Source organism: Legionella anisa, from assembly GCF_001467525.1.
GTDB lineage: Bacteria > Pseudomonadota > Gammaproteobacteria > Legionellales > Legionellaceae > Legionella > Legionella anisa.
In genome coordinates this window covers 195,173-252,843 of the sequence record NZ_LNXS01000029.1, presented here as the reverse complement: position 1 = coordinate 252,843, position 57,671 = coordinate 195,173, and the positions used below count along the sequence as shown (strand labels likewise).

Below are 57,671 nucleotides of genomic sequence, written 5' to 3'. Positions count from 1 at the left end.
GCTGTAGTCCAACATTTACCTAAAATGATGGCCTTAGCCCAGGATAATCCTATGGCTTTATATCATTTAGCCCATATTTATCCACCAACATCTTCTCAGTACAAACAAACGATGCGCCAAGCTGCTAATTTGGGGTGTACTAATGCAATGTTGGTTATGTGCCAAATATTAGGAAATTCAACAGAGCCTGGCGATCTGAAAAAAGCAGCGCATTATGTAACGATGATTAATAAGTCTGATGATTCATACATCAAAGAACAGGCGCAATCGCTCGTGGGTGAATACCCTCAATTAGCAAGAGCATTACAAGAGCAAGCGAAGCCAAATTTAAGTTACAGTCACGCTCATCGATTCTTTACACCACAACAAGAAAAAGAAGAATCACTCGATCTGATGCAAGCTGTAGTGTGCAAAGCCTAATTATCGTATTCCAACATTTTAAAAAAACCGGAGCCTGGGTGAAACAAAGCAACCCAGGTAACAGTATTTTTTATATATTTTAGACATCTCTTCTTTTTTGCTGGAGACAAGCCTCTGCATCTTCTTTGATCCATCATCTGCTGTCATCCCTGCCTGCGCAGGGATGACAGCCTTTTAGACATCCGCTACAATTTTTTCAAACAATCAAAAAGCGAAAATTCTTTTGAATCTCATTTAAATCAAACTGATTCAAATACAAAGAAAAACTCATCCATGCACTTAATGCTGCCAAATCTTGAAATGGAGGTGGAAGATAAACAGGATTGGTTAAGACCCCACGCTCTTTTAATTCGGTGAGTAAAGGTAAATCATCCAGAACCAATTTCCCGGTAAATAATAAGGGAATAGAGTCAACATGCTTTCGACTGATTGCAAAACGAATGTAATTGTAAATTAATACAAAACCCTTAGCATAAGATAAATCTTTGGTAAAAGGTCCTCCCGTTGGTGTACTTCCCCTAAAGACACGTACTGATTGATTGTAACTGTCTTCTTCACTTAAACCACACTCCATAAAATAATTATAAATATCCAAGAAGTCAGCCCCTTGTGTGACCATGTCCAGAGCAATCACCCGATTGGTAATCTTTAACATGCGGCTGGGATATGAAGAAAACGTAACCACTTCCGTAATGACTGCCAAACCTTCTTGAATAACGCTACTGGAAGGTGAGCCTTTGGAGAGAAAAAAACAATTGGGTTGCATGGAACCATTCAAGGTAGTGCCAACGTGCACCCAACCTTCATGTACCTCCAGATAACGAAGATCACGATCACTAAACATAGCCTGTTGACTTAATTTAATGCTGTCCGCTCCAGCAGAAGCATCTGCGATCATATCGTCACTGACCATCACGGTTACTCTGCCAGGATGTTTATCAAAAAACTGTCCTAAACGTGCTTGCAAAATTTCTTGAGCCTGTTGTGGCGTATAACGTTTTACATCTGCGTCAGATTGCAATTGAACACTAAGGCCTGTTAACACATCAAAGAGTAAAGTCCCCATTTCGGACATACGTGGCCCGCCCGCATAAAATACATCGTTTGGGCTACCATACAATTCCATTGCTAATTCAGAAAATGCAGGAGTACCTCGCACAGCGAGCATTTGGGTCGCGCGACTGTATTCGTCACACTGACGGCGTATTAAACGAGTTAAGGTAGAATATTGTCCAAGCTGATTTTGAGTATCACGCAAAATAATACGAAACTCTTCTTGTTTGTCATGAACATCAAAAGGCAAAGGCTTTTTGCCGTAATAGTCTTTATCAACAGCCGGAAGCTTTTTGCCTTTATTCTTAAAAAATTCCTTTTTTATTGTCTCATCCCATTTGATACTATCAAGAATCCTGATCTTGCGTTGCGCCTCCACAATACGCTGCGATAATTCCTGTACAATAAGCAACTCAGCTGATTCTGATGGTGTCATAATAAACCCCTTATGATACAGGTGGAGCGATACTTACCTGTGCATTCTGATTCTGTTGAGGCAAATCATAAAAACTACTAATATTTGTTCTCGTTAATGGCGGTGGAACGTCTAATTGGGGACCATTACGACTACTCAGGTAAAGATGCTCACCATTACTGGCATAACGACTGCACCCAGAGAACAAAAGCACAAAAAAAACAATAAATCCCAACTTTTTCACTTAAATTAACTCCAAACTCTTCATTACCTTTTCCAATGGTTCATGATGTTCTTTAGATAAACGAGTTAACGGCATCCTTAGTTCATTCTCCATTAACCCCATTCTGCTTGCTGCCCATTTTATTGCAATCGGATTCGTTTCAACAAACAATAATTCATATAGAGGCATTAGCTGTTCGTTTAAACGTAAACTTAAAGCATGATCACCATCTAAAGCTGAGTCGCATAACTTAGCCATTAATTTGGCAACCACATTAGCCGCTGCGGAAATATTTCCCTTAGCTCCAGACAACATCCAGGATGCTGCGGTAAAATCATCGCCACTAAATACATCAATACTGCCTTCTGAAAGACGTAAAATTTGTTGTAAACGAGTCATCTGTCCCGTAGCGTCTTTTATTCCCACAATATTGGAAATCTTGGCAAGTCTGGCTACTGTTTCAGGCAACATATCACAAGCTGTTCGTGTTGGCACGTTATAAAGAATAATCGGCATGGCAACTGCCTTGGCTATTTGACTGTAATGCTGATACAAACCTTCTTGAGTAGGTCTGATATAAGCAGGAGTCATAATTAATGCAGCGTGAGCCCCAAGCTCCATTGCTTCCAGAGTTAGTTGAATGCAATCCCGTGTTGCATTCATGGCGGTACCTGCAATAACAGGAATTCGTTCTTTAGCTTGGTCTATCACTGTTTTGATAACCAACAGTTTCTCTTCATGAGATAAAGTACCTGATTCACCAGTAGAACCTGCCGCAACCAGAGCATGGCTACCCATTTCAATATGGAACTCAACCAACTCCCGTAAACACGGCACATCAACCTGATCATTTTTCATGGGAGTTAATAAAGCTACAATGCTTCCTTTAAACATAAGGTCCCCTCTTTTTATAATTCATATGTTAATACTACTGGAAAATGTAGGTCCGAGTAAAATCTGATATTTAAAAAAATGATCGTCAAAACAAATTATGATCATTTTTTTTACATTAAATATTTTTTTTGTACTAAAATCATAGTGAAGATGAAGCAACCAGGATTTTCTTGTTGTGAATATCTGCTTTATCAACGCAGGAATCCTGAAAACTATAAAAAGGAGTTCACTATGAAAAAAATTATCGCTCCCGTTTTTTTTGTTAGCTTATCGGCATTGATGCTCGGGGGTTGTACTGGTGCTCAAGTAGGTACTGCCGCGGGCGGTGCTGCAGGAGCGGGCATAGGATATGCTGCGACCGGAGGTAGTGCTGTAGGGACAATAATTGGTGCAGGAGCTGGGGCACTGATAGGAAATACAATCGGTCAACAGCAAGATAGACGATATTACTATCGTACGGGTTACTATGGTCCTTACTATCGTCCTTATTACTATTACTAATAGCAATACAAATAAATACACCCTTAACCGCAAAAGAGGTTAAGGGTTTTAAATTTTAATCAGTTAAGCCAAGCATATTTCATGTAAAAGAGAGAAGATAAAAAATCTTAGTGAAAATAGGCAATATCAAATTTCCATTGCTATACTTTTAAAAGAATTTTTAGATTAATCGTAAGCGATTGATCATTCACTCAAAATAATACAAGGACTGTTAATCATGCGTTTAAAAAACAAAGTAGCAATAATCACCGGAGCTGCCAGTGGAATAGGTAAAGAAATCGCTTTAGTCTATGCAAAAGAAGGTGCTAAAGTTGCTATTGCTGATCTCAATCTGGAGCAAGCCAAGAGTGCGGCTGAAGAAATCAAGTCAAAAGGTGGAGAGGCTATGGCGGTCGCCATGAACGTCACCGATGAAAAAGAAGTTGATAAAGGTGTGGATGATGTAGCTAAATACTTTGGTGGCGTTGACGTTATGGTCAGCAATGCAGGAATACAAATTATTAGCCCTGTAGAACAATTGGCTTTTTCTGATTGGAAAAAATTAATATCCATTCAGTTGGATGGCGCTTTTTTAACGACACGCGCTGCATTAAGACATATGTATGCCTCCGGTAAAGGAGGAAGTATTATTTATATGGGATCAGTCCACTCCAAAGAAGCCTCTAAACTGAAAGCGCCTTATGTCACAGCAAAGCATGGTTTGATTGGTCTATGTAAAGTAGTTGCCAAAGAAGGGGCAGCCCATAATGTACGAGCAAACGTCATTTGCCCAGGCTTCGTACGTACGCCTTTAGTTGATAAACAAATTCCTGAACAAGCTAAAGAGTTAGGAATCACTGAAGAACAAGTCATTAAGAATGTCATGCTTAAGGATACAGTTGACGGAGAGTTCACTACCACGGACGATGTGGCGCAAACTGCTTTATTTTTTGCTTCGTTTGAATCAAATGCCCTTACAGGTCAATCCTTAATCGTTAGTCATGGATGGTTCATGGAGTAAGTCCTATGGCTCGGACGAATAAAGCTAAACCCCAAAAACAGCGGCATCATCATATTGCTTGCAGCTTTCAAGGCGTAGGCGCTTTAGGCGCCTATCAAGTAGGTGTTTTGGATGCTCTTGATGAAGCAGGCTATGGCCCTAAAGGGGAACGAGATAATCCAGAGCTAATACTTTGTTGCCATATCGCTCATCAGCCTATCTTTATTAAACGGATCTCACTTTGTCTTACGGTCGTGTTGTTCAGGATTGTCATAAATAAAGGATTTAAACGATTTAAAAAAGGACTTGGAGATCGAATATAAATGTTAATTCTAATAGGCTATATAGTTATATTACTCTGTGTTTTTGGTGGATTCGCGCTCGCTGGAGGTCATCTTGCGGCGGTTTTTCAACCCATAGAATTGCTTATCATTGGTGGCGCAGCAATCGGATCGCTTATTGTTGCGAACAGTGCTACGGTATTAAAATCACTATTAAAAGCATTACCTAAAGTTTTTCGAGGTGAAAAATCAGTTAAGGAAAATTCCAGTGACCTATTAGGCCTATTATACAATCTGTTGAATAAGGCGCGCCAACATGGACTGATGTCATTAGAAACAGATATTGAAAACCCCGAAGAAAGTCCTATTTTTAATGCTTATCCTTCACTCATGAAAAACCATCATATCATTGAGTTCATTTGCGATTACTTAAGATTGATCATTACTTCGAACATACAACCTTTTCAACTCGAAGCGTTAATTGATATGGAAATTGAAACGCATCATGAAGAAGAAATGATCCCGGCAAATGCCTTAGCAAAACTCGCGGACGCTATGCCTGCTTTCGGTATTGTTGCTGCAGTTCTTGGCGTGGTTCATACGATGGAATCGATTAATTTACCGCCCCCCCAACTTGGAGTACTCATTGCTCATGCTCTTGTAGGAACCTTTTTAGGTATTTTAATTGGTTATGGATTTGTGGGGCCTGTAGCTTCAGCAATGGAACATCATGCCAATCAGACTCAATTGTTGCTGCACTGTATAAAAGCCACAATATTAGCGAGTCTGCACAATAATCCACCTATTATTGCTGTTGAATTTGGACGTAAAGTTTTGTTTTCTGCCCAACGACCTTCCTTCACCCAGCTCAATGAAGAAATTAAAAATTCCAAACCAGCGACTTCCTCATCCAGCTCTGGAGAAAACTCTGCTGCTGAGGCTACACCGAGCTAATGAGGTTACAGTATGAATGAAAACAGCGATAAAGGAAGAACTGGTCCAACCCCTATAATTCGAAAAATAAAAAGGAATAAGCACAAACTACATGGGGGATCATGGAAAATTGCTTTTGCAGATTTTGTTACAGCAATGATGGCTTTCTTTTTGTTAATGTGGTTGATTGCGTCACTCAATAAAGCACAAAAAGATGGTATTTCCGAATATTTTAAACAACCCATGAAAATAACTTTTTTTGGTGGTGAAAACGTGGGTAATCAGCAAATTAATCTTAAGGGTGGCGGACCTAATCTTAAAGATACCAATGGTCAAGTTTCTAAAACCGAGCTGGCATCTGCACCAAATAAAACACCCCAAAACATTCAGGTAATTCAATCAACTGAAAATGAGACACAAAAACTCGAAGAATTAAAATCAAAAATTAATTTAAGTATCCAACAAGATCCTTCTCTTTCTGGTTTAAAAAATCAATTAATCATGGAAGTAGTAAAAAATGGATTACGCATTCAATTAATCGATAATCAGAAAAAACCCATGTTTGACGTAGGTTCAGACAAACTTAACCCGGGGATGGAGCCGCTTTTTGCACAGATTGCTAATCTACTTAAGGGAGTTCCCAATAAAATTACCATTGAAGGACATACCGATGCCCATCCTTACCATAACCCAGATGAATTAGAATATACCAACTGGGAACTCTCCACCCAAAGAGCCAATGCTGCCCGGCGTGCTTTGATTAAAGCAGGTTTGGACCCCGATAAAGTGATTCGAGTATCCGGTTTTGGATCAACTTTACTTCTGAATACCAAAGATCCTTTCAGTCCTGAAAATCGACGAATCAGTATCATTGTCATTAAAAAAGGCTCTGAAAAAGAAGTGATGAAGAGTAAATAACAGCTGTATTGTAGCCTGGGTGCAGGCGAAGCCGTAACCCGGGTTTCTGGATAAACATCACGCTTCCATAACCCGGGCTACGCTTCGCTTCACCCAGGCTACAGATATCGATTTGCAACAAGAAGATCCTAAGCAGCAGAGGCGTTCAGCATCCATCGCGCTTTTTCATGAGCAGCAATACGTTCACTGAGTAAAGCCACCGTTCCTTCATCATCATGTTCCTGAGCAAGTTTAACTGCTTTGTTTAAATCTTTAACCAAAATCCCATGGTCCTGAGCCAACTCGCTCACCATTTGATTCGCATTAATATTGGAGTTGCCGTCTTGAATTGTTTTTAATTGATTCAATACAGTAAATGTAGCAGGAGCCTTATGACCCAAAATTAAAATTCGCTCCGCGATTTCATCCACAGCTTCCGCCAATGCTCTATATTGCATTTCAAACAATTCATGCAAGCTTTTAAACTGCGCACCCTTAACATGCCAGTGATAATTTTGTGTTTTAAGATATAAGGCATAGGTATCAGCCAAAACCACTTCCAACTTTTTAATTATTGCTTCCATCATTACTCCTGACTTTATAAATTCCCATAATTGTGGATGATACATTGCAAAAATTCCAGAGTCTGTTTACATTTCTATTACTTTGTGCAAACTGGCTCAAGTTAGTGAAATGTCAGATCCTATAAATAAAAAACCCGCCATGAAGGCGGGTTTTTAAAGGAGTCGGGAACGAGAGGGGCTTACATCATGCCGCCCATGCCTCCCATACCACCCATTCCGCCCATGCCGCCCATATCACCAGCAGCTTCATCTTTCTTTGGCAAATCAGCAATCATGCACTCAGTAGTCAGCATTAAACTTGCTACAGAAGCAGCATTTTGTAATGCCATACGAGTCACTTTGGTTGGATCCAAAATACCCATGTCAACCATGTCACCAAAATCACCAGTCGCAGCATTGAAACCGTAGTTGTCTTTGTTTTCAGAAACTTTGTTTACAATTACTGAAGCTTCATAACCAGCATTTGATACGATCTGACGCATTGGTGCTTCAATAGCACGACGTAAAATGTTGATACCCATGTTTTGGTCGTCATTGTCGCCTTTCAAAGAATCCAGAGCTTTTTGTGCACGAATTAAAGCAACACCACCACCTGCTACAATACCTTCTTCTACAGCAGCACGAGTAGCATGTAATGCATCTTCAACACGAGCTTTTTTCTCTTTCATTTCTACTTCAGTAGCCGCGCCAACTTTGATAACCGCAACACCACCAGAAAGTTTAGCAACACGCTCTTGTAATTTTTCACGATCATAATCAGAAGTAGTTTCTTCGATTTGAGCACGAATTTGAGTAATACGCGCATTGATTTCAGCGGCTTTACCTTCACCATCAATAATCGTAGTATTTTCTTTGGTTACTACGATGCGTTTTGCAGTACCCAAATCTTCTAAAGTAGCTTGCTCTAAGCTCTTACCAATTTCTTCAGAAATTACTTCGCCACGAGTCAGGATTGCGATGTCTTGCAACATTGCTTTACGACGATCACCAAAACCAGGAGCTTTAACAGCACATACTTTGACGATGCCACGCATGTTGTTAACAACTAGAGTCGCTAAAGCTTCACCTTCAACATCTTCAGCAATAATCAATAATGGACGGCCTGATTTTGCAACACCTTCCAATACAGACAACATGTCACGGATACTGGAGATTTTCTTGTCAACCAATAGGATGAATGGGTGCTCAAGCTCGCAAGTCATGCTTTGTTGATTGTTGATGAAGTATGGAGAAATATAACCACGATCAAACTGCATCCCTTCAACAACAGATAATTCATTTTCAAGACCATTACCGTCTTCAACAGTAATAACGCCTTCTTTACCTACTTTATCCATAGCGCTGGCAATAATAGAACCAATTGCTTCATCAGAATTAGCTGAAATAGTACCTACTTGAGCAATTGCTTTATTGTCTTTGCAAGGCTTAGACATTGATTGTAATTTTTTGGTGATTGCAGTCACTGCTTTGTCAATACCGCGTTTCAGATCCATAGGATTCATGCCAGCAGCAATTGCTTTATACCCTTCAACTACAATGGCACGAGCCAATACAGTAGCTGTAGTAGTACCATCTCCAGCAGTATCAGAAGTCTTGGAAGCAACTTCTTTAACCATTTGAGCGCCCATATTCATGAAGCGTTGGTCAAATTCGATTTCTTTAGCAACAGACACACCGTCTTTAGTTACAGTAGGTGCACCATAAGCTTTTTCTAATACTACATTTCGTCCACGTGGACCCATAGTTACTTGTACTGCATCTGCCAAGGCATTAACACCAGCCAACATTTGTAGACGCGCATCGTCACCAAAACGTAATTCTTTAGCCATTATCTCTCTCTCCTAATGAAACGATTACTTCTCAATTACACCCATGATGTCGTCTTCACGCATCACAACCACTTCTTTACCGTCGATTTTCACTTCGGTACCTGAGTATTTACCAAACAGAACGATATCACCCACTTTTACTGCTAAAGCACGAACGTCACCGTTGTCTAATATCTTACCAGCGCCAATAGCAATGATTTCACCGCGCATTGGTTTTTCAGTAGCGCTATCTGGAATAACAATACCACCCGCTGTGGTACGCTCTTCTTCCATACGACGAACAACAACTCGATCGTGTAAAGGACGAATTTTCATACTTTTATCTCCTGATTAATTAAACTTTAAAGTCAATTTGCAATGTTACTGACTGCCATATGGGGACAAAACAAAGAGTTTCAAGGGTAAAAATAAAAAAAATTTTAGTTTTAATTTTATTCACACTCCATGATGTTCTGATATAGTTACATATATGTATTTACTCCTCTGCATTATAAAGGGTTTCAGAATGAGAAAATGGTTTTTACTGTTATTTTGCTATATAACTGCCTTTGCTCTACATGCAAACCCACTTCCTGCTGCTGAAGTATTCCGTGTTAATGTAAACAAAATTGATCCTAATACTTTTGCTATCAATTTCCAGGTAAAGCCTAATTACTTTCTTTACAGTGATCGTATTAAATTAACAACAAACACGAACGATACAGTTCACTTAGGCCCTTTGCGCTTCCCACCTACAGAACAAAAAGTTGACAAACAAGGGCATAAGTATACTGTTTATCGCAACCAAGTTTCCATTCCTATTGGAGTTTTAGGGAATAAACCAGGAAAAGCCTTAATTGATTTGCATTACCAGGGATGTTCTGATGATGGTTTTTGTTATGCCCCAGAAACGAAAACAATTCAGCTCACCATAGATGAGAATTTGGCTTTAGCGCAAGTAAGTCTGGGGCAACCTTCGAGCACCCAGACAGCAGACCCTGAAGAATCACAAAATGACAGTGTCACTAAAATCTTTTTAAGCCACAATTGGTTCCTGATTCTGCTTACTTTTTATGGTTTTGGTTTGCTTTTATCATTCACCCCCTGCATTTTACCTATGGTTCCAGTTTTATCCGGGATTATTATTGGCCACGGTAAGGAAATTACAACAAGCAAAGCCTTTTTTCTCTCGTTGAGTTATGTGCTGAGCATGTCAATTACTTATTCAATCATCGGTGCAGTGGTTGCCTTGCTTGGAGCCAATCTGCAAATCAGTATGCAATCTACCTGGTCCATTGGTGTGTTTAGCCTGATTTTTATCCTATTAGCCATATCCATGTTTGGATTTTATGAATTCAAATTACCTCATTCTTGGCAGGCGAAAATACACGGTTCCAGCAATCGACGAGGCGGCCACTATCTTGGGGCTGCTATCATGGGTTGTTTATCTACTTTAATTCTTTCACCTTGCGTTACTGCCCCATTAATTGGAGTATTAACCTATATTGCCCAAAGTGGAAATGTTCTTTTAGGATGTCTGACATTGTTCGTTTTAGGCCTGGGGATGGGCACACCGTTACTTCTCATCGGTACTTCGGCAGGGAGATGGCTGCCGGAGACAGGCAGCTGGATGAACACCATCAAGGCACTGTTTGGCATTTTTTTTATTGCCGTTGCCATTGAGCTTGTTTCTCGAATAACACCCCCTTTAATCAGCATGATCTTGTGGGCGTGTTTACTCATTTTTTCTGGAATTTACAGTGGTGCTCTTACGTATTCTGCAACACATCGCGAAAAATTCAACCAAGGGGTGGGACTTATTTTACTGGTCTATGGTTTCTTGATTTTGGTAGGCGCCAGCATGGGTGCAACAAATCCCCTACAACCCTTAACAATCCAACCAGCAAGTGCAGCCCCTATCCAAACGCAGCAAAAACAGAACTTAAGCACAATAAAGCAAGCGATCGCAGATGCTCATGGCAAACCGGTAATGCTTGATTTTTATGCCGACTGGTGTACATCCTGCAAGGTGATGGAAGCAACTACATTTAAAGACCCTCGTGTACAAGAGGCCTTAGCACGTTTTAGCGTAATTAAAATTGATATCACACAAAATAATGCTGACAATAAAGCGCTACTTAATTATTTTCATGTTGTAGCCCCACCCACTTTTATATTTTTAGATGCTCAAGGCAATGAGCTCAGCAAGCTCAAACTGGTTGGGGAAATCTCTGCAAATAAATTTTTAAAAACTTTAAAGAAGATAGATTAAGGCTCGTATATTATTGCATCCGTTATTTCAATAATCTCTCTATTTTCTTTATCATAACTTGAAGAAAACAAAATAGTTTGCCATTCCTTAAGTGAGTAAATATCACGACCGGTTATCTGGGACATCTTAGCGACTCCATATTTTTATATTCATGTATTGCTTTTTTATAGTTTTAGGTAATTGATTTTCCTGAAAAAAGTACAATTATTTAACATTAGAAATAATTATGACTAATTGAGGTTTTTACGAAGCATATAACACAGAGTCTGCACAAGGTTAACACCCGGTTATACAGTACTTTGGCCACTCATCCTTTTGTAAGTTTTTCTTAAGATGATTATTTTATAAATTTTTTGGATAAAATTTGACCCATTTTTTTAATGAACTATAGTTATAAAGGCACTAAAAAACATAAGAGCCGGAGATTCCGTCTAAGGATTAGATTATGGATAATCAACTCATTGTAAAAAAAGAAGTTTCTGCTGCAATTCCCTCAAAATATGGTTCTTTTGAACTTTCACTATTTACTACGAATCAAGATGATAAGGAACATCTTTTGCTCACATTTGGAGCAGTGAACAATGCAGATGATATTTTAGTGCGAATTCATTCAGAATGTATGACTGGCGATATTCTGGGTTCTTTACGTTGTGATTGCGGAGAACAACTGCAAATGAGCATGAGTCAAATTGCTATTGAAGGCCGCGGCATCATTATTTACCTCCGACAAGAAGGAAGAGGAATCGGCTTAATTAACAAATTGCATACTTACAATTTGCAGGATCAAGGAAAAGACACCGTCGACGCCAATCTCGCGCTAGGTCATGAAGAAGATGAGCGCTCTTATGAGGTGGCTGCTCATATTTTAAAAGAATTACAGATTAAATCGCTGAGATTGCTTACTAATAATCCCCAAAAAATAGAAGCGCTTAATCAGTATCATTTGAATGTTACTTCAAGAGTTCCTATAAAAGGTTCTGTTCACCCTCAGAATGCTTTTTATTTGTTAACTAAAAAACAAAAAATGAATCATTTTTTTGAAGAGAATGATCTGAAAGAATTGTATGAAAAATGCTCCTCTTTTTTTAAAAAAAGAAAACCTGTAGTGACCTTGGCTTACGCACAAAGCCTGGATGGGTCTATTTCATTTCACCGAAAAAAAAGGCTCATGCTCAGTTCTCAAGAATCGCTGGTAATGACCCATAAATTACGTTCCGAAAATGATGCAATATTGGTTGGAGTAGGTACAGTTATTGCGGATGATCCTCTTCTCACCGTGCGCCACTATAAAGGAAAAAATCCACAAGTCGTCATTTTAGACAGTAAGCTCCGCACTCCTTTAACTGCGCGAATTTTAAAAAATTCCAATCCCCCTATCATTTTTACAACAAATCAAGCCAATCCTGAAAAACAAAAATTACTTACAGAAATGAACACTAAAATTGTTGTAGTGGATTCAACTGCAGATGGTTGTATTGATCTAAAGCAAACTTTGGAGAAATTATTTATTTTTGGTATTAAAACAGTAATGGTTGAAGGAGGAAGAGCCATTATTACTAATTTCATTAATGAAAATCATGTGGATAAGGTAATCATTACTGTGGCTCCGATTTTTGTCGGCGGAGTTTCTGTTCTATCAAAAGAAATTAAGGAAAACCCGGGATTTCCTCAATTAAAAAATGTACTTCAGTATAAACTAGGCAAAGATATTATCATCATGGCAGATATAGAAAGGAATCTAACTTGAAAAATCATGTGCTCTATTTTAATCAACCCAAGCAAGTATCTGTCTTAGAAGAATCTATTCCAAGGCCGAAAACGGATGAAGTGTTGATTCAAAATATTATTTCAGGAATAAGCTCAGGTACAGAAATGCTTTTCTATCGCGGATTAATGCCAACGGAACTATGCCTGGATGAAACAATTCCTTCGCTGAAACAGAAACTGAATTACCCATTCAAATACGGTTACTGTTCTATTGGGAAAGTAATTGAAACAGGTAATAGACAATTAAATCATTTATTAAATCAATGGGTCTTTGTATTTAACCCACATGAAAGTTATTTTTGCGCAAAGGAAACACAAATTATTGTGTTACCGGAGCACATATCTCCTTATGATGCATTATTTATACCCAATATGGAAACAGCAATAAACCTGGTATTAGATGGTTCTCCTTTAATCGGAGAGAATGTACTTATTTTGGGACTTGGAATCGTAGGCCTTCTTACTACTGCTTTATTGCACCAATTTCCATTAACCAGTCTTCTTGGGATTGATTTACATGCAAAAAGAAGAAGCCTATGTATGGAATTAGGAGCCAAACATACTTTTGATGCCTCCCAAACGGATCTTCATGTGCAAGTGACCAATTACCTTAAAAATGTAAAATCAAACACGATCGATCTTATTTATGAATTGACAGGTAATCCTGATGCACTCAATAGCGCCATTTCATTTGCGGCATATGAAGGACGCATCGTTCTGGGCTCTTGGTATGGAAGAAAACCATGTGCTATTGATTTAGGAGGTCGTTTCCATCGAAATCGAATTAAAGTCATTGCAAGTCAAGTCAGTACGATTGCCTCTGAACTACAAGGAAGATGGACAAAAGTTCGCCGATTTGAAGTTGTTTTTAAAATGTTAGAGAAAATAAAGCCAGAACGGTTCATTTCTCATAAATTTCATATTACTGATGCGCATAAAGCCTATCAATTATTGGATTCTAATCCACATGATACTTTATTTATCACTTTAACCTATGGGGAGTAAATGATGCATCATTTAATGCTAAGAAAAAATTTCATTGCACAACATTTTTTGATTGGGAAAGATTTTGGAGCAGAAAATTTAAGACACTCCCACCACTATAGTTTTGAACTGGAAATTGAAAATACAAAGCTTGATCAGTTCAATTTTCTGATTGATATTGTTGAAGTCAGAGCGCACATCGAGCATTTAATATCTTATTTTCAGGATAAGATATTAAATGATCTTCCTGAATTTAAAAACCAAAATCCGAGCCTCGAACTTTTTTCTAAAATTCTCTGGCAAAAATTTAATAATCACATTGAACTCCCAATTGACAGTCAAATCACAATTAGATTGTGGGAAGATGATATTGCTCAAGCCAGTTATAGAGAACCTAAATGCGCGTAGGATTAATTCTTTATGGCTCTATCACTACCACTACCGGTGGCTATATTTATGATTATAAGCTCGTTGAATACTTACGTTCACAAGGTGTCACCGTTAAGATTTTTTCGCAAAAGAAAAAGAATTTTTGGGGATTAATCGGCAATAATTTTTCGAAAAAACTAATCCACGAAATTATTGAATTTTCTCCTGATGTTCTTTTACAAGATGAAATGAATTTTAATTCATTATTTATTCTAAATAAAAAACTAAAAGAAATAGGAAATTTTCCAATTATAAGCATTGTTCATCTTTTACAGGCAAATGCATTGCAAAATTCTTTGATGAAATGGCTCACTAAAAAAATAGAGAGTGTCTACCTTAAATCGGTAAACGGTTTTATTTTCAATAGCATTTCCACAGAAAAATCCATTTTGAAAATTATTGGAAAAAACCATAACTCATTGATCGCCTATCCTGGTAAAGATCGCCTGCAACTGGATATTCTAAGGGATACCATCCAATTTAAATGCCAAAATAATAAGCTCATGATTATTTTTATTGGCAATCTTTTGTATAACAAGGGGCTGCATGTCCTACTCCAGGCTTTATCACAAATAGATTATAACTCTTGGCAATTATCTATTGTTGGCGATCTTGATTTTGATTTGAGATATACACGAAAAATATTCAAGATGATTACTTATTTAAAACTAGAGGACAATATAAAAGTTCATGGCTTACTTGATATTGAAAATTTAAAAAAAGAACTCCTTTCACAGCATGTACTCATTGTTCCTTCTTATTTCGAAAGCTACGGAATTGTTTATACGGAAGCAATGGGAGCGGGAATTCCAGTCATTGCAACAAATGCTGGCGGTGTGCCTGAGATTGTAAATGATGCAATTAACGGGTTCTTAATCACTCCTGGTGACAGTACCATGCTAAGGGAGTACATTATAAAATTAATTAAAAATCGAGAGTTATTACAAGAGATGAGTTTTTCTTCACTTGCTGCTTATCACAATTTCCCCTCATGGGACGAAACCATGACCAAAGTGCATGCATTTTTAAATCAAAATAATCAAGTGGACGCAATAACAAAAAGACAACGGTGATTACTAGTGAAGTAGTCACAAACTTAAAAAACAGTTTACTGTTATATAATTTCCCCTACGTGCCGCGCTTTATGCCTAAGAGTTCCTCAAAATTTAACCAGGAAAATAAGTATTCTAAGTCTACAGGGATGACGGTAATGTAGCCTGGGTGCAGGCGAAGCCCTGAGTGATCCTCTCATTTTTGAATCGCTAAAAAAAAGATGCAAGCGATGGAAACTTTTGATCTAATAAGAGTTCCTACACAATCATTAGATAAGAAACCATGCTTGCAGATGTATTTTGTCACAACTTTATTACTAAATCACTTTCTTGGATGCATACTAAGACAAGAAAAAGCCTAATCAGCGAAGTTAGAAGTTTATTAAAGCCCCAAACCTACTTAAGTTTGAGTAGTATTGGAAGGAATTTGCCTGGAAAGGCAAAAGTAAAACATAAAATAAATATGTGTTGGCGCTTTTTATCTCATAAAAAACTTTCTCAAAGCCAAGTTGCCATTTATAAAAGCCTTTTCAAGGACATTCTCAGGGGATTAAACGAGTTATTAATCGCAGTAGACTGGACGGGTTGTTGTCGCTCAGATACTCATATGCTCCGTGCAAGCTTAGTGCACGAAGGCCGCTCCATTCCCATTTATAATGAAATCCACTCACAGCAAGATTTAGCAAAAGAAGAAATACATAGCCAGTTTTTAATTCACTTAAAAGAGATTTTACCGGAAGGAAAGAAAATTATTATTATCACAGATGCAGGTTTCAAAACACCTTGGTTTACTCGTGTTAATCAACTCGGTTGGTATTTTCTTGGAAGAGTAAGCGGTACGATAAACTATCGTCTGAATACCGACAAAAAATGGAGCCCTATAGAAAAGTTACATTCTGGCATTGCATATGGAGAAACCCATTATTTTGGCATCGGTAAATTGGGACAAGATTCCAAAACACGAGCACACGTTTTATTTACAGCCTATTGGGGTGAAAAAAAGGGACGTAAAAATCCCAAGCCCAAATATCCCGATGTTGAAAAAAGATATTCTAAAATGTATTCCGAACCTTGGATTTTGGTATCCAATCTTCATCAAGACCTCTCTTTGGATGTAGAAAATAAACAAGAGACAGTAGCTATTTTGGTTCGGGAATTATATAGCAAAAGAATGCAGATTGAACAAAACTTCAGAGATGATAAGAGTGAGCGCCTGGGGTTCGGTTGGCGGGTTAGCAGGACAAAAGATAAGAACAAAATGAACCTTTTAATACTCATTACTACCATAGCTACTCTAATCCTTTGGATGATTGGATTTGCAGCAGAAAAAAAGAAAATACACTATCACTTTCAAGCAAATACTATACGTACTCATCGAGTGCTTTCTTTCCTCTATTTAGCGAAACAGCTTATTAACAATGGATTGAAGTGCTTAAAAATACGAAAGTTTGACCGTATCATCGCTTGGTTTCAATTAGAATATAATGAAAACTCCCCTTTGGCTCTGTTTGCAAAAGGGAATTTAAAAAAATGAGAGGATCACTCAGAGCGAAGCTGCCTCATGATTTCTTTAAAGACCGATGTTTTGGATTTTGGTGAATGGCTTTCTATAGTGGCTAACACATGAATATCTTATAATAATTAATCACTTTGATTACTATATTTACTAAATAACACTCAAAATGACCTTCAAGAGAGCATATTGTCTATGATCTTTCATAATACTATGTTAAAATTTACCTATTCTAAACTCACGTACCTAAAATTAAAGTGCCTACTAACTCTGAAAAACACCCGAAGTCACTCCGTATTTTTTTTGCAACTGAAATGTGGGAACGATATGGTTTTTATGTAGTTCAATCTCTTTTAGCACTTTATTTAGCCTTGCATTTCAAATGGCCTGATAAGCAAATCTATGCATTAGTTGGCTCATTTACTGCCCTGACCTACCTTTCTCCTGTAGTAGGAGGATGGATTGCTGATAAATTAATAGGTCAAAAACGCGCTGTTTTACTCGGCGCAGTGGTACTCTTTGTGAGCTATTGTATCTTGTCATTAGTTGATAATACTACGGCACTTACAGCATCTCTTGCAGCAATCGCCGTAGGAACTGGACTATTGAAGCCGAACATTTCATCACTTTTAGGAAATGAATATCTTACGGGCTCTGCTCGTCGCGAGAGTGGTTTTACTATTTTTTATATGGGAATTACTACAGGTATTATTTTAGGTACTACCCTGCCAAGTATTTTAAATGAGCATTTTGGTTGGGTAGCCTCCTTCACCAGTGCTGCAATTGGCATGATCATAGCCTTCCTTGTTTTTTTACAAGGCATCAAAAAATATAACATTAAAGACTACAATCCTTTTGTTTTTCAATATAAAAAAATCATCACAGCCATTCTGTTAATGATATTTCTGTGGTCTTTATCGTTTTATATTTTAAATTCACCTCAATTAGCGAATCTTATATTTGGACTTGTTGTATTATTCTCAGCTGGTTATATTTTATATTCAGTCAGTGGAGAAGATGCCAATCAATCACGTCAAACCCTAGTGATTGGTTTATTGTGCATCATATCAGTAGTATTCTGGTCTTTCTATTTTCAAATGTTTATGTCGTTGACTTTGTTTATTTCTCGAGTTGTTGAGCCAACATTTTGTGGTATTCATTTCCCTGCACCTTATTATGTAACAATTCAAAGCGTAGGAATGCTGATTATTGGTTACTTTCTCGCGAAGAAAAACCCTAAACTCAGCCTAGCCGAGCGCGGACTAAGTATTGGGAAAAAATTTCTACTTGCCATATTTATTACCACAACAGCTTATGCTGTTATTGCCTTAGTCAGCAACTTCACTGACAAGAATGCGTTACTCTCACCGCTTTTAATCATACCAGCTTATTTAATGTTTTCATTAGCTGAACTCCTATTATCTCCAGTTGGATTATCTGCAATTACACTTCTTGCTGACAAGAACAAAGTGAGCACACTAATGGGTATCTTTTTTGTTTCTCTGGGGATCGGTGGATTTTTATCAGGTAAACTGGCTTCATTAACAGCAATTCCTTCGGGTGAAACAAATATTGCAGTATTAAAAACCCTTTATGCTGCAGCATTCACTCAACAGTTAGGAATACTGTTTATTGCTGCTCTATGCTGCCTGGTCTTATTTGCAGTAATCAAATTCTTATTAACTCATCATTCAGCTGATTCACCCTCTTTGGTATTGAAACAAAATGAAGCCTAGGCATCATTTTGTTTCATCTAACTCCAAATATTGAATCCTATAATTCTAATGCAAATAGATAAAAATAAGCTTATTTATTAACCAGGATTTTTTATTAATCAGAGATTTTACCTACAATTGAGTTGCATGTGCGCATTGCAGCCCTTTTTATATATAGCGTCATCCACTAGGCTCTAGACAAGGCGCGAGTGAAGAGAGGTGAAGGAGTGTACTCAAGTACATGACTGGGCCGAACAAGCTTGCAACGATGTACCGAACATAGTGGGTGGCGCTATAGGAAAAATACTGTTATCATTCAGCGCTTTTTTATAAATAATTAGTCTAATTTATGTCAGATCAAAACCCAATGTTAACTAAACTGTTGCAGTTGCTTGATGACAATCAAGCTATTGATGTCAAAGTAATTGATGTTCGAAAACAAACGACCATTACTGATTATATGATTATTGCTTCAGGACGTTCTTCTCGGCATGTAAAAGCAATTTCACAAAAAATAATGGAAGATATGAAATCCACAGGCTCTCCTGCTATGAATTGTACGGGGTTGGAAACTGGCGACTGGGTTCTTATTGACTTTAGCGACTTTATCATACACGTCATGCAGCCTGAATACAGACAATATTATAATCTGGAAGGTCTATGGGATGAGCCGCTCCAAAATTAAATATGTTTATTAAACTGTTATGTTAAAAATCACCATCATTACTTTAGGCAATAAAATGCCCGACTGGGTTAACCAAGGGTCTAACGAGTATGCCAAACGATTAAATGATGGTGTGCAACTTAAACTCATTGAAATACCATTGATTCGCCGTGGTAAAGCATCCGACTTACTGCGAATATTAGAAAAAGAGTCTGCACTTATCCGAGATGCATTACCCAATAATGCACGAATTATTGCTCTGGATATTGAAGGTAAAGCATTTAGCAGCGAAGAATTGGCTCTTAAAATCTCTCAATTGCAACAAATACACAGTCATCTCTGCCTTATAATCGGCGGCCCTGAAGGCCTATCTCAAGAAATCCTTAAATTATGTGATGAACGGTGGTCTTTATCAAAGCTTACCCTTCCTCACCCTCTTGTACGCATTATCTTGTTGGAAACCTTATATAGAGCCTGGTCTATTATTAACAATCATCCTTATCATAAGTAATGATTTAAGCAGTTCTATAAAAGCTATAGTAAACAATCTGATTTTAAGTTACCATGCACGTTTTTGAGTCCAGCTAACTGACTGTGCGTCAATGAGTCGAAATCAATCTTTTAAAAATTACCGACCAGAATCCCAGCAACAACTTTTTAGAATTAATCTGCTGGTGGCGTTCCTTATTATTTTATCTTTAATCCTTGTTTTAAGACTTGCATTTTTACAAATTTCCGAATTTAAAAAGTATCAAACCCTATCTTTAAAAAATCAAATGAGTGTTATTCCCATTGCTCCACCAAGAGGAGTAATTCTTGATAGGAACGGCGTATTGCTTGCAGAAAATATCCCTGTTTACGTTCTGGAAATTATTCCTGAACATGTTAAAAACATGGATCAAACATTAGTTGAATTACAAAAATTAATTCCATCAATTACAGAAGAAGATATCAAGAATTTCAAACGTACCCGAAAGCAAAACCGCTCTTTTGTACCCATACCTGTTAAATTAAAATTAACTCAAGAGGAGGTGGCACTTTTTGCCATCAATCAATACCATTTTCCCGGCGTCAGTATTAAAGCGCGTTTGATGCGCCATTATCCCTTAAGTGAGATAACAGCTCATGTTCTGGGTTATGTTGGTCGAATCAATGTTGAAGAATTAAGAGCAGTAGACCCAACCAATTATCGTGCTACAAACTTTATTGGCAAAGCAGGTGTTGAGAAATATTACGAGGATGTGCTTCATGGCAAGGTCGGATACCAAATGGTAGAAACCGACGTCAGTGGGCGCACTCTAAGAGTTGTTGATAAAATTAATCCTCATTCAGGAGCAAAGCTTTATTTAAGCATTGATATCAGACTCCAACAAGCAGCTTATGAAGCACTCAAAGACAAACGAGGCGCAGTGGTTGTAATTAACTCTAAGAATGGTGAAATCTTAGCCATGGTAAGTTCTCCAAGTTTTGATCCCAATATTTTTGTCGGTGGTGTGAGTGCTAAAGAATACAAAAAATTGTCAAATACCTTACAAAGACCGTTATTTAATCGAGCGGTACGCGGTGTATACCCTCCTGCATCAACAATTAAACCATTTGTTGGTCTAGCAGGTTTAGATAAAGGGTTTATCACTACTGCAACAACTATTTATGATCCTGGTCGATATAAGCTCCCTACTGCCAGCCACATCTATAGAGATTGGAAAAAAACAGGCCATGGAATGATTAACTTTAAAAGAGCGATCACTGTTTCCTGTGATACCTATTTTTATCAACTAGGAAATAAAATGGGTATTTCCAATATTGAGGATATGCTCGTAAAATTTGGTTTGGGCCATTTAAGCCATATCGACCTTTATGAAGAGGCTGCGGGCATTGTACCTAGCTTACGATGGAAAAAACAAACTAAGGGAGTTTCTTGGTATCCTGGCGATACTTTAATTACCTCTATAGGACAAGGTTTTATGCTTGCTACACCATTACAAATGGCAAATGCCACAGCTTCATTAAGTCAACATGGACAGCGATTTAGACCTCATTTATTAACGAAAACTGTAAACAGTGACAGTGGTGAGATAAAACGATACAAACCTGTTGAGGAATATCCAATCTACCTTAGAGACGAAGCAAACTGGGATATTGTCGCAGAGGCAATGCACAATGTTTTAACCAGTAATGAGGGAACAGGTTATCGATTTGGACGCAACCCGCCTTATCCAGTTGCTGGAAAAACGGGTACAGCACAAGTATTTAGCGGCAGACAATATGAAAAAGTAAAATATGAAGACATCCCCGAAGCATTACGGGACAACTCATTGTTCATTGCTTTTACTCCAGTTGACGAGCCTGAAATTGCACTGGCAGTTGTTGTAGAGAACGATGTTGCTGCCTCCACAGTTGCACGTAAAGTGCTTGATACATACTATCAACTTTATCCGATGAAAGCTCATGAACAGACGACACACTAAACCCGTTTATCGGTTTACCAAAAAATCACTCCATTTGGATTTTCCCTTACTGGGATTACTACTCGTATTGATTTGCTTTGGTCTTTTGATTTTATACAGCGCCTCCAATGCGAACACGAGTATGATCTTGCGCCAATCAATGAGGCTCATTTTTGCATCACTCGTTATGATTGTACTCGGTTTTATTCCTCCTCATAAATATAAAATATGGACTCCGTGGATATATAGCGTGGGATTAACTTTATTAATTGCCGTAATGCTCATGGGAAAAATTGGGAAAGGAGCCCAGCGCTGGCTTGAGTTGGGTTTATTTCGCTTTCAACCCTCTGAAATCATGAAACTGGCCGTCCCTATGATGGCGGCATGGTATTTTGACCGACAAACTCGACCTAGCAGCTTTAAATCCCTTGTTGTTGCAGGACTCATTATCTGCGTTCCCGCGTTGCTTATTGCAAAACAACCCGATTTGGGGACCGCAATTATGGTGGCCGCAGCAGGACTATGTGTTGTATTTTTAGCTGGAATTCGTTTTAAAGTTATTTTGTTGCTCATACTTCTAATAGGCTCTGCCATTCCAGTGGTCTGGCATGTAATGCATGATTATCAAAAACAACGTGTTTATATGCTGCTTGATCCAGAGCAAGATCCGCTTGGAGCAGGATATCATATTATCCAGTCCAAGATTGCCATTGGCTCAGGCGGGCTTGCTGGAAAAGGATGGCTACAAGGAAGTCAATCTCATCTTAACTTCTTGCCCGAACATGCTACTGACTTTATCTTTGCAGTAACCAGCGAAGAGTTTGGCTTCGCAGGTGGATTTGCCATTATTGCTCTTATTGTTTTGACTTCTTTGCGCAGCCTGAACATCGCATCCAATGCTCAAACGACATACACTCGCCTCTTAGCCGCAAGTCTTGCTATGTCATTTTTTATGTCCGGTTTTGTCAATATTGGGATGGTTATGGGCATCATTCCAGTTGTAGGCATTCCCTTGCCTTTAGTCAGCTATGGAGGTACTGCAATGGTTACCTTTTTAGCGAGCTTCGGGATCTTGATGTCCATTAGTTCACATAAAATTTTATTCAATAGCCTACGTTGATTGAATGCAGTACATAGTAATGAGATTACACGTTTTTTATAACTTATCTGCCAACCCGGGTTACGCTGCGCTTCACCCAGGCTACACATTAAAAAAATGCTGCTACTTTTTCGAAGCTTCGACGATGAATGCTGCATGGGCCAAGTCGATTTAATGCTTCTCGATGTGCTACTGTTGCATATCCTTTATGGTCTGCAAACCCATACCCAGGATAAAGTGCATCAAGCGCTACCATTTCTGCATCTCGAAAAACTTTTGCAAGAATTGACGCGGCGCTAATTTCAGGGATTAAACTATCACCTTGCACAATTGCCTTACAAGGAATACTCAGTTTCGGTATATATTTGCCATCAACTAATACGTGATGTGGCTTGATTGGCAAAGCCTCAACTGCACGTTGCATAGCCAGTAAAGTTGCATGATGGATATTTAAGACATCAATTTCATCTACTTCAGCCCTGCCATATGCATAAGCAATAGCCTGCTCTTTTATTTGCACGGATAACAATTCGCGTTTTTTCGCGCTTAATTTTTTTGAGTCAGCAAGACCTTCTATAGGGGCTTCTAAAATAACGGCTGCAGTTACCACTGCTCCTGCCAAAGGACCACGTCCTACTTCATCTACGCCAGCTATAAGCATATTATTCTTCTCATTCTTTTATCAGTATAGTCATTGGACATTAACGCTGGCTAATAATACTCTTTTAAAATTGATTTATCATCCAAGAAATGCGATCATGCGCACAAATAATTGACATATGAAGATAATGAGTAAAATTCGCTGTGCGGTCATTGGTGTAGGTTATTTAGGTAAATTTCATGCACAAAAATATCAACTTCTTCCAAATGCAGAGTTAGTTGGGATTTGCGACCTGAATCAAAACCTATTGGAAGCGGCATCACTGGAATTGCATGTTCCCGGCTATAACGACTACCATGACTTATTTGGCAAAGTTGATGCAGTGAGTATTGCTGCAACAACGAACCAGCATTTTGAAATCGCCAAAGCTTTTTTAGAGCATGGTATCCATGTTTTAATTGAAAAACCAATTACTGAAACAGTAGCTCAAGCAAAAGAATTAATTCAACTTGCCGAAAAACACCATGCAAAAATACAAGTTGGACATCTTGAGCGTTTTAATTCAGCACGATTGGCTTTGGATGAATATTTGGAAATACCGTTATTTATTGAATCAGAACGTTTAGCTCCATTTAAACCACGTGGCGCCGACGTTAATGTGATTCTCGACATCATGATCCATGATATTGATTTAATTCAAAATATGGTTAAAAGTCCAATCGTCTCAATTCTTGCGCAAGGCACACCAGTAGTTACCAAAGCAATTGATATAGCCAATGCGCGTATTACATTTGCCAATCAGTGCGTTGCTAATATTACAGCCAGTCGAGTCAGTTTTAAATCAGAGCGCAAAACAAGGATATTTCAAAAGAGTTCTTATCTTTCAATTGACTATCAGAACAAAAAGCTTGCTGTATTTAAAAAAGGAACTGGTGAAATGTTTCCTGGAATTCCTGATATTGTTCGAGAGGAAAAAGAGTATGAGCAAGGTGATGCATTATTTGAAGAAATAAAATCATTCATCAAATGCATCCAAGAAGACAGTAGCCCACTTGTAACTGGCGAAGATGGTCTTCATGCACTTGATGTTGCAGAAACAATAACGTCGCTTATCCAGAATAACTTAATTGAACGTCATGCAAAAATCTAAACGCATTGTTATTATAGCAGGCGAGGAATCAGGCGACGTCCATGCTGCGGTTTTGATTCGCCAATTAAAAGCTACCTATTCTAATATTGAAATTAGTGGAATTGGCGGCAAACACATGCAGGAAGCTGGAGCTCAAATAATTTCAGATTTAGCTCGATTTGGTGTCACAGGACTTACAGCAGTTATTCGCAATCTTAATGTAATTCGCAAAGCATTTTCAGCAATTAAAAAACATTTAAAACAGCAAAAACCGGATCTACTCATTTTAGTAGATTACCCAGGTTTTAATTTAAGACTGGCAAAATATGCAAAGCAAGAATTAGGGATTAAGATTCTATATTACATCAGCCCACAAATTTGGGCATGGAAAGCAAATCGCATTCATCTTATCAAAAAATGCATTGACCAAATGGCCGTTATTTTGCCTTTTGAAAAAAATATATATGAGAAAGCTCAAGTTCCAGTAAGTTTTGTTGGTCATCCTTTAGTAGAAAAAATAGCATCTTTTGATGACCGCCAATCACAACGCAAAGTTCTGGGTCTTCCTGAGGAGGCAAACATTTTTGCTCTTCTTCCCGGAAGTCGCGCTAACGAAATAAAATATCATATGCCTGTGTTGCGTGACACCGCTCTAATTTTGCAGCAACGTTATCCCAATTTGCATTTTGTAATTCCCATTGCAGATACAATTAATCCAGAAAAGATCAAACATTATTTTTCTAACCTCAATTTACCTATAAGCTTTGTACAAGGGCATGCAGTACACTGTATGGCTGCCGCAAATTTTGTTATCGTTGCTTCAGGAACTGCCTCTCTTGAGTGTGCTTTATTAGAAAAACCGATGTGTATTATTTACAGATCTTCTTTTCTTTCCTATGTACTGGCAATGAGATTTATCAGAGTCAAATTTTTTGGTTTATGCAATCTTTTAGCGAATAGAATGATTGTCCCAGAGTTTTTACAATACGATTGCAATGCTCATGAATTAACTCGTTATGTTGATCTTTTTTACAATGATCCAACTCAACCTACGAAAATGATTTCCCATTTAAATAAGGTAAAAAATTCATTGTCTTCAGAAAAATCCGATCGCTCACTATTTAATCTTGTGGCTAATGAATTGCTCGAAAAAAATGCATAGTTTTCTCTTAAAAATATAGAATATCAATTATCCTTCATGTACAATTAATTTTGCTTTCATTTTGAATGTTAGCAATTGGAATGTATATGATTTAATTAATAATAAGGAAGTTAAGATGACTGTCATTGAAACACCTGAAGCTACATTAAGCATAACCAAACAAGACCAAGGTCTGCAAGATTTAGTCTATAGTTTAGTTACTCGTTTTCTCGCTGAAAATAAAAGCAAAAGCATCGATGATCTTTACGATATGATATTATCTGAGGTTGAGCCTCCATTACTTCAAGCAGTAATGGAAAAACGTCGTGGCAATCAACTGCAAGCTGCTAAGATGCTAGGCATTAGCCGCGGCACCATTAGAAAGAAACTCCAAAGATATTTTGGAACTAAATATTTTCGTTTAACTGACGAATAATTAAATTTTAAAAATTCGTAAATTATATAGTACATCTAATAAAGGCTCGATATTCGAGCCTTTTTTTATGCATAAACACAAACCGGCTTTTAAGGATAATATGTGATGAAAAAAATAATGTACCTCACGCCGTTAATAGGCCTTCTAATCACCTCCTGTGTGACTGACAAACCCGATGTAATTGCAGACGACGCAGGAAATTTACATTACACCACTCCCTATCAAGATGATACACGAGGTCGCAACGTATTTCCCATGAAGCGTGATGTCCAAGGCAAAAAGCTTTTTATTTTTGACCCCAAGGTCTATGCATGGGCAGCTTATGACGCTCAAGGTAATAGAGTGATGACAGGCAGTGCTTCTGGAGGAATGAATTATTGTGATGATATTCATGAATCGTGCCGCACAGTTGTCGGTACCTACCATGTATTCAATAAAAAAGGAGCTGACTGTAAGTCGAATGAGTACCCTATTGCTCGCGATGGTCATGTCGTGGGAGGCGCCAAAATGCCTTATTGCATGCATTTCCATGATGGTTATGCGATACATGCTGCTTATGAAGTACCTAAATCAAATAGCAGTCATGGCTGTATTCGTGTTTTGCCCGGGGCAGCAAAATGGCTTAATGAACATTTTATTGATGTAGGAACAACAGTATTAGTTCTTCCATATGCATAAAGCACAAGGCATAAACCCTATTTAGTCCTGGAAAAATAACACGATCCTTTTCCAGGACTTTTTAAAAATAAAGCTTATTATTTCGCTTAGGCACTTATATAAAATGCATGCTACATATTTACAGGAGAATTCAAGTGTCGCTATCAACATTAAATATTGACCTTTTAGTTGAACAAATAACGGATAAATTCATTGAACGTTCTAACTACTCTACTTTGCGCAACTCATGTATTCTTCTATCACCAATTTCTTTTGTAAGCAGCGAAATTAAGGAACAACTATCTCGTATTCTTCAGATTGATCAACAAGAGTCAACATCTGATTTAACAGCAGCGGCCTGTAACAAACAATACCAATATGATTTAGATGAGCAAAAATTTGATCTACAAGAATCAGAAAATGATTCTCTTTCGGCAGCTGACTTAGAATTTCAATTGCAACTCCTGCGTGAGATAACACGATCTAGTGAGACAGAGTTACAAAGACATCAAGAAAATATTCATCGCCTTCAAGTCCGCATAAAAACTATTGATGAACTTATTTTAGTCGCCCATAAAAAAGACGAAGAAACTCATCATCACTCTCATCCAGAGCAAGTGGATCCTCCTTCAAAAACCACTCATAATCATCCTCATCCGGAAACAATCGAGCAACACGATGATAAACACCATACTCACTCAGATGTTGCTCCGTATTTAAAAACAACCCATAGCCATCCAAATACAACACTACATGGACACCCAGAAACAGACTTAGAGCGTGAGAAAAATATTCTTACAAAAGAACTAAGTTCATTCCAAAGAGGCTTAAAGAGTGAACAATCACATCATCAAGCTCTGATTGAAAATCAAAATAAAATAAACAAACAACTTTTGGATTTACCCGAAAAAGCAAAACGAAGACAGATACGCGCTGCGGCACGATATAACAGAGCAAGAGCACGTTTGGCAGGTGATCCTACTTTATCGCAGCTCTCTGAAGAAAACTATAATTTACTGAAAGAAGCTATTGAGGCAAAGCACAAAAAACTGCATCAAAAACAAGAACAATTGATGCAGCGAGCTATTGAGATAAGCTATCAAACTTATCTTACACGGCTTGAAATTTATTTGCAATCAATGCCCAATTTAAGTTATCAGGAAAATGAAGCATTAAAACAAATAATTCAATTCGTGCGTGAGTATCTTTCAATCAAAGCTGAAGAACAAAAAATAAGATTAGCGCGAAATAACGTTTTTCTTGAGAAGAAAAAAATAATAGAGGATAAGTCGCAAAAAGAAAAAAAAGTGGAACGATTTAAAGAATCAAATCCGCGGCTAGCATCACAAAATATAAATTTAGGAAAGGAAGATGAACAATTAGAAATCGCCATCTTGGAGCGTGGGAACTATAGGAGTACCCTTCTTAAATTAGGATTACTCTTCCTTTTTTTGACTGTCGGGGGTGCTGGTACTGGAGTAGCTGTAGCGGGAGGCATTCTTGCAGTAACACCTCTGTTTATGGCTCCAGCTGCAGTACTTGCTTTTATTACGCTAAGTCTGTTTATTGCTGCATTGGTTTACACCATTATGAACAGTATGGATAGCAATCAATTAAGCAAAAACAAAACCACAATAAAAGATAATATTGCAACGATTGCCCAGCAAAATGGTGAAATGATGTCACTTGAAAATGAAATACTGCCTGGGCTAGCAAATAAAATAAGTGAGGCTGAACTTAATCTGAGTATGCTTGATAAACGCATCGAGAGGTTATACCAACAGGCTGAATTGAAATTAAACACAGCAAAACAGGTAACCGTGCGCTATCCAAGCAGTCAAATACCCTTTATTGGACAAGCTCCTCAACATACCTCTCAAGATGTATATCAAGATTCAAGTATCCCGTCAGCCCCATTCATGGATGACTCCCTTGAAGGGAGTACGATCTTCCGTATAGTGTAGCCTGGGTGCAGCGCAGCGGAACCCGGGTTTTGCTGCGCTGCACCCAGGCTACAATGAACGATTAAACTGCAGATGAAACCAATAATTTATTAATTCGATTTACAAAATCTGCGGGATTATCCAATTGACCGCCTTCGGCTAAAACTGCTTGTTCAAACAACATGGTGACCCATAATTCAAATAAATCATCATCTTGAATATCATGCAAATGTTTAATTAACTGATGTTCAGGATTTATTTCAAATACAGGTTTGCTCATAGGAACCTGCTGACCAGCAGCTTGCAAAATACGTTGCATTTCTAATCCCATATCTTGCTCATCTGCAACAATACAAGCAGGTGAATCAGTCAGTCTGTTTGTTACCATTACATCCTTAACGCGTGTATCTAAAACACTCTTAATATGTTTTAGCAAAGGCTCAAGAGTTTTTTCTTGTTCTTTGATTTGCTCAGGTGACTCATCGCCTAACTCCACCTTTCCTTTCGAAATGGACTGAAGTTTCTTTCCAGCATATTCACTTAAATAACCAACTAGCCATTCATCCACTTTATCGCTAAGCAACAATACTTCAATTCCTTTTTTTCTAAAAATTTCTAGGTGAGGACTGTTTTTAGCTGCATTATAACTGGACGCAGTGATGTAATAAATTTTGTCCTGTCCTTCTTGCATACGACTGACGTACTCATCCAAAGTTGCTTCTTGTTTCTCGGAACCCGTTACCGTTGTTGCAAAACGTAGCAATTTGGCAATAGCCTCTTTATTGGTAAAGTCTTCAATTGGCCCTTCTTTTAAAACCAATCCAAACTCATTCCAAAACTTTTGATAGGTTTCCTTATCTTGAGTACTCATTTTTTCAAGCATAGCTAAAACACGTTTTGTGCATGCTGAACGAATGCTCTCTACTTGTTTGTTGTCTTGCAAAATTTCACGCGATACATTAAGCGGTAAATCACTCGCATCAACAATACCTTTTACAAAGCGCAAATAGCGAGGTAAAAATTGAGTTGCATCGTCCATAATAAAAACACGTTTAACATAAAGTTTTAAACCATGTTTGACTTCATGTTGCCACAAATCAAACGGTGCGTGCGCTGGGATATAAAGCAAAGAAATATAATCATGCTTTCCTTCAACATGGTTGTGTGACCAAATGAGCGGCTCTTGAAAGTCATGAGAAATATGCTTATAAAGTTGCTTGTACTCTTCGTCAGTAATATCTGATTTTTGCATTGTCCATAAAGCAGTTGCCTTATTTACAGTTTCATCTTCGTTTGATTCTTTATCATCCTGAGACATTTTTTTCATAATGATTGGCCAGCAAATATGATCTGAATATTTACTGACAATACTGCGCAGACGCCAATTGCTGAGAAACTCATCATTCTCGTCTTTAATATGTAAAGTGATTTCAGTACCACGAGTTGCTTTATTTTCAGAACCAATGGTAAATTCCCCTTCACCATTAGATTCCCAAATAATTCCTTCTTCAGGCTTCATCCCCGCACGTCGACTTTTAACAGTTACCTTATCAGCAACAATAAATGCTGAGTAAAAGCCCACGCCAAATTGTCCAATTAACTGAGAGTCTTTTGCGCTTTCCCCAGTTAAATGACTCATGAATTCTTTAGTACCCGATTTCGCAATTGTACCTAAATTCTCAACTGCCTCATCCCAACTTAAGCCAATACCATTATCTTTAATCGTTATTGTTTTTAACTTCTCATTAATATCAATAGTAATTCTTAAATCAGAATCATTTTCGTACAATGCACCGTTTGATAAAGCTAAGAACCTTAATTTATCCAACGCATCAGAAGCATTGGAAATTAACTCGCGTAAAAATATTTCCTTGTTGCTATACAGTGAATGCACTACCAAATGCAACATCTGCTTTACTTCTGTTTGAAAGCCCATGGTTTGTTGCTTACTTGACATTTACCTAATCTCCTATGACACTTTTTCTTAATGATGTAGGTCATATAGGGTTTGATTTGATAAATTTCAAGGGGGAAGAATGAAATTTACTATACAAATTATTCGTAATCAAACCCAGGCATCGTTAAGGTCCCTCCGGAATGAATAATGAGTACATTACCTTTCAATTGTTCGGTTTTGATGTATCTCCTTGACTCATAAAATAGCTTTGCTGCATAAATGGGATCAGCCAAAATCCCCTCTTCTCGTGCCAAACGTTTTATTTCATTTTTAATGGTTTGATTCACTGAGCCAAAAGCCTTGGCTGTAGTAGGATAAAAACAAAGAAAATTCTGGGGAATTAGTTCAATCCATTGCTTTAGTTTATTTCGAAATATTATTTCATCATCAGCCAACAACAATACATAAACCCGAGCAGAATGATTCAATCGGCTCAGCCCTTTTATGAGTGCAGCAGCAGAAAAGCCTGTTCCCGAGTCAATAAAGATATGTTGAAATGTATATCCCAATGATTGCTCATTTAAAATAATATCCTCTGCAAGGGTTAACGCGCCGTTCATTGCTTGAGGAACACTTGCTCCTTCCTGTAAAACAAATCCAGGCTCATTTAATGTCAGTAGATAATGATTTGCCTGTTCATTTACTTTTGACCAGGCGTTACGGGGAACCCAGACAATTTCCCGTTCCGCAAGAAATAATCGGCTTAATTTATAATTCCCATGCAGCTCCAATTGCCAAGACTGTATCAAGAAAGCAGTTACTTTCAGTTTAAATTCACGCGCTAATTGTAATGCAGCAAGTAAATTGTTGGATTGAGGTCCAGCAATAATAATTAAGTGTTGTATTCCTTGCTCAATCAAAAAAGGAAAAAGACTGGCATACTTACGTAATTTTGAACCACTGATGCCACAACCTAATTCGTCATCTCTTTTAGCATAACAATGAACCTCTTGATCAGGAAATTGATTTAAACGATGTACTCGACTGGATAAGTTCCACATAGATTCACTATTTCGTAGCCTGGGTGAAGCGTAGCGTAACCCGGGTTTTATAAAAAATCATTTTTCCCGGGTTTCGCTACGCTTCACCCAGGCTACAACTATTTCTTTCTTACAAAATCAAGATGAGCATCAGTTGAAGTTGAACTATGAAATGTATAACCCAGCTCATTAAATTGCTTCAAGTGTTCTAAATCATCAAATTGATTTTGCATAAGATACCTAGCCATTGTCCCGCGTGCCTTTTTAGCATGAATGCCAATCATTTTCATTTGATCATTCTTTTTTTCATAGAAATTGATCGTAATAATTGGATAATTTAATCCCTTTGCATCTACAGCTTTAAAATATTCACTTGATGCCAAATTAATTAATATCGGATTTTTCTGCGCTGCTAACTGCTGATTTAGCGCATTAGTTACTGTTTCTTGCCAAAAATCATATAAACTTTTACCCGCAGGATTTTGTAATCGTACTCCCATTTCAAGCCTGTAAGGCTGGATATTATCTAACGGCTTTAATAAACCATAAAGCCCAGACAAAATTCGCAAATGATCTTGAGAGTAGTCAACCGTTTTTTGTTCCCAGCTTGCAGCTTTTAAGCCCTGGTAGACATCACCCTGAAACAAAAATAAAGCAGGATATGCATGCAATAATGCTTTATCATCCATAGAAAAAGCTTGATAACGATTATAATTTAATTCGGCCAAATCCTTAGATAAATCCATCAAAGCAGCTATATCAGCAACTGATTTAGTTTTCATCAGTTTAACTAGAGTGTTGGTTTTATCAACAAACATAGGATTGGATGTCGCTCCAGAATAGGATTTGGAATTATTTAATAATTTTTTAGCTGGTGATAATAAAATAAGCATAATCAATCCATAGAAATTTAACGTGCAGTACCAGGAACCATACCAACGCGCGGTCTAAAGACATAAATAGTTATAGGATCACTAGTATCAAGCACATTTCCATCCGCATCAACAATTTGCACAGACAAATTATGCGTTCCCCTATTCATACCCTTGATTTCAAACACTGGATTCGCCTGCGGTTTACCAAGAGTTCTGCTATCGTAAATCAATTGTAACTTATCTCCCGGACGCAAATCAGGTTCTACTTCTGCAGTCACTGCAACAAAGCCTTGATTATTACGAATCGTTGCCCCACTTTCGGGATCTGTAATCGCAATTTTAGTGTAGGAATGTTTTAACTTTATCGTATCATCTTGATCGATTGGCTCATGTTTTTGTGTTGGAGTTTGAGTAGTCGAGGGAGTTGGTGATGAGAAACTTTGTGTCTCGGGAATTATCACGGTTTCAGCTCCCTTACGGGGAGTATCACTGAAATGAACATTTCCTTGACTATCAGTCCATTTATAAATTTGCGTCGCATGAGATGCGACACAAATTACTATCATCAATGATATAAAGGCAAAAAATTTACTCATCGCCATTATTCCTATAAGCTGTAATACAGCTCAAACTCATAAGGATGGGTCAAACTTCTAATCCTGGTTGTTTCTTCTTCCTTCATTTTGATGTAATTCATAATAAAATCTTTAGTAAATACATCACCTTGTAACAAGAAATCATGATCCTTTTCCAGATATTCCATGGCTTGTTCTAAAGACGAACATACTGTAGGTATATCAACAAGTTCTTCTGGGGGTAAGTCATAGAGATCTTTATCCATAGCTTGGCCTGGATGAATTTTCCTTTGGATTCCATCCAGCCCTGCCATCATCATAGCGGCAAATGCCAGATAAGGATTCGCAGTAGGATCAGGGAAGCGTACCTCGATACGACGTGCCTTAGGATTATTCACATGAGGAATGCGAATTGCAGCAGATCGGTTTCTTGCTGAATAAGCCAATAGAACCGGAGCTTCAAAACCAGGAACTAAACGCTTATAACTGTTGGTTGATGGGTTAGTAAACGCATTTAAAGCACGTGCATGCTTAATTATTCCACCTATATAATAAAGTGCCATTTCGGAAAGACCACCATATTGATCACCCGAAAACAGATTAACACCGTCTTTGGCTAATGATTGATGGCAATGCATGCCGCTTCCATTATCACCGACTAAAGGCTTAGGCATAAAAGTTGCTGTTTTTCCGTAATTATGCGCAACGTTATGAACTACATATTTTAAAATCTGTAATTCATCTGCTTTTTTGGTCAGTGTATTAAACCGAGTAGCAATTTCACATTGGTTTGCTGTAGCCACTTCATGATGATGTGCTTCGACAACAGTTCCCAATGATTCAAGAATCAAGCTCATTGCAGAGCGCATATCATGAGAAGAATCTACTGGAGGAACGGGAAAATAACCACCTTTTATCGCTGGACGATGACCAATATTACCACCCTCTAATTCTTTTCCTGAATACCATTGTGCTTCTTCTGAATCAATTTTATAAAAGGCACCGCCAATGGTTGTTTCCCATTGCACACTATCAAAGACAAAAAACTCAGGCTCGGGTCCAAAATACACTGTATCCGCAATACCAGTAGATTGCAAATACGCTTCAGCACGTAAAGCCAGTGATCTGGGACAACGTTCATATCCCATCATAGTTTTTGGATCGACTACATTACATCGAATAAATAGAGTGTTGTCTTGAAAGAACGGGTCAAGCTTCATCGTTTCCAAATCAGGCATCAAAGCCAAATCGGACTGGTGAATTTTTTGCCAACCCTTAAAGGAAGATCCATCAATCATTTTTCCATTTTCAATAAAATCATTATCCACCGATGAAATTGGAATGGTTATATGTTGCTCTTTACCACGTATGTCCGTAAACCGCAGGTCAACTAATTTGGCATCATGTTCCTTAATCGCCTCAAGTACTGTATTTTTGCTCATTATTGCTCTCCAGGATAGTCTGGTTGTATAGTGTACCTTAAGTGACTTATTAAACCCAATAGATTAAACTCTATGTTTTAACATAAACCATAAAAAATATGGGTGCATACCAATATCAGGCGCTTCAAAAAAATGGCAATACGACTAAAGGTGTGCTGGAAGCAGATTCTGAGCGTCACGCACGCCAACTTTTGCGCGATCAAGGATTAATTCCAACTCAAGTTCGTATATTGACTCAACAACGTACGGGCAGTCATGCCAAAAGCAAAATTTCTGCAGCAGATCTTGCCCTATTTACACGTCAATTAGCCACATTACTTGCTGCTGGGATTCCTGTGGAAGAATCATTACGTGGAGTGAGTGAGCAAACAGAAAAAGACAAAGTCAGAGAGCTCATTATAGGTGTGCGTGCAAAAGTACTTGAAGGTTATGGATTAGCACAGGCCATGGCTCAATTCCCATCTGCATTCCCTGAATTATATCGTGCTACTGTTGGTTCAGGTGAGCAAACGGGGCGTCTTGATGTGGTTTTAGAAAAATTAGCGGATTATACTGAAAACCAGCAGCAGACAAGACAGAAAATTCAGCAAGCGCTGATTTATCCACTCATTATGATTATTGTTTCGATTGCTATTATCAGTTTTCTGCTGAGTTTTGTTGTTCCCAAAATTATTGAGGTATTTACTAGTGGCGGCCAAACCCTGCCTGAAATGACTCTATTATTAATTAGTATAAGTCACTTCGTTAAAGATTATGGTCTTTATACCTTAATTGCTCTTATCCTGATGGTTTTTACCTTTAAGAAAAGCCTGAACAATGAAAAGATCAAAACTTCCTGGCATCGTCTGTTATTAAGGCTTCCTATAGTTTCATATCTAGTAAAAACAGTTAATGTTTCGCGTTATATACATACTTTTGGTATACTTTTCGCAGCAGGAGTAAGTGTTCTAGAAACAATGCGTGTTGCAGCAAGTCTAGTAACTAATGTCGTTATGCGAGGAGCTTTTGATACTGCTACAATAAAAGTTAGAGAAGGATGTGGTATTAATGAAGCTTTAAAAGAAACAGGTTATATTAGTCCGATGGCAATCCATTTAATTGGCAGCGGTGAAAAAAGTGGCCAATTATCAAACATGATGGAACGCGCTGCAGCTCACTTGGATAACGAAGTTAAACGACTAATTGATACGTCATTGACTTTGTTGGAGCCTATGGTGATCCTATTGATGGGTGCGGTCGTTTTATTTATTGTTTTAGCTACTTTATTACCTATTTTTTCAATGGAGCAATTAATTACTTAAAACCAGATGTGTCGCAGTAATTGCTTCACGTTTTATTCAATCGAGTTTAAATCGGAGTAAAAATGAATAGACAAAAAGGATTCTCATTAATTGAAATCATGGTGGTGGTCGTTATATTGGGCATTCTTGCCTCTATAGTTGTACCTAAAATTATGAGTCGTCCTGATGAGGCTCGAAAAGTTAAAGCCAAACAAGATGTGCTTGCCATACAAAACGCATTGGATTTATACAAACTGGACAATGGTAATTATCCCACTACGGATCAAGGCTTGATGGCCCTGGTTGAGAAACCTACATCAAATCCGACACCCACCAATTGGAAACAATATCTCAAGTCACTTCCCGCAGATCCATGGGGCAGAGATTATCTTTATTTAAATCCTGGTCAACACGGTGATGTTGATGTGTTTACCTACGGCGCTGAAGGACAACCCGGCGGTACAGGTATTAATGCCGAAATTGGTAACTGGGATGAGAAAAAACAATAGATTTCTTCGGAAACTCCCTGGGGGCATGGAGCGCAGAATTACTGCATACGCGCAGTCATATGAGAGTTCGCGTAGCGCAGCGACAAAACAACTCTCCTCTACAGCAGAAGTTCCCAAGAAATCTAATCAAGGTTTTACCCTGATTGAAATCTTGATTGTTTTGGTGATTATAGGCATAACCTTTGGTTTTGCCTTAATTGCCTTTGGTGATTTTGGTGAAAGTCGGCGTATTTTATTTTCTGCAGAACAATTAGTTAATACGCTTCGCCTAGCCCAGCAACAAGCAATTTTGGGAACCAGCACCCTGGGTCTGCGTATTGATAACAACGGTTATCAAGTGTTTCAACTGTACAACAACGCTCAATGGAAGCCTATTTCCGATAAAGGAGTGTTTAAAATGACCTATTTTCCCCAAGATACACATATTATTTTGAAAACCAGCAATTCAACTCCAGCGGGAGCCCCTCCTATCATTATATCTTCCTCTGGAGATATGACTCCATTTACTTTGAATTTTGGTAGCAAACAAGACAACAATTTAGCCTTGCTTATCGGCAAACGCAATGGGGAACTCCAATTTAACGTGGTAAACACTAAATGAGTGCGAGAAGACATGAAGCGCAAAACCGGAATGTACATACCCGTACGTGAGGATTCAGATTCTGAAATAGAGTTTCAAAAGAGATCGAATGAGTCAGGATTCACTCTAATCGAAGTTCTATTAGCACTTTCTATAATAGCGATTGCATTAACTGCTTTGCTGAAAGCGATATCACAAAACGTAGAGACTACCCGACGCATCAAAGAAAAAACAGTGAGTCATTGGGTTGCCATGCAAGGTGTGGCGATGATTCAGCTCAATTTACTCCAGATTAATCAAAGTCAAGAAACAACCCAAGATACAACTATGTTGAATGAACACTGGTACTGGAGAGCGAAAGTAAGCGCTACACCGCTAAAAAACATTCAAAAAATAGTTATTTCAGTCAGTCCAGAAAAAGTAGGGCCTTTTAGAGAGGAACTGCAAGCGTTCAGGTATGTACCATGAAAAAAGATGCAACATCCAAAAAACTTAAAGGCTTTACTTTGATTGAAATTTTAATTGCACTTACCATATTCGCTATTCTGGCAACAATTACTAGCTCCGTATTGTATAATGCATTTACAACACGTGCTCGAGTTAATGAGCAAAGTGAACGCCTCAACGAATTGCAACTTGCGATAAGCCTCATTCAACAAGATACGCGTCAAACTGTAGAGCGCCCTATTCGTAGTAATGAGATGCAGTTATTGCCCGCCTTTATAGGACAAAAAAATTATGTGGAATTCACACGGGATGGCAATATAAATCCTGGCAGTATTGAAAAACGCAGTACACTAAAACGAGTTGCCTATGTTTGCCAACAAGGAGCTTTAATCCGAAGAACCTGGAGTAGCCTCGACATAATCAATCAAAAAAGCTATGAAGATAAGCTCTTGCTGAGTCGCCTTTCTAACTGTCACTTTGGTTATTTAAATCAAAATTTACAAATACTCCCTGAATGGAGAGAACAAGCTGTAACCTTAAATCAGCGTAAAGAGCCATTTCCCAAAGCCATACAATTTAATATGACTTTACAGGATCAGGGTGAAATGAATTTACTTTTTATTCTACCGGGTGCGCTTTATGCTTCAAATTAAAACAACAAAAGGAAGTGCCTTACTCACTGCACTTTTTATTATGACTTTGGTTGCAATTGTAGCCACAGCCATGAGTACTAAAGTGCAATTAGATATTTACCGTACAAAACTGATACTCACTCACGATAAGGTTTATCTTAGCTCACAAGCAGTCACTTTTTGGGCACTTGGTGAGTTAAATAATAACAAAAATAAATTTACCAAAGCCGATGCACAAGGAATAGTAAGTGTATTTCCCCGCGACATGGAGCATATTGACAGTACTGTTACCTTAAGTGGGGCACTTTATGATCTACAAGCCCAATACAATATTAATAACCTGGAAAATAGAAAATCCATGTTAGGATTTATAAATCTTATTGGAGTAGCCTTACCACAAATTCCTGAAGCAGAACGAGTTAAGCTCACTCTTGCAGTTAATGATTGGCTCTCCCCTTATGATCTGGCCCGCGGTAAAGACAATTATCTATCCTATTATATGAGTCAAAAACCCCCTTATTATCCAAGTCATCAACTGATGAGCAGCAAATCCGAATTGCGTCTGGTCAAAGATGTGAGTGCTCCCCTTTATTTAGCGCTAGAGCCTTTAATTACAACGTTACCCGAATCTACGCCAATTAATATCAATACAGCACCGATAAAAGTCCTCAAGTCATTGAGCAGTTCAATGAAAGAAACTCAGCTCAATGAATTACTCAAGGCAAGAAAAGAAAATGGAATTAAAGATCTAAGCAAAGTCTCTGAAATACTCAAAAAACTTAATATAGCTAATGACCAAGTTACCTTAGAGAGTACTTACTTTCTCAGTATCGCTTCTGCCACCAGTGATAATCTTACTTTAACGGTGTACACTGTGTTTAAACGAAGTCGTGATAAAAATCAAAAAATCTCAGTCAATGTTCTAAGGGAAAGCTTCAATATTTTCTAGGGTTTGTTTATTCTTCATTGTTTGATGATTGGGCACTCTTTTGAAGTATTTCTTTTGATAACTCATCACCTGCTTTAATGTCCGCATCAGACAGTTTATTTTTTAACATTTTAAGTTCTCTGATTGCTTCGTCATTTTGATTCTGAGCAGCAATCTTAAATAAAGCATATGCTTTAATCCAATCTTTCTCTACACCTAATCCTGCAAGATACATATAACCTAACTTGGCTTGCCCAGCAGGATTTCCCTGTAAAGCAGACTTAGTAAACCAATACACGGCCTGTTCATAATCTTTTGAAATACCAGTTCCTGTAAGCAGTAGCTGGCCTAATTCAGCTTGTGCCTCAGGTAGTCCGCTTTGTGCCGCAGACTGATACCAATAAGCCGCTTTTTGTGGATTTGCTTCAACGCCATACCCTTTAAGATAATAATAAGCCAAATAAGCTTGTGCTTTAACATGACCTTGATTCGCTGCTTGAGAAAACCAATAAAATGCTAATTTGTCATCTTGAGTAATCCCTTCTTGTTGCCCTGTATATAATAGACCTAAACTATACTCAGCCCTAACATCACCCTGATCTGCCGCTTTCTGATACCAATAAAAGGCTTTATTAACATCCTTTTCAGTTCCTTCTCCCATAATGTACGCATAAGCAACATTTACTTGTGCCTTGCTGTACCCTTTTTTTGCAGATTTTTCGAACCATTCGAATGCTGTTTTTTTATTCTCTTTAACACCATCGCCTGACGCAAACATTAAACCAACATTTCTTTGGGCAATTGCATTACCTTGTTTTGCTGATTTCATATACCATTTATAAGCCTCGGGGAAATTTTGCGGAACACCTTGCCCTAAATCATACATAAACCCCAGGCTTAATTGTGCTAAGGCATTATTTTTATCTGCCGCTTTTTGGTACCAACTCATTGCCTCAGTATAATTTTTGGTTACTCCTTCCCCGTATTGGAACATACGGCCAAGTAAATACATCGCATCAACATTTCCATCTCTTGCTGATTTCGTTAGATAAGGATAAGCAGTGGTATAATCTCCGTTTTCATATGCAGCGAAACCAACAATTTCATCACCTGCGAAAGCAGTATTTACTACCAGCAATGCTGCTAAAATCACCCTGCGCATGCCGACTCCAAATCGATCCTCTTACCTAAAGCGTAGAATAAAGAATGAACAAAGCAAGTACACAGTCTTGATTAAAAACATGATATTCTTTGAGAATTCAGTTAAAAAAGCGAAAAACAAACGATGTCCGCTCGAATTTTTGATTATATAAAATACGGTATCAAGCGATTTTTACGCTATCTGTTAATCGGCACGCTTGCTGGATGTGTCACGTTCTTGCCAATTTTCTTGACGATTACGTTACCTTTTTTAATTCAAATAATTTGCGTACTTGCACTGCATGATTTGATTGTCGCTAAAAGAACCGGAGCGTTTTTACCCTCCTTCACTCCGATGTATGCTTATTTACTCAGTTGGACTTTTACTATTGCGATCGGATTGTTCCTCTTGATTTTAATCTATTTAGCAATCACGGGTGCATTATGAAAAAAAATATGCAAATGGTTCACTTTGGCTTAAAGAGATTTTTTCGTTATTTTTTGATTGGCATAATCAGTAGTGTTACACCCGAGCGCTTCACTGGTTTTTCGATTACATTACCCGCTTTAATTTTATTCAGTATTATTTTATCAATCGATGACGTGAATCTATATAAACAATCAGCATATTATCCCTCTACTTTTCCCTTGTCTTATTGGGGTATTTGCATTTTGGCGTTAATTCTAGATTGGGTTACTTGGTATTTTAAACTCATATGATTAGGGTCTGTTTACATTTCTACTATCTTGGTCAAAATGGCCAGATTTTCGAGTACCGAAGCGCAGCATACATGGAGTATGTGAGCATCGGAGCACAGAAAATCAGGACAGTTTGACTCAAGCTAGCGAAATGTAAGCAGATCCCTGCTCTGCAGGGATCCTCACTTTTCTTTATTTTCCTGCAACCATCATTTTTTCGATTAATATTGAGCCGCATCGTGTCGCAATATTTGGATTAATATCATTCCCCACTGCAAGAATATTTTTAAACATATCTTTTAAATTTCCTGCAATGGTAATCTCATCAACAGGATATTGGATTACACCCTCTTCCACCCAATAACCACTAGCACCTCGTGAATAATCACCGGTTACAATATTAATTCCTTGCCCCATTAATTCTGTAACTAATAGTCCCTTGCCCATAGTTTTTAATAAATCAGCAAGATCTCCTGCTGTAGGATCAATCGTTAAATTATGAACTCCATCAGCATTAGCAGTTGTTTTTAATCCCATTCTGCGTGCAGAATAACTGCCCAATACGTATTGTTTCACATAACCTTTTTCAACAAGAAGATTTGGACGAGTTGGAACTCCTTCACTATCAAATGGTGAACTTCCCAAGGCACCTAACAAGTGGGGCTGTTCATATATGCGAATAAACTCTGGAAAAACTTGTTGTCCTATAGAATCCAACAAAAAAGTATTTTTTCTATAAAGATTCGAGCCACTAATTGCATTAATAAAAGTTAAAAATAAACCACTGGAAATTCGTGATGAAAAAATAACCGGTGTTGCTTGTGTCGCAATTTGCTGCGCTCCTAAACGACTTATAGCGCGATCAACTGCATTTTTAGCAATTAGATGAGGATCTGCCAAATCCTGTGGATTACGAACCGTTGTATAGTCGTAATCCCGTTGCATTTCCTCACCATCTTTCGCAATCAAAGAACAACTTAAACCATGCCGTGTGCTGTGAGTAAATCCAGAACCACCATGCGTATTGACAAATCCATTATGCGATTCATATGTAGATACATTTACTCCATCTGAATTAGTAATTCGTTTATCCAGCGATAATGCATAATTCTCACATTTTAAAGCCATCTCTATCGCTTGTTGGGGATTTATCTCCCATGGATGAAATAAATCAAGATTGGGATGATTCTTAGACATTAACTCTTTATCCGCCAAGCCGAAGCATGGATCTTCTGCACTCACCCTTGCTATATCACAGGCAGCTTTAACCATCGCTTCTAAAGCAGCAGGTGAGGTATCAGTACTGCTTGCACCACCTTTACGTTGACCAATATAAACAGTCAAACCAACCCCTTTATCTTCACTAAATGCCACCGTTTCAACTTCACCCATGCGCACATCAACTGAAAAACCCTTATCGTTATTCACTGCCACCATAGCATTGGTTGCACCTTCCTTTTTTGCGAGTTCAAGTACCTCATTCATAAGACGAGTTAAATCTGTTGTTGACTTATGTACTTCACTATTGTTATGTTGCGTTTTAATTTGCATAAGAGATTCCGTGGTGTTGAATGATGTAATAAGGATACAATAACATGTCTTCACAAACCAATGATTATCCTGCAAACAAATCATATTTGTTCAGTTTATTATTTGTGCTTTGCCTTATAGTCATCCCCCTTCATTCCTATGCTGAGGGATATTGGCGAACATTAAGCCCTGGTATTGAATATCAAGACCTTGCTGGAGGAATACTTTCACCTTGGGCGCATATTTATGCATTTCGTATTGACCTCAATAAAAATAAACTCGCCTTGGTTAGTGCAAAAAAGCTATCCCTAAAAAATGCCTCTGCGGATCAATTTGCTGAGCACAGTAAAGCGCTTTTAAGTATCAATGGCGGCTTTTTTGATCATGAATTTAACCCGCTTGGACTTAGAATTAATAATAAAAAATTGATTAATCCTTTAAAACGAATTAGCTGGTGGGGAATTTTTTATATAAAAAATAATCAAGCATATATTTCCAGCCTAAAACATTTTAATCAGGATAGTGATATTGATTTCGCCATTCAAAGTGGACCTCGACTGCTCATTAAACGGAGAATTCCATCCCTTAAACCCGGTATTGCCGACCGCTCTGCCCTAGGAATCACTGAGGATGGCAAAATAATAATTCTCGTTTCAACGAATGCAGCAATGACTACCAGCAAGCTTGCACAGTTACTCAGATCACCACCTCTATCCTGTGTTGATGCAATCAATCTTGATGGAGGCAGCTCAAGCCAACTGTATGCACATATTGGTCCGTTTCTGTTAAATGTTCATGGATTTTCCAATGTCAGTGATGCCGTTATTGTGAAAAAAAGAGAAACTCGATGAACTTGAGCAAAGAGGTGATCAAGAAACAGGGGCACGCAACCAACTTTGTTAAATTCTATGTCTTCATAGTGTGCTAAGGTTCTCTTAATAGTCAGAGAATATAATAACATTCTTCATGAGTATTAAGATTTACATAGATGATCACTAAAGCTGGGGCTGAATATTTATTAACAACCTATGCGACATTATTTAGCATATCAGAAGGGGATGAAAGGTATATTTTAATTCGCACTATTTATCAAGCTTTGCAAGCAGTAAGAGATGCAAGAGAATCTAATCCTTCTATTGAGGAACTTATAAAGGACTTAGGAAAAGTTAAGTTTCGCCATCAGTTTTATAAGGTTCTGGATGAGGAGAAAATCAAAGATCAATTTAATGATTTAGTGAATGATTTACTCGATGACGACAATCTCGAAATAAAAGCCACTCACATACCCTCTCCTCAAATGCACAGAATAAGCCAAAGGAAGATACTGTAGATAGCATTACTGCAGGTGCTCAATTTAAAATTGCATTAGAACGTTTTTTGCAATCTCCTGATCCAGAAAATAAAGAAAAACTAATTAGTGTTTCGAGTACCATTTATAAAAGTGTTGTGTATGAACAAGGTTTTGATACCGATAAGATCATGGTTAATCTCAACAAAGTCTTAAAACCTCTTGTAAAAGACATTCACATCAACGCTCATCAAAAAATCTTCTTAGAAAGCCTCATTAAGGACTTAGGGGAAGCAGCAGTTGTAGTCCAGAAAAACGAAGAAGTGATGACAATTAAAATCGTGGGAAATGGGGAAAGAAAAGATGTTAATGCATTTCATGCATTAAATCTTGCTACCTATAATTATCTTATACCTAATTTCAAGAAAAATACTTTAAAAGAAATTACCCAGAATTTCTTGGATGAATTAGAGAAGCTTGAGAAAGCCAGTACCTTAATAGGTGAAAAAAGTCTGAAAGGCAGCTTCTTTTTCAATAGCGAGAATGCTAAAAATCTTCGTGAAAGAAAGAGGATTATAGAAGATACATTCAAATTCTTCTCAGACAAAATAATTTATACAGCAAATAAAGAAAAAATATCTTTAGAGGACAATAATCAACTTTTAGATTTTATTGATAAATTATCCGAAAAAAAATGTGATGCTGTAATAAATGGATTAATGGGCAATATAAAACAGATAACAGCTCAAGACAGAGACTCTTTGAAAACTCATTCTATTAATGATAAATGGATTTTTGATTGGTTTATGAAATTAGTACAAGTAATTGAAGAAGCATTTGATATTAAAACTACTTCAGAGAAACTTCTTGAAGATATCGATTCCAGAATGGAAGGATTGAGTCCTCACACGAGCTGCTCTTAGTTAAAATAAAAGTCAAACACGCTAAAGTTAACTTAAAAGCTGTTCTTTTAAGAACCTCAAAAATTAATACGAGCTAATTTTCGTGGGTCACGTAGACAACCAACCCCAAGGCTAATCCCCTCTAATAAAAACAATTGTGAATAAACCCACAACTTATCCACAAAATACTCCCATATTATTCTCTTGACCATCATGCAAAAACACATTATCTTGTTATTAACGACCCAATAAAACCCAATATATTGGGTTTTCTGCTATAATCTAAATAATAGTGAATAAATTTAACTCGACTGTTAATAACAATAAAAACTGCGTGGAGGAAAAATGTCCGCAATTCTTGATCCGGTAAATGATGTGCCGCAAACCAGTCAACTGGAATTGACCGCTAATGCCCCTGGTTTATTAAAAACCATTAAGCGCAATGGTAAAGTAGTAAATTATGATGATACGAAAATTAAAGTCGCAATCACCAAAGCATTCATTGCTGATGAAGGGGGTACCGCCTCTACCTCAGATCGTATTCATCAACAGATTGAAGAACTTACTCGTCAAATAACCCAAGTGTTTAAACGCCGTTTACCTAGCGGCGGTGCAGTTCATATTGAAGACATTCAAGATCAAGTAGAATTAGCGCTCATGCGCAGTGGCCACTACAAAGTGGCTCGTGCTTATGTATTATATCGAGAAGAACACCGCAAAGCTCGCGAAAATGAATTAAAACAACAAGCCAGTGATAGTAAAATCCTGCTCATCACAATGCCTGATGGTGAATTAAAGCCATTAGATACTGAACGCATGAACACGATTGTTCAAGAAGCTTGCCGTAATTTGGAACATGTTCAAGCAGAACCTGTTATTAAAGACGCGATGCGTAATCTTTACAATCAAGCGAAATTTGCAGATGTCCATAAAGCATTAATTATGGCTGCGCGTACATTAGTTGAAAAAGAACCAAACTATACCTACGTCAGTGCTCGCTTGTTATTAGACAGTTTACGTTTGGAAGCATTGAATAAATTAGAAATTCAAGCAGACGCAACCTTTGATGAAATGAGCAAACTCTATCCTGCATACTTTAAAGTGTATGTCGCTCATGGCATCAAACAAGGAATGCTGGATGCGAAAATGGCTGATTTTGATTTGGAAAAACTCGGCAAAGCACTATTACCTGAGCGTGATATGAAGTTTAGCTATTTAAGCTTACAAACTTTATATGATCGTTATTTCATTCATGATCACGGTGTACGTTATGAGTTGCCTCAAGCATTTTTCATGCGCGTTGCCATGGGTCTAGCAATGCGCGAGAAAGATAAAGATGAAAAAGCCATTGAGTTTTATCAATTGCTGTCGTCATTTGATTACATGTCATCAACACCTACTCTGTTTAATTCAGGAACTATTAGACCTCAATTATCCAGCTGTTACTTAACTACTGTCCCTGATCATTTGGATGGTATTTACAGTGCAATTAAAGATAATGCCCTGCTTTCAAAATATGCAGGGGGTTTAGGTAATGACTGGACGCCAGTACGTGCCATGGGCTCACATATCAAAGGCACCAATGGAAAGTCACAAGGTGTCGTTCCCTTCTTAAACGTTGCTGACGCCACTGCGGTTGCAGTAAACCAGGGAGGCAAGCGTAAAGGAGCTGTTTGCGCTTACCTGGAATGTTGGCATAAAGATGTCGAAGAATTCCTCGAGTTAAGAAAAAATACTGGAGATGATCGACGCCGTACCCACGACATGAATACTGCATTATGGATACCCGATTTATTTATGGTACGTGTACGTGAAAATGGTGATTGGACTTTATTCTCACCTGATGAAGTACCTGATTTACATGATCAATATGGCAAAGCGTTTGAAACACTTTATCGCGATTATGAAGAGAAAGCACGCCAGGGCCTCATCAAAAATGCAAAAACACTCTCAGCGGTTAAACTGTGGCGTAAGATGTTATCTATGCTTTTTGAAACTGGCCACCCATGGATGACCTTTAAAGATCCTTGCAATTTACGCTCACCACAACAGCATGCTGGTGTTGTTCATAGTTCTAACTTATGTACTGAGATTACACTCAACACTTCAGAAGAAGAAATCGCTGTGTGTAATCTGGGTAGTGTTAATCTTCCTGCACACATCAAAAAAGGCAAACTGGATACTGAGAAATTAAAGCGCACCATTAGAACCGCTATTCGTATGTTGGATAACGTGATTGATATTAACTACTATTCCGTACCTCAAGCGCGTAACTCCAACTTGAAACACAGACCTATTGGTTTAGGTCTAATGGGCTTCCAGGACGCATTATATGAGTTAAAAATTGATTATGCTTCTCCAGAAGCAGTGGAATTTGCTGACTCATCCATGGAATTAATCAGCTATTATGCAATTGAAGCTTCTTGTGATTTAGCTAAAGAGCGAGGCAGTTATTCCAGCTATGAAGGTTCTTTATGGAGTAAAGGCATACTGCCAATTGATTCAATTAATCTGTTGCAACAAGCACGTGATAAATACCTGGAGCAAGATCGTTCACAACGCTTGGATTGGGAAAGCTTACGCATCAAAGTTCGTACGCAAGGAATGCGTAATTCCAATGTGATGGCAATAGCACCTACCGCGACTATTTCTAATATTTGTGGGGTGGCACAATCCATTGAACCTACGTACCAAAACTTGTATGTCAAATCCAATTTGTCAGGCGAATTTACTGTGATTAACCCCTATTTAGTTGCTGATTTGAAAGCATTGAATCTTTGGGATGAAGTAATGGTCAATGATTTGAAATACTTCAATGGAAGCGTCCAACCAATCAGCCGCATCCCTGCTGAGTTGAAAAGACGTTATGCAACTTCTTTTGAAATTGACCCAATTTGGTTAGTGGATGCAGCTTCTCGTCGTCAAAAATGGATCGATCAAGCACAATCACTTAACATCTATATGGCTCAGCCATCTGGTAAGAAATTGGATCAACTCTACATGCATGCATGGACACGTGGACTAAAAACCACTTATTACTTACGCAGTTTAGGTGCATCCAATGCTGAAAAATCTACGGTGACGGATGGAGCACTCAACGCGGTTAAAATAGCTGAGGAACCTAAGGCATGTTCCATACTTGATCCAGACTGCGAAGCGTGCCAATAATCAGGAGAATTTAAATGTCAGAAAATATACAACAACACGATATAATTCATCCTGGCGCAACAGGATACGAGCCCCTTGAAATGGGGGCTGCACGCATTCACGTTGATGATAAACGCATCATTAACTGTCGTGCCGACTTAAACCAACTGGTCCCTTTTAAATATAAGTGGGCTTGGGACAAATATTTAACTGCTTGTGCAAACCACTGGATGCCCAATGAAATCAATATGAGTGCTGACGTAGCACTCTGGAAAGATCCCAAGGGACTTACAGAAGCCGAACGTTTGATTATTAAACGTAATTTAGGATTTTTCTCAACGGCAGATTCATTGGTTGCCAATAACCTAGTACTCGCTGTTTATCGGCATATTACCAATCCTGAATGCAGACAATACTTACTGCGTCAGGCGTTTGAAGAAGCACTGCATACCCATGCGTACCAATACGTCATTGAGAGTTTGGGGCTTGATGAGGCAGAAGTTTTTAATATGTATCGTGAGATCCCATCAGTAGCAACTAAAGCAGCCTGGGCATTACCTTTTACTCAAAGCTTAGGCGATGAAACGTTCCATACAGGTACTGCAGAAAATGATCAGCGTTTATTGCGCGATTTAATTGCCTTCTATGTTATCTTTGAAGGAATCTTTTTCTATGTTGGGTTTACGCAAATTCTCTCTATGGGACGTCGAAATAAAATGGTAGGAACTTCCGAACAATTCCAATACATTTTACGTGATGAATCCATGCACATGAACTTTGGTATTGACGTTATCAACCAAATTAAAATTGAGAATCCGCATTTATGGACGCCTGAATTTAAAGAAGAAATAATTCAACTTATTCGCCAAGGGGTAGAGATGGAGTATCAATATGCTAAGGATACTATGCCTCAAGGTATTTTGGGAATGAACGCAGAAATGTTTGAAGAGTACCTGCATTTCATAGCGAACCGTCGTTTAAATCAAATCGGCTTGCCAGAGCAGTATCCTGGTGCTGAAAACCCATTCCCGTGGATGAGTGAAATGATGGATTTGAAAAAAGAGAAAAACTTCTTTGAAACTCGGGTCATTGAATATCAAGCTGGCGGCACTCTAAGCTGGGATGATGAATAATAACTCTTCAATTCACGTCAAGTTCCATTAAGGAACTAACCTGGGGTAAGGGGTTACCCCCTTACCGGGTTATAAATCAATTCATATTATCTTCGTTATATTTCAAACAATCTCGCTTTTCAAAAAAAACTAATCTCTTTCAACAAATAAAAATAAAGATGACTTTTTTCTTTCCTATAGTAGAATCTTAAAGCAGTCGAAATTCAATTTCGACCATTGATATTAAATACATTTCAAGAAAAAATTGATTAATCTGGTACAACACAGGAGGTGGCGTATGACCAAAAAAAAAGAGGAAGATGATACCAATTATACTTTTTTACTCAGATGTATGGCAGCACTAACCGCTGCGGCAATAGTCACGGCAGGAGTAATTGCTGCAGTAACGTTAAAATCTGCTGCGGCTGCAGCAGCAACCACAGCTGCATTAGCTACGAAAACACTGCTTGCATCGGCTTTTATTTTTACACCGCTAGTACCCATTGCACTCGTTGCTATTGGACTTGTTTTTGTATTACCTTTTTTATTTGCTTGCAACAATAATACATACACTGCTGTAAGAACCACCGCTACTCCTGGTTACAACAGTTATGGCTTTTATTCTCCCATTTATACTGCCGATCCTTATTATCCCACCAGCAGCACAGTATACGTGAATAATGATCACTCACATGGACATCCTGATCCCACTGCACATAGCCATGATGGCGGTCATATGCATGGACATGGCGACAGTCATCGACATGGACATTTTTAATTAAACCTCTTTTCCCCCAATTTGGGGGAAACTGAAATGCCTAAAGTTCTCTGATTACATATACTTAATTTCTTACACAAGTTCATATCAGTTTGATTAAAAATCGTTTTAATTTAAATGTGCTATATTTAATCAACTCTCTTTATTTTTGAATGAAGATCAAGATTTATGGGAAAATGTACAAGGAGGATGCGCAAATGAACAGAACACTACTCACAGCTTTACTCCTAACTTTCACTACGGCCGTCTTAGCAGACAGCGTAATCATAACAGAAACCAAATCTTGGAAAAGTGTCCCCATCACTGTAGATACAGGTGCTCATACTTATACTACCGTTGAAGGACCAGTGCCTACAGGTGACTTCTATTATACTTATCCTGGCTACCGTTGTTTGAAAGAGAAAAGAGATATTGCTGGCGTTGATACACTGATATACCATGCCGGTGTAGGTGGTGGCAGTGAGATTTATTGTTATCCAGAGTAAACTCAAAGATCACGCTGAATAATCGTGTAACCTGGGTTCCGCTTCGTAGCACCCAGGTTATAAATACAACTCCAATTTATCCAAGATCTTTTTTAAATCTATTTGCCAAAGCAATAGTGTGCTGAAAACAAAGTAATTAAAATAACAACCCATTTTTTCATTTTATAAAACCATCCCATTGACTTGGCTGTCCCAAAGCATTTTAAAATAACTTTGTTCACTGTTTACCAGTTCGTTAAAAGTACCTTCTTCAATAATCATCCCACCTTCCATTACTACAATTCGATCCATGTGTCGAATGGTAGACAATCGATGCGCGATTGCGATGACTGTAGCATTATTTTGTTCTAACATGTCATTAATCGATTGTTGAATTTCTTGCTCAGAAAGCGTATCAAGACTTGAAGTTGCCTCATCAAGAATAACAATTGATGCATTTTTTAAAAAGGCTCGAGCAATCGCGATGCGCTGACGCTGCCCTCCTGAAAGTTTCACCCCACGCTCGCCAACCAGTGTATTATATTTTTCAGGCAGGGATTCAATAAACTCATCGATATTCGCCATCGCGGCTGCGTGTTTAATCTCCTCCAATGTTGCATTTTCTTTTGCATAACCAATATTCTCCCCAATAGAGCGATGGAAAAGCATAATATCTTGGGGAATAAGGGCTATTTGTTGACGCAAAGAATCCGAGGTAATTTCTAAAATAGGCTTATCATCAATTAAAATTTGCCCTGCAGTAGGCCTGAAATTTTTTAACAGTAAGGAAACTAAAGTCGATTTACCCGCACCCGAATGGCCAACCAATCCAATTTTCTCGCCAGGTTTGATAAGCAGATTAAGATTTTTAAATACAGAAGTTCCTGCATTATAAGTAAAAGAGAGCTGCTGGAATTCAATTTTACCCTGGGTAATCTGATATTCTTGTGCGTTGGGTTTATCCACCTCCTCATGAGGCATCGATAAAATACTAAACGATGATTTAAAATCCCCCATTTCTTTTAAGAAGTCACAAAGAGTACTCATGAGCGTCCATAAATCGAAAGAAATGGTAATGGCAGTCAGCATAACAAACAGGAAATCCCCAGTAGAAATTTTTCCGTGGGTACGCAGATAAATCATAAATATAAAAACAGCAATCAACATGAACCAATACAGTACCGAGCCGATCACATTAAATTTAAAATCATACTGATAAAGAGCAATTTGGCGAGGCACGAAATCATCAGACATCAACTCATTAACACGTCGATGTTCGGCACGTCGTTTAGCGAAATAAAACAGAGAAAAAATATTGGTAATATTATCTGAAAAGCTGCCTATAACTTGATGTTTGCTCTCAGCCATATGATTAGAGAGCTGATTCAGTTTGAGTGCCATAGGTAGCATAATTGCCATAACGAGCACGCACCAGGCAAGCATGAAACAAAACACACTGAAATTGACAATCAACAAAACAAAAACAGAAACAACAACCACACAAAAATGCTTTCCTACAATGTGATGGATATTAGAAAAAACACTGTCATAACCATCCAAAAGGCCTTTTAATTTACTAATTACCGTACCACTGGGTGTATTTTGAAAATAGTTATAGGAATGATGTTGTACATAATTGTAAGCCGATGACAATAATCTTTGCCGCGCATAAGGCTCCGCCTTCCACTCTGCAAAATCACTAATCCGCCAAACAACATCCAACACAATTTGTGCGGTGATGAATAATGCAATAGGAAACAGTAACTGTTGATATGAAGTGATTGTTTCATTGGAAAACGCATCAACCAATAATTTAAAAGAATAATTATTGGCAAAAATATAAAACGCAGTGAGCACTGGTGCCTGAAGCATTAAGACATACCACCATCGATAAGGCTTAATGACCTGCCACAAAAAATTCCACGCTGAATGAAATGGATATTTTAAATCGGAAGCGTCCATCACACTGCTCAAAATAAAAGGTCGACAAAGTATACCACAATGAAGCTGCAAAATGCTTATAATTAACTCATTTTTCATGAAAATTGAAAAATGAAATCCCTGCATTTACGGCAATGGAAGTTGTTATTTTCCAATGATAACGGTAGACTTACGGCGTCAATCAAAAGTCCCGGTGGCACAGCTGGATAGCGCAGCCCCCTCCTAAGGGGCAGGTCGGAGGTTCAAATCCTCTCCGGGACGCCAGTATGTACTGGTACCTTACATTTCCATTGAGCTATCGAGGAATTGAGGCAGACCGAGCCGAGATAACTGGCGCTATTGTCGATGGTCCACTCGCATTTGATAATGCAGTCTCTATTGAATCTGCGCGTGAAAAAAATATTAGGGTGTTGTGATATTGTTGAGTTGAGTCGAATCGCCATGCGTGTCGACCAGCAGTAGGCTTTCTAAATTCATACATTAAGTTCAAAATTATTTCATAACGCACTGCTTGGCGAAGGCCGTCGGCCACGCAATTTAATATCTTCTAAAATGACAAAAAAATAAAAGTGAACTAAACTTTTATAATGATTGTGCGTTATTTTTAATCTCTATGGGCAAAGTCATTATCATCGGTGAGTCGCATCTTGACTCTATTGCTGAGCTACTGACCTTATATCTGATGAATCATGCCAATGTCAAAATATCAGCTTTAGGTTTAGAACTTCCAGAAAACTTATCCACAATAGATGAAGCCATTAGAGATTTAGGAAAAACAATTCAAGAGTACTCTGCCTTTATCCAACAGGTCAATTTAGAAAAGGATTCTGTTCTATTTAATGAACAATTGCATACAGTCGAATTTATGATACAACAAGTTCATCAGTTGCAGCTCAAAGTTGAGATGTTAAATGAGCTAAAAAAACATAAGTTTCATTTTTATGCAATTGATAAAGCATTGCAGAACATACCAGGACTAGACCTCCATGCCTTAATGACTGATCCTGAAAGGGATAAAACGATGGCAGCTCATATTAAAGATATGGCTCAAAATAACGAAGACATCTCCATAGTTATTGTGGGTCAAGCGCACTTGGAAAGGATACTTTCCATTCTAAAAAAAGATCCCTCACAAGACGTTTGCTGTGTCCACTGTTTTAGCGGTATGGGTTATGCAGACCGCATACTCACAGAGATACTCGTTCAAGCGCCCACTATGGAAACCTCCTGGAAAGATGAGCAGGGCATTTACCATTTAGATTGTCGAAATAAATCAATAGAAGAATTAGGCACAGAGTTATTACAAATCAGCGAGACGCAAAAATTATCTCCATCAGCAACCAGAAAAAAAATCAGTAGTGGTGAAGGGACACTTGATATGGAGAGTGCTCAGTCTTTAAAATCTTTATTGAATATTTTGAGACACCAACCAAGTTATACTTTTACTCCCGATTTTTATAATAATTATTTAGTGGAAGATTATTACGAAGCGATTTCCAGGGATAATCCCTCTAAAATAACGAATAAATTAAATAAATTTCTTGAGTATCTTGAAGTAGCACATACTCCTGCAGACCCCAGACTATACCATTTGTATTGCTTATTGGCTTTAAAACAATTAGACAATACCGATGATCCACTGTTCAAAGAATCGTTAACTCATTTAGAACGTCTGTTGAATCAAAATAAAATACCACGTCTTGGCGAAGCGTGGGATAAAGCGAGTGCACTGGTACAACAAATGCTAGAAATTATATCCTTCTGCAAAAAAGGAGAAGAAACGAGTGACTCAGCCATACAAAAAGTCAATCAATTACTCGATAGGTATAAAGAAGTGATTGAAAATTACCTGGATGAAGGTATCCCTGTGGAGGAAGCACAAATATTATCCAAGGAAATGGAAAAATTTAGCCAATTGAAGCAGTACATACCCATCCTTATGCAAAATTTATCCAAAGTGAATCAGTTCCAGTTAGAAATGGTTCAGAAGGCTCTGTCACCACCCGAACATTCTTTTGGAGAAGACGCTTCGCGGGATAGCTACCATGAAGCCATTTCTCATTACTGTCAGGCAATGATTGCCGTACATCAGTTATCGCCGCAAATACCCTCGAATCGAGAGTATATTATTGAGCATTTTACGAAGGCCGGTGAGTTAGGATTTGCGAAAGCCTATGTGGAACTGGGACATTTTTACAAAAAAGAGGGTGATTTTCTGAAAGCGTTTAACCATTTCCTCAAGGCAGCAGACCAAGGGTCTAATGTAGGTTGTATCAACATCACTTTACTATTGGCTGAGCACCAGCATAAAGCACCTTTGGGTTATTTTATGGGGTCTGCATTACATTTCCTTACAGTTCGTAGCCAAAAAGTAAATAACAATTACACTTTGGATTACCCCGATCTTGAATTTATTGATGAGAAACAGCAACTTTTTGCGGATCAATTAAGTCAAAGAATAAAAAATAGTGTATTTCATACTGCATTGGACTCTAAGCAGGAACAAAACAATTTTTCTTTACTTTCTGCATTACGCACCACCTCGCCATCGAATTCATTTTTTAGGAACCCACCCGATCCCGTCAAACTACTCAATGATTTTGAGGTAGGTTTGGACTATTTTTTAGGGCAAGCATGCCAAGATTTATATAGGAAAGAAAATAGCGAGTTTTTATGTAAGGAATATGCCGCAATTGCGGCCATATGGTTCAATATCTTAGATAAATATGACAGTCCACAAGAGAGGATGATTGCTGTCGCCATGCAACTTCAAGAATATACTCAAAACTCTCCTTTAAACAGTAGCGATCCCGTCATCAAATTCATCCATCTGGCTGCTGAAATATTGAATAATGCAATGCTTGTAGAGAGGGCAAATCTGGCTACTGTTCACATTGAAAATATCAAATCGGGAAAGAATATTGTTCATTTACCTGTGCTCGATGAGGTATTAAAGAATAACGATAATCCGATTATATCGTAGTGATGCTATAGGAATTATCTTACAGCGGACATAAAACAACTGAGGAGTGAGGCGGCGTTTTTCTAAAATTTAAAAATATATTGCATAGTTTTAATTGTTGCGTCATAAAATTGTGGCATAACTGTGACAGTCGTCAACTGTGTTAGGCAGTTTTATGCAGTTCTTTTATATTTATGATGCATCACAAGGCATTGTTTATTAAAGATTTTTGTTACTAAGCAGAAGGCTACGAACCAGGGGGTCGGAGGTTCGAATACTTCCGGGTTCGCCATTTAAACAAGTATAATCAATAGATTATGCTTTATTTCTCTTTTTACACCTAACGAAATTAATTCAGTTAACTGCACTCCTCAATAGATCTCCAGAGCTCAACTACGCTATTTTCCAAAGTTAAATAAAATTAAAACGCCAGCAAGAACGCACCATCTATCGAGCGTCCATCCCGACTCACTACTTATCCAATTTATCCTGATATGTCAATACGTGAATTTCACGGATTTAACTTAAAGCACAAATAAAGCACAATTTGTCATTAATTTGTCGAATAGAGAAATGCTTGTTCCAGTAATTCATTAGCCTGAGCGAGACGAATTCAAGAAAGAGGAACCAGCTGAATTGAAGATGAGGAGAACCCATTAATGTACGATCTAGCAACCCAAAAAGCCTTATTATTGATTAAAGAGGGAAATATCCTGGATGGTGTTTTAGCACTTTATGAAGCCTGGATGTCAGGAAGCATCTCTGCCGGACTTTTTTTTAAAAAAAATGAACCGATTGGCCCTATCCCATTGACGCAAAAGGTTCTTGAAGCCCGAACAACATCGCGCGATAGCACAGAAGATTTTAAATTAGGATTGTGCTATTTATCAGGTATTGGCATAGCCCAATCGGATGAAAAAGCACAGGAACTTTTTTCTATACTCGCAGAAAAGCACCATGCCCCAGCCCAAAACCTGCTGGCATGGATGTATGAAAACAATCGTGCAGGCAAAGAATTAAGCCAGGATGAGCGTGATGACAAAGCAGTTAAATTATACCTTCAAGCGGCAACAGCAGGATATACTCCAGCCCAATACAACCTGGCATTGATGTATGACGAAGGCCGTGCAGGCAAAGAATTAAGCCAGGATGAGCGTGATGACAAAGCGGTTCAATTATACCTTCAAGCGGCAACAGCAGGATTTGCTCCAGCCCAAAACAACTTGGCAATGATGTATCAAAACAATCGTGCAGGCAAAGAATTAAGCCAGGATGAGCGTGATGACAAAGCGGTTCAATTATACCTTCAAGCGGCAACAGCAGGATTTCCCTCAGCCCAAAACAACTTGGCATGGATGTATCAAAACAATCGTGCAGGCAAAGAATTAACTCAGGATAAGCGTGATATTGCAGCAGTTCAATTATACCTTCAAGCGGCAACAGCAGGAGATACCTCAGCCCAAAACAACTTGGCATGTATGTATGAAGAAGGTCGTGCAGGCAAAGAATTAAGCCAGGATAAGCGTGATGTTGAAGCAGTTCAATTATACCTTCAAGCGGCAACAGCAGGATACGCTCCAGCCCAATACAACTTGGCATGTATGTATGAAGAAGGTCGTGCAGGCAAAGAATTAACTCAGGATAAGCGTGATATTGCAGCGGTTAAATTATACCTTCAAGCGGCAACAGCAGGAGATCCCTCAGCCCAAAGCAACTTGGCATGGATGTATCTCGACGGTCGCGCAGGCAAAGAATTAAGCCAGAATGAGCGTGATGACAAAGCGGTTCAATTATACCTTCAAGCGATAAGGGCAGAGCATGCGAGTGCTGCATGGAGCCTGGCTTTTTTCTATCAGAAAAATAACACCGACTTAGCCCTTAAATATTTCTCGATTGCCGCGATTTTATATCGAACTGCGAATGTTGATGTCCAGCGGTGCATTACTAAAATAAACAGCTTTCCTGCATCGGCATTAAAAGACTATGCTTTGGCACGAATTCATCAGTTAGACAGCGAAGCCATAGCCAGGCAATGTGTGTCATTCAAGGCGCTAAAGCGCCCCTCCGATTGCTTGTTGTTTATCAATGAAGATTTAGAGCGCCTGGGTGATAATACTACCTATCTTCGGAGTGTTTTTGAAAAACTCAGCTCTTTTGCCAATGAATCGTCGGTCTTGGCATTGACCGAAAAGGCAGCGCTTGCAAAGTTATTATTAAAAATGATGACTCACTTATCTCAAGGCGACACCAGCAACGTGCTCACGGTAGAAGCACAATTAGAACCCATCCAACCCTATTGTACCTTACTCGTTAAACATCAGCTCGAGCTATTTCTTCACTTTGATAACGAAGCCAAATCTGACTTGGAGGAACTTGCCACCCAATTATTATCCTGCGTCATGCTATTAGATACCAGGCAACATCGTGAATTCATCCATATGTTTGCCAAGTTACTTGTAGCCATTCCTGATGATTCTGCATTTTGGCAAGAAAACAATAATAATCTGATTCGCCTCTTAATTGCGGCATTTAGTCATGGGGAGCAACCAATGCTCATCAAAAAACAGTGTAGCCCTCCCCAATTTAAAGCGCTGCTCATGCATATTATCCAGGCACCATTAGACGCTGCACTCGATGATGAACCCCCTGCTATCGATGAAGCAGGC

General features: G+C 38.2%; 55 protein-coding genes, 1 tRNA gene and 1 pseudogene (1 of these 57 cut by a window edge). 41 read left to right on the top strand and 16 right to left on the bottom strand.

Going from position 1 to position 57,671, the window contains the following annotated elements:
* Positions 1-420 carry the 3' portion of a hypothetical protein gene (locus Lani_RS10325; RefSeq protein ID WP_019234821.1) on the top strand. It extends 75 nt beyond the left edge of the window, so the window shows 420 of its 495 coding nt (coding positions 76-495); the start codon falls outside the window, past its left edge; the stop codon is at positions 418-420.
* 196 nt (positions 421-616) lie between these two features.
* On the opposite strand, the gene Lani_RS10320 is transcribed toward Lani_RS10325, so the two are convergent.
* The 3 genes from Lani_RS10320 to dapA are packed head-to-tail and all read right to left on the bottom strand — an operon-like array spanning position 617 to position 3,005.
* On the bottom strand, positions 617-1,909 hold the full coding sequence (locus tag Lani_RS10320) for a flavohemoglobin expression-modulating QEGLA motif protein (protein ID WP_019234819.1): 1,293 nt from the start codon (positions 1,907-1,909) through the stop codon (positions 617-619).
* A 10-nt stretch (positions 1,910-1,919) separates the two neighbouring features.
* Positions 1,920-2,132 (bottom strand): hypothetical protein, encoded by a 213-nt coding sequence (locus Lani_RS10315; protein ID WP_019234818.1) that lies wholly within the window; start codon positions 2,130-2,132, stop codon positions 1,920-1,922.
* A complete protein-coding gene (gene dapA / locus Lani_RS10310; protein WP_019234817.1) occupies positions 2,133-3,005 on the bottom strand; it encodes a 4-hydroxy-tetrahydrodipicolinate synthase in 873 nt (290 codons plus the stop codon).
* Positions 3,006-3,236: 231 nt separating this feature from the next.
* Here dapA and Lani_RS10305 point away from each other — a divergent pair, with 231 nt between their 5' ends.
* From Lani_RS10305 to motB, 5 genes are all read left to right on the top strand, one after another.
* Positions 3,237-3,506 carry a glycine zipper domain-containing protein gene (locus Lani_RS10305; RefSeq protein WP_019234816.1) on the top strand — a complete coding sequence of 90 codons (270 nt, stop codon included), beginning with the start codon at positions 3,237-3,239 and terminating at the stop codon, positions 3,504-3,506.
* A gap of 217 nt (positions 3,507-3,723) precedes the next feature.
* Positions 3,724-4,506 carry a 3-hydroxybutyrate dehydrogenase gene (locus Lani_RS10300; RefSeq protein ID WP_019234815.1) on the top strand — a complete coding sequence of 261 codons (783 nt, stop codon included), beginning with the start codon at positions 3,724-3,726 and terminating at the stop codon, positions 4,504-4,506.
* Between the two features lie 5 nt (positions 4,507-4,511).
* Complete coding sequence (locus Lani_RS21175; protein WP_019234814.1) at positions 4,512-4,808, top strand: hypothetical protein; 297 nt, start codon at positions 4,512-4,514, stop codon at positions 4,806-4,808.
* Complete coding sequence (gene motA / locus Lani_RS10290) at positions 4,809-5,720, top strand: flagellar motor stator protein MotA (RefSeq protein WP_019234813.1); 912 nt, start codon at positions 4,809-4,811, stop codon at positions 5,718-5,720.
* A 12-nt stretch (positions 5,721-5,732) separates the two neighbouring features.
* Entirely contained in the window at positions 5,733-6,617 is an 885-nt protein-coding gene (motB, locus tag Lani_RS10285) for a flagellar motor protein MotB (protein ID WP_019234812.1), read from the top strand.
* Between the two features lie 128 nt (positions 6,618-6,745).
* On the opposite strand, the gene Lani_RS10280 is transcribed toward motB, so the two are convergent.
* The 3 genes from Lani_RS10280 to groES form a co-directional block, all read right to left on the bottom strand.
* A complete protein-coding gene (locus tag Lani_RS10280; protein ID WP_019234811.1) occupies positions 6,746-7,180 on the bottom strand; it encodes a Dps family protein in 435 nt (144 codons plus the stop codon).
* A gap of 179 nt (positions 7,181-7,359) precedes the next feature.
* The gene (groL, locus tag Lani_RS10275) at positions 7,360-9,009 is read right to left on the bottom strand and encodes a chaperonin GroEL (protein WP_019234810.1); all 1,650 of its coding nucleotides are present in this window, start codon (positions 9,007-9,009) and stop codon (positions 7,360-7,362) included.
* Between the two features lie 24 nt (positions 9,010-9,033).
* On the bottom strand, positions 9,034-9,324 hold the full coding sequence (groES, locus tag Lani_RS10270; RefSeq protein WP_019234809.1) for a co-chaperone GroES: 291 nt from the start codon (positions 9,322-9,324) through the stop codon (positions 9,034-9,036).
* Positions 9,325-9,514: 190 nt separating this feature from the next.
* Between groES and dsbD the strand changes: the two genes are divergently transcribed.
* A complete protein-coding gene (gene dsbD, locus Lani_RS10265; protein ID WP_019234808.1) occupies positions 9,515-11,260 on the top strand; it encodes a protein-disulfide reductase DsbD in 1,746 nt (581 codons plus the stop codon).
* Here the strand turns inward: dsbD and Lani_RS21030 are convergent.
* Complete coding sequence (locus tag Lani_RS21030) at positions 11,257-11,385, bottom strand: hypothetical protein (RefSeq protein ID WP_019234807.1); 129 nt, start codon at positions 11,383-11,385, stop codon at positions 11,257-11,259. The two genes, dsbD and Lani_RS21030, sit on opposite strands and share 4 nt — an antisense overlap.
* A gap of 320 nt (positions 11,386-11,705) precedes the next feature.
* Between Lani_RS21030 and ribA the strand changes: the two genes are divergently transcribed.
* From ribA to rodA, 10 genes are all read left to right on the top strand, one after another.
* Positions 11,706-13,007, top strand: coding sequence for a GTP cyclohydrolase II (ribA, locus tag Lani_RS10260; protein WP_019234806.1), 1,302 nt, complete (start codon positions 11,706-11,708; stop codon positions 13,005-13,007).
* Positions 13,004-14,032 (top strand): zinc-dependent alcohol dehydrogenase, encoded by a 1,029-nt coding sequence (locus Lani_RS10255; RefSeq protein WP_019234805.1) that lies wholly within the window; start codon positions 13,004-13,006, stop codon positions 14,030-14,032. Before ribA ends, Lani_RS10255 begins: the two co-directional genes overlap by 4 nt.
* Positions 14,033-14,419, top strand: a complete 387-nt coding sequence (locus Lani_RS10250; protein WP_019234804.1) for a 6-pyruvoyl trahydropterin synthase family protein — start codon at positions 14,033-14,035, stop codon at positions 14,417-14,419.
* The gene (locus Lani_RS10245; protein ID WP_019234803.1) at positions 14,410-15,513 is read left to right on the top strand and encodes a glycosyltransferase family 4 protein; all 1,104 of its coding nucleotides are present in this window, start codon (positions 14,410-14,412) and stop codon (positions 15,511-15,513) included. The genes Lani_RS10250 and Lani_RS10245 overlap by 10 nt, the downstream gene beginning before the upstream one ends.
* Before the next feature lie 262 nt (positions 15,514-15,775).
* Entirely contained in the window at positions 15,776-17,026 is a 1,251-nt protein-coding gene (locus Lani_RS10240) for an IS4 family transposase (protein WP_019232517.1), read from the top strand.
* Positions 17,027-17,262: 236 nt separating this feature from the next.
* Positions 17,263-18,741: a peptide MFS transporter gene (locus Lani_RS10235; RefSeq protein ID WP_081595138.1), complete on the top strand. Its 1,479-nt coding sequence runs from the start codon at positions 17,263-17,265 to the stop codon at positions 18,739-18,741.
* 328 nt (positions 18,742-19,069) lie between these two features.
* Positions 19,070-19,405: a ribosome silencing factor gene (gene rsfS / locus Lani_RS10230; protein ID WP_040521892.1), complete on the top strand. Its 336-nt coding sequence runs from the start codon at positions 19,070-19,072 to the stop codon at positions 19,403-19,405.
* Positions 19,406-19,424: 19 nt separating this feature from the next.
* Complete coding sequence (rlmH, locus tag Lani_RS10225) at positions 19,425-19,895, top strand: 23S rRNA (pseudouridine(1915)-N(3))-methyltransferase RlmH (RefSeq protein WP_019232143.1); 471 nt, start codon at positions 19,425-19,427, stop codon at positions 19,893-19,895.
* A gap of 91 nt (positions 19,896-19,986) precedes the next feature.
* Positions 19,987-21,852 carry a penicillin-binding protein 2 gene (gene mrdA / locus Lani_RS10220; RefSeq protein ID WP_019232142.1) on the top strand — a complete coding sequence of 622 codons (1,866 nt, stop codon included), beginning with the start codon at positions 19,987-19,989 and terminating at the stop codon, positions 21,850-21,852.
* On the top strand, positions 21,833-22,951 hold the full coding sequence (gene rodA / locus Lani_RS10215) for a rod shape-determining protein RodA (protein WP_019232141.1): 1,119 nt from the start codon (positions 21,833-21,835) through the stop codon (positions 22,949-22,951). The genes mrdA and rodA overlap by 20 nt, the downstream gene beginning before the upstream one ends.
* Before the next feature lie 88 nt (positions 22,952-23,039).
* Here the strand turns inward: rodA and rnhB are convergent, their stop codons facing one another.
* A complete protein-coding gene (gene rnhB, locus Lani_RS10210; protein ID WP_019232140.1) occupies positions 23,040-23,591 on the bottom strand; it encodes a ribonuclease HII in 552 nt (183 codons plus the stop codon).
* A gap of 127 nt (positions 23,592-23,718) precedes the next feature.
* Between rnhB and Lani_RS10205 the strand changes: the two genes are divergently transcribed.
* From Lani_RS10205 to Lani_RS10185, 5 genes are all read left to right on the top strand, one after another.
* Positions 23,719-24,681 (top strand): Gfo/Idh/MocA family protein, encoded by a 963-nt coding sequence (locus tag Lani_RS10205; protein ID WP_019232139.1) that lies wholly within the window; start codon positions 23,719-23,721, stop codon positions 24,679-24,681.
* Positions 24,668-25,822 (top strand): lipid-A-disaccharide synthase, encoded by a 1,155-nt coding sequence (lpxB, locus tag Lani_RS10200; protein WP_019232138.1) that lies wholly within the window; start codon positions 24,668-24,670, stop codon positions 25,820-25,822. The genes Lani_RS10205 and lpxB overlap by 14 nt, the downstream gene beginning before the upstream one ends.
* Before the next feature lie 115 nt (positions 25,823-25,937).
* Positions 25,938-26,237, top strand: coding sequence for a helix-turn-helix domain-containing protein (locus Lani_RS10195; RefSeq protein ID WP_019232137.1), 300 nt, complete (start codon positions 25,938-25,940; stop codon positions 26,235-26,237).
* A 105-nt stretch (positions 26,238-26,342) separates the two neighbouring features.
* Positions 26,343-26,915: a L,D-transpeptidase gene (locus tag Lani_RS10190; RefSeq protein ID WP_019232136.1), complete on the top strand. Its 573-nt coding sequence runs from the start codon at positions 26,343-26,345 to the stop codon at positions 26,913-26,915.
* Positions 26,916-27,049: 134 nt separating this feature from the next.
* Entirely contained in the window at positions 27,050-28,858 is a 1,809-nt protein-coding gene (locus Lani_RS10185; RefSeq protein ID WP_058388530.1) for a hypothetical protein, read from the top strand.
* 61 nt (positions 28,859-28,919) lie between these two features.
* On the opposite strand, the gene htpG is transcribed toward Lani_RS10185, so the two are convergent.
* From htpG to glnA, 5 genes are all read right to left on the bottom strand, one after another.
* Positions 28,920-30,794: a molecular chaperone HtpG gene (htpG, locus tag Lani_RS10180; RefSeq protein ID WP_019232135.1), complete on the bottom strand. Its 1,875-nt coding sequence runs from the start codon at positions 30,792-30,794 to the stop codon at positions 28,920-28,922.
* Between the two features lie 98 nt (positions 30,795-30,892).
* Positions 30,893-31,795: a pyridoxal-phosphate dependent enzyme gene (locus Lani_RS10175; RefSeq protein ID WP_019232134.1), complete on the bottom strand. Its 903-nt coding sequence runs from the start codon at positions 31,793-31,795 to the stop codon at positions 30,893-30,895.
* Positions 31,796-31,893: 98 nt separating this feature from the next.
* Positions 31,894-32,667, bottom strand: coding sequence for a peroxide stress protein YaaA (gene yaaA, locus Lani_RS10170; RefSeq protein WP_019232133.1), 774 nt, complete (start codon positions 32,665-32,667; stop codon positions 31,894-31,896).
* 17 nt (positions 32,668-32,684) lie between these two features.
* Positions 32,685-33,245, bottom strand: a complete 561-nt coding sequence (locus Lani_RS10165) for a DUF4124 domain-containing protein (protein WP_019232132.1) — start codon at positions 33,243-33,245, stop codon at positions 32,685-32,687.
* 11 nt (positions 33,246-33,256) lie between these two features.
* Positions 33,257-34,666 (bottom strand): glutamate--ammonia ligase, encoded by a 1,410-nt coding sequence (gene glnA / locus Lani_RS10160; protein ID WP_019232131.1) that lies wholly within the window; start codon positions 34,664-34,666, stop codon positions 33,257-33,259.
* Between the two features lie 98 nt (positions 34,667-34,764).
* Here glnA and lspF point away from each other — a divergent pair, with 98 nt between their 5' ends.
* From lspF to gspK, 6 genes are all read left to right on the top strand, one after another.
* On the top strand, positions 34,765-35,967 hold the full coding sequence (gene lspF, locus Lani_RS10155) for a GspF family T2SS innner membrane protein variant LspF (protein WP_019232130.1): 1,203 nt from the start codon (positions 34,765-34,767) through the stop codon (positions 35,965-35,967).
* 62 nt (positions 35,968-36,029) lie between these two features.
* Entirely contained in the window at positions 36,030-36,455 is a 426-nt protein-coding gene (lspG, locus tag Lani_RS10150; protein WP_019232129.1) for a GspG family T2SS major pseudopilin variant LspG, read from the top strand.
* A gap of 25 nt (positions 36,456-36,480) precedes the next feature.
* Complete coding sequence (gspH, locus tag Lani_RS10145) at positions 36,481-37,056, top strand: type II secretion system minor pseudopilin GspH (RefSeq protein WP_103030591.1); 576 nt, start codon at positions 36,481-36,483, stop codon at positions 37,054-37,056.
* 30 nt (positions 37,057-37,086) lie between these two features.
* On the top strand, positions 37,087-37,503 hold the full coding sequence (gene gspI, locus Lani_RS10140) for a type II secretion system minor pseudopilin GspI (protein WP_051045681.1): 417 nt from the start codon (positions 37,087-37,089) through the stop codon (positions 37,501-37,503).
* Entirely contained in the window at positions 37,500-38,135 is a 636-nt protein-coding gene (lspJ, locus tag Lani_RS10135; protein WP_019232126.1) for a GspJ family T2SS minor pseudopilin variant LspJ, read from the top strand. Before gspI ends, lspJ begins: the two co-directional genes overlap by 4 nt.
* Complete coding sequence (gspK, locus tag Lani_RS10130; protein WP_019232125.1) at positions 38,122-39,063, top strand: type II secretion system minor pseudopilin GspK; 942 nt, start codon at positions 38,122-38,124, stop codon at positions 39,061-39,063. The genes lspJ and gspK overlap by 14 nt, the downstream gene beginning before the upstream one ends.
* 7 nt (positions 39,064-39,070) lie before the next feature.
* Here gspK and Lani_RS10125 read toward each other — a convergent pair whose 3' ends face one another.
* Positions 39,071-40,204: a tetratricopeptide repeat protein gene (locus Lani_RS10125; RefSeq protein ID WP_019232124.1), complete on the bottom strand. Its 1,134-nt coding sequence runs from the start codon at positions 40,202-40,204 to the stop codon at positions 39,071-39,073.
* Positions 40,205-40,327: 123 nt separating this feature from the next.
* On the opposite strand from Lani_RS10125, the gene Lani_RS10120 reads away from it, so the two are divergent.
* Complete coding sequence (locus Lani_RS10120; RefSeq protein ID WP_019232123.1) at positions 40,328-40,630, top strand: hypothetical protein; 303 nt, start codon at positions 40,328-40,330, stop codon at positions 40,628-40,630.
* Complete coding sequence (locus Lani_RS10115) at positions 40,627-40,902, top strand: hypothetical protein (RefSeq protein ID WP_019232122.1); 276 nt, start codon at positions 40,627-40,629, stop codon at positions 40,900-40,902. Before Lani_RS10120 ends, Lani_RS10115 begins: the two co-directional genes overlap by 4 nt.
* Positions 40,903-41,073: 171 nt before the next feature.
* On the opposite strand, the gene pmbA is transcribed toward Lani_RS10115, so the two are convergent.
* A complete protein-coding gene (gene pmbA / locus Lani_RS10110) occupies positions 41,074-42,432 on the bottom strand; it encodes a metalloprotease PmbA (RefSeq protein ID WP_019232121.1) in 1,359 nt (452 codons plus the stop codon).
* A gap of 44 nt (positions 42,433-42,476) precedes the next feature.
* On the opposite strand from pmbA, the gene Lani_RS10105 reads away from it, so the two are divergent.
* The 7 genes from Lani_RS10105 to Lani_RS10075 all read left to right on the top strand — a co-directional run bounded on the left by Lani_RS10105 (position 42,477) and on the right by Lani_RS10075 (position 50,123).
* Positions 42,477-43,262, top strand: a complete 786-nt coding sequence (locus Lani_RS10105; protein ID WP_058388529.1) for a phosphodiester glycosidase family protein — start codon at positions 42,477-42,479, stop codon at positions 43,260-43,262.
* A gap of 137 nt (positions 43,263-43,399) precedes the next feature.
* Positions 43,400-43,741 carry a hypothetical protein gene (locus Lani_RS10100; protein ID WP_019232119.1) on the top strand — a complete coding sequence of 114 codons (342 nt, stop codon included), beginning with the start codon at positions 43,400-43,402 and terminating at the stop codon, positions 43,739-43,741.
* 47 nt (positions 43,742-43,788) lie between these two features.
* Positions 43,789-44,622 (top strand): hypothetical protein, encoded by an 834-nt coding sequence (locus Lani_RS10095; protein WP_019232118.1) that lies wholly within the window; start codon positions 43,789-43,791, stop codon positions 44,620-44,622.
* Positions 44,623-44,946: 324 nt separating this feature from the next.
* Positions 44,947-47,769, top strand: coding sequence for a ribonucleoside-diphosphate reductase subunit alpha (locus Lani_RS10090; protein ID WP_019232117.1), 2,823 nt, complete (start codon positions 44,947-44,949; stop codon positions 47,767-47,769).
* A gap of 14 nt (positions 47,770-47,783) precedes the next feature.
* Positions 47,784-48,881 carry a ribonucleotide-diphosphate reductase subunit beta gene (locus Lani_RS10085; RefSeq protein ID WP_019232116.1) on the top strand — a complete coding sequence of 366 codons (1,098 nt, stop codon included), beginning with the start codon at positions 47,784-47,786 and terminating at the stop codon, positions 48,879-48,881.
* 277 nt (positions 48,882-49,158) lie between these two features.
* Entirely contained in the window at positions 49,159-49,638 is a 480-nt protein-coding gene (locus tag Lani_RS10080) for a hypothetical protein (protein WP_019232115.1), read from the top strand.
* A 197-nt stretch (positions 49,639-49,835) separates the two neighbouring features.
* The gene (locus Lani_RS10075; RefSeq protein WP_019232114.1) at positions 49,836-50,123 is read left to right on the top strand and encodes a hypothetical protein; all 288 of its coding nucleotides are present in this window, start codon (positions 49,836-49,838) and stop codon (positions 50,121-50,123) included.
* 162 nt (positions 50,124-50,285) lie between these two features.
* Here the strand turns inward: Lani_RS10075 and Lani_RS10070 are convergent, their stop codons facing one another.
* Positions 50,286-52,064 (bottom strand): ABC transporter ATP-binding protein, encoded by a 1,779-nt coding sequence (locus tag Lani_RS10070; RefSeq protein WP_040521921.1) that lies wholly within the window; start codon positions 52,062-52,064, stop codon positions 50,286-50,288.
* Between the two features lie 166 nt (positions 52,065-52,230).
* On the opposite strand from Lani_RS10070, the gene Lani_RS10065 reads away from it, so the two are divergent.
* From Lani_RS10065 to Lani_RS10055, 4 genes and pseudogenes are all read left to right on the top strand, one after another.
* A tRNA-Arg gene (locus Lani_RS10065) sits at positions 52,231-52,307 on the top strand.
* Between the two features lie 47 nt (positions 52,308-52,354).
* A pseudogene (locus Lani_RS20190) lies at positions 52,355-52,447 on the top strand (phosphate acetyltransferase); the annotation flags it as partial.
* A gap of 209 nt (positions 52,448-52,656) precedes the next feature.
* Positions 52,657-55,026 carry an SEL1-like repeat protein gene (locus tag Lani_RS10060; RefSeq protein WP_019232111.1) on the top strand — a complete coding sequence of 790 codons (2,370 nt, stop codon included), beginning with the start codon at positions 52,657-52,659 and terminating at the stop codon, positions 55,024-55,026.
* Between the two features lie 638 nt (positions 55,027-55,664).
* Positions 55,665-57,671: tetratricopeptide repeat protein (locus Lani_RS10055; RefSeq protein ID WP_082654117.1), on the top strand; the 2,007-nt coding region annotated here is incomplete at its 3' end.

What these genes read in the sequence shown, in the direction of transcription:
- Lani_RS10320 (WP_019234819.1), bottom strand. Translation starts at nt 1,909, where the DNA reads ATGACACCATCAGAATCAGCTGAGTTGCTTATTGTACAGGAATTATCG.
- dapA (WP_019234817.1), bottom strand. Translation starts at nt 3,005, where the DNA reads ATGTTTAAAGGAAGCATTGTAGCTTTATTAACTCCCATGAAAAATGAT.
- Lani_RS10305 (WP_019234816.1), top strand. Translation starts at nt 3,237, where the DNA reads ATGAAAAAAATTATCGCTCCCGTTTTTTTTGTTAGCTTATCGGCATTG.
- Lani_RS10300 (WP_019234815.1), top strand. Translation starts at nt 3,724, where the DNA reads ATGCGTTTAAAAAACAAAGTAGCAATAATCACCGGAGCTGCCAGTGGA.
- Lani_RS21175 (WP_019234814.1), top strand. Translation starts at nt 4,512, where the DNA reads ATGGCTCGGACGAATAAAGCTAAACCCCAAAAACAGCGGCATCATCAT.
- motA (WP_019234813.1), top strand. Translation starts at nt 4,809, where the DNA reads ATGTTAATTCTAATAGGCTATATAGTTATATTACTCTGTGTTTTTGGT.
- motB (WP_019234812.1), top strand. Translation starts at nt 5,733, where the DNA reads ATGAATGAAAACAGCGATAAAGGAAGAACTGGTCCAACCCCTATAATT.
- Lani_RS10280 (WP_019234811.1), bottom strand. Translation starts at nt 7,180, where the DNA reads ATGGAAGCAATAATTAAAAAGTTGGAAGTGGTTTTGGCTGATACCTAT.
- groL (WP_019234810.1), bottom strand. Translation starts at nt 9,009, where the DNA reads ATGGCTAAAGAATTACGTTTTGGTGACGATGCGCGTCTACAAATGTTG.
- groES (WP_019234809.1), bottom strand. Translation starts at nt 9,324, where the DNA reads ATGAAAATTCGTCCTTTACACGATCGAGTTGTTGTTCGTCGTATGGAA.
- dsbD (WP_019234808.1), top strand. Translation starts at nt 9,515, where the DNA reads ATGAGAAAATGGTTTTTACTGTTATTTTGCTATATAACTGCCTTTGCT.
- Lani_RS21030 (WP_019234807.1), bottom strand. Translation starts at nt 11,385, where the DNA reads ATGTCCCAGATAACCGGTCGTGATATTTACTCACTTAAGGAATGGCAA.
- ribA (WP_019234806.1), top strand. Translation starts at nt 11,706, where the DNA reads ATGGATAATCAACTCATTGTAAAAAAAGAAGTTTCTGCTGCAATTCCC.
- Lani_RS10250 (WP_019234804.1), top strand. Translation starts at nt 14,033, where the DNA reads ATGATGCATCATTTAATGCTAAGAAAAAATTTCATTGCACAACATTTT.
- Lani_RS10245 (WP_019234803.1), top strand. Translation starts at nt 14,410, where the DNA reads ATGCGCGTAGGATTAATTCTTTATGGCTCTATCACTACCACTACCGGT.
- Lani_RS10240 (WP_019232517.1), top strand. Translation starts at nt 15,776, where the DNA reads ATGCTTGCAGATGTATTTTGTCACAACTTTATTACTAAATCACTTTCT.
- rsfS (WP_040521892.1), top strand. Translation starts at nt 19,070, where the DNA reads ATGTCAGATCAAAACCCAATGTTAACTAAACTGTTGCAGTTGCTTGAT.
- rlmH (WP_019232143.1), top strand. Translation starts at nt 19,425, where the DNA reads ATGTTAAAAATCACCATCATTACTTTAGGCAATAAAATGCCCGACTGG.
- mrdA (WP_019232142.1), top strand. Translation starts at nt 19,987, where the DNA reads ATGAGTCGAAATCAATCTTTTAAAAATTACCGACCAGAATCCCAGCAA.
- rodA (WP_019232141.1), top strand. Translation starts at nt 21,833, where the DNA reads ATGAACAGACGACACACTAAACCCGTTTATCGGTTTACCAAAAAATCA.
- rnhB (WP_019232140.1), bottom strand. Translation starts at nt 23,591, where the DNA reads ATGCTTATAGCTGGCGTAGATGAAGTAGGACGTGGTCCTTTGGCAGGA.
- Lani_RS10205 (WP_019232139.1), top strand. Translation starts at nt 23,719, where the DNA reads ATGAGTAAAATTCGCTGTGCGGTCATTGGTGTAGGTTATTTAGGTAAA.
- lpxB (WP_019232138.1), top strand. Translation starts at nt 24,668, where the DNA reads ATGCAAAAATCTAAACGCATTGTTATTATAGCAGGCGAGGAATCAGGC.
- Lani_RS10195 (WP_019232137.1), top strand. Translation starts at nt 25,938, where the DNA reads ATGACTGTCATTGAAACACCTGAAGCTACATTAAGCATAACCAAACAA.
- Lani_RS10190 (WP_019232136.1), top strand. Translation starts at nt 26,343, where the DNA reads ATGAAAAAAATAATGTACCTCACGCCGTTAATAGGCCTTCTAATCACC.
- htpG (WP_019232135.1), bottom strand. Translation starts at nt 30,794, where the DNA reads ATGTCAAGTAAGCAACAAACCATGGGCTTTCAAACAGAAGTAAAGCAG.
- Lani_RS10175 (WP_019232134.1), bottom strand. Translation starts at nt 31,795, where the DNA reads ATGTGGAACTTATCCAGTCGAGTACATCGTTTAAATCAATTTCCTGAT.
- yaaA (WP_019232133.1), bottom strand. Translation starts at nt 32,667, where the DNA reads ATGCTTATTTTATTATCACCAGCTAAAAAATTATTAAATAATTCCAAA.
- Lani_RS10165 (WP_019232132.1), bottom strand. Translation starts at nt 33,245, where the DNA reads ATGAGTAAATTTTTTGCCTTTATATCATTGATGATAGTAATTTGTGTC.
- glnA (WP_019232131.1), bottom strand. Translation starts at nt 34,666, where the DNA reads ATGAGCAAAAATACAGTACTTGAGGCGATTAAGGAACATGATGCCAAA.
- lspF (WP_019232130.1), top strand. Translation starts at nt 34,765, where the DNA reads ATGGGTGCATACCAATATCAGGCGCTTCAAAAAAATGGCAATACGACT.
- lspG (WP_019232129.1), top strand. Translation starts at nt 36,030, where the DNA reads ATGAATAGACAAAAAGGATTCTCATTAATTGAAATCATGGTGGTGGTC.
- gspH (WP_103030591.1), top strand. Translation starts at nt 36,481, where the DNA reads ATGGAGCGCAGAATTACTGCATACGCGCAGTCATATGAGAGTTCGCGT.
- gspI (WP_051045681.1), top strand. Translation starts at nt 37,087, where the DNA reads ATGTACATACCCGTACGTGAGGATTCAGATTCTGAAATAGAGTTTCAA.
- lspJ (WP_019232126.1), top strand. Translation starts at nt 37,500, where the DNA reads ATGAAAAAAGATGCAACATCCAAAAAACTTAAAGGCTTTACTTTGATT.
- gspK (WP_019232125.1), top strand. Translation starts at nt 38,122, where the DNA reads ATGCTTCAAATTAAAACAACAAAAGGAAGTGCCTTACTCACTGCACTT.
- Lani_RS10125 (WP_019232124.1), bottom strand. Translation starts at nt 40,204, where the DNA reads ATGCGCAGGGTGATTTTAGCAGCATTGCTGGTAGTAAATACTGCTTTC.
- Lani_RS10120 (WP_019232123.1), top strand. Translation starts at nt 40,328, where the DNA reads ATGTCCGCTCGAATTTTTGATTATATAAAATACGGTATCAAGCGATTT.
- Lani_RS10115 (WP_019232122.1), top strand. Translation starts at nt 40,627, where the DNA reads ATGAAAAAAAATATGCAAATGGTTCACTTTGGCTTAAAGAGATTTTTT.
- pmbA (WP_019232121.1), bottom strand. Translation starts at nt 42,432, where the DNA reads ATGCAAATTAAAACGCAACATAACAATAGTGAAGTACATAAGTCAACA.
- Lani_RS10105 (WP_058388529.1), top strand. Translation starts at nt 42,477, where the DNA reads ATGTCTTCACAAACCAATGATTATCCTGCAAACAAATCATATTTGTTC.
- Lani_RS10100 (WP_019232119.1), top strand. Translation starts at nt 43,400, where the DNA reads ATGATCACTAAAGCTGGGGCTGAATATTTATTAACAACCTATGCGACA.
- Lani_RS10090 (WP_019232117.1), top strand. Translation starts at nt 44,947, where the DNA reads ATGTCCGCAATTCTTGATCCGGTAAATGATGTGCCGCAAACCAGTCAA.
- Lani_RS10085 (WP_019232116.1), top strand. Translation starts at nt 47,784, where the DNA reads ATGTCAGAAAATATACAACAACACGATATAATTCATCCTGGCGCAACA.
- Lani_RS10080 (WP_019232115.1), top strand. Translation starts at nt 49,159, where the DNA reads ATGACCAAAAAAAAAGAGGAAGATGATACCAATTATACTTTTTTACTC.
- Lani_RS10075 (WP_019232114.1), top strand. Translation starts at nt 49,836, where the DNA reads ATGAACAGAACACTACTCACAGCTTTACTCCTAACTTTCACTACGGCC.
- Lani_RS10070 (WP_040521921.1), bottom strand. Translation starts at nt 52,064, where the DNA reads ATGGACGCTTCCGATTTAAAATATCCATTTCATTCAGCGTGGAATTTT.
- Lani_RS10060 (WP_019232111.1), top strand. Translation starts at nt 52,657, where the DNA reads ATGGGCAAAGTCATTATCATCGGTGAGTCGCATCTTGACTCTATTGCT.